This is a genomic window from Arthrobacter sp. MSA 4-2 (assembly GCF_016405885.1).
Taxonomy (GTDB): Bacteria; Actinomycetota; Actinomycetes; order Actinomycetales; family Micrococcaceae; genus Arthrobacter_D.
Genome location: NZ_JAEKGC010000013.1, coordinates 57,341 through 115,011, shown reverse-complemented (window position 1 = coordinate 115,011; position 57,671 = coordinate 57,341). Strand labels below are relative to the sequence as shown.

39 protein-coding genes (1 of these 39 cut by a window edge) are annotated in these 57,671 nt (G+C 70.1%); 18 read left to right on the top strand and 21 right to left on the bottom strand.

The genetic code is table 11. The annotated features are described in order from the left end of the window. Positions 1 to 46: 46 nt before the first annotated feature. A complete protein-coding gene (locus I6N91_RS14500) occupies positions 47 to 2,776 on the bottom strand; it encodes a bifunctional GNAT family N-acetyltransferase/acetate--CoA ligase family protein (protein ID WP_198813748.1) in 2,730 nt (909 codons plus the stop codon). Positions 2,777 to 2,873: 97 nt separating this feature from the next. Here I6N91_RS14500 and I6N91_RS14495 point away from each other — a divergent pair, with 97 nt between their 5' ends. After that, positions 2,874 to 5,390 carry a DNA topoisomerase (ATP-hydrolyzing) subunit A gene (locus I6N91_RS14495; protein WP_198813746.1) on the top strand — a complete coding sequence of 839 codons (2,517 nt, stop codon included), beginning with the start codon at positions 2,874 to 2,876 and terminating at the stop codon, positions 5,388 to 5,390. A gap of 388 nt (positions 5,391 to 5,778) precedes the next feature. On the opposite strand, the gene I6N91_RS14490 is transcribed toward I6N91_RS14495, so the two are convergent. From I6N91_RS14490 to I6N91_RS14475, 4 genes are read right to left on the bottom strand one after another with little or no spacing between them, the layout of a single operon-like run. Beyond that, positions 5,779 to 6,762 carry a GNAT family N-acetyltransferase gene (locus I6N91_RS14490; protein WP_233091876.1) on the bottom strand — a complete coding sequence of 328 codons (984 nt, stop codon included), beginning with the start codon at positions 6,760 to 6,762 and terminating at the stop codon, positions 5,779 to 5,781. After that, complete coding sequence (cydC, locus tag I6N91_RS14485; protein WP_198813744.1) at positions 6,749 to 10,447, bottom strand: thiol reductant ABC exporter subunit CydC; 3,699 nt, start codon at positions 10,445 to 10,447, stop codon at positions 6,749 to 6,751. The genes I6N91_RS14490 and cydC overlap by 14 nt, the downstream gene beginning before the upstream one ends. Then, positions 10,444 to 11,466 (bottom strand): cytochrome d ubiquinol oxidase subunit II, encoded by a 1,023-nt coding sequence (gene cydB, locus I6N91_RS14480; protein ID WP_198813742.1) that lies wholly within the window; start codon positions 11,464 to 11,466, stop codon positions 10,444 to 10,446. The genes cydC and cydB overlap by 4 nt, the downstream gene beginning before the upstream one ends. A 41-nt stretch (positions 11,467 to 11,507) precedes the next feature. After that, a complete protein-coding gene (locus tag I6N91_RS14475; protein ID WP_198813741.1) occupies positions 11,508 to 13,088 on the bottom strand; it encodes a cytochrome ubiquinol oxidase subunit I in 1,581 nt (526 codons plus the stop codon). A gap of 219 nt (positions 13,089 to 13,307) precedes the next feature. Between I6N91_RS14475 and I6N91_RS14470 the strand changes: the two genes are divergently transcribed. Together I6N91_RS14470 and I6N91_RS14465 are read left to right on the top strand one after the other, a co-directional pair. Further along, on the top strand, positions 13,308 to 13,676 hold the full coding sequence (locus I6N91_RS14470; protein ID WP_198813740.1) for a BlaI/MecI/CopY family transcriptional regulator: 369 nt from the start codon (positions 13,308 to 13,310) through the stop codon (positions 13,674 to 13,676). 6 nt (positions 13,677 to 13,682) lie between these two features. After that, positions 13,683 to 14,660: a M56 family metallopeptidase gene (locus I6N91_RS14465; protein WP_198813739.1), complete on the top strand. Its 978-nt coding sequence runs from the start codon at positions 13,683 to 13,685 to the stop codon at positions 14,658 to 14,660. A 312-nt stretch (positions 14,661 to 14,972) separates the two neighbouring features. On the opposite strand, the gene I6N91_RS14460 is transcribed toward I6N91_RS14465, so the two are convergent. Next, the gene (locus I6N91_RS14460; protein WP_198813738.1) at positions 14,973 to 17,081 is read right to left on the bottom strand and encodes a type IIA DNA topoisomerase subunit B; all 2,109 of its coding nucleotides are present in this window, start codon (positions 17,079 to 17,081) and stop codon (positions 14,973 to 14,975) included. A gap of 266 nt (positions 17,082 to 17,347) precedes the next feature. Here I6N91_RS14460 and I6N91_RS14455 point away from each other — a divergent pair, with 266 nt between their 5' ends. Next, positions 17,348 to 17,569, top strand: a complete 222-nt coding sequence (locus tag I6N91_RS14455) for a hypothetical protein (RefSeq protein ID WP_120169620.1) — start codon at positions 17,348 to 17,350, stop codon at positions 17,567 to 17,569. 173 nt (positions 17,570 to 17,742) lie between these two features. Here the strand turns inward: I6N91_RS14455 and I6N91_RS14450 are convergent, their stop codons facing one another. Both I6N91_RS14450 and I6N91_RS14445 read right to left on the bottom strand, forming a co-directional pair. Continuing rightward, a complete protein-coding gene (locus I6N91_RS14450) occupies positions 17,743 to 18,999 on the bottom strand; it encodes an RNA polymerase sigma factor (protein WP_233091875.1) in 1,257 nt (418 codons plus the stop codon). 239 nt (positions 19,000 to 19,238) lie between these two features. Continuing rightward, complete coding sequence (locus tag I6N91_RS14445) at positions 19,239 to 20,582, bottom strand: DUF4192 domain-containing protein (RefSeq protein WP_198813736.1); 1,344 nt, start codon at positions 20,580 to 20,582, stop codon at positions 19,239 to 19,241. Positions 20,583 to 20,758: 176 nt separating this feature from the next. Here I6N91_RS14445 and I6N91_RS14440 point away from each other — a divergent pair, with 176 nt between their 5' ends. Continuing rightward, positions 20,759 to 22,165, top strand: coding sequence for an MFS transporter (locus I6N91_RS14440; protein WP_307843368.1), 1,407 nt, complete (start codon positions 20,759 to 20,761; stop codon positions 22,163 to 22,165). Positions 22,166 to 22,194: 29 nt separating this feature from the next. Here I6N91_RS14440 and I6N91_RS14435 read toward each other — a convergent pair whose 3' ends face one another. The 5 genes from I6N91_RS14435 to I6N91_RS14415 all read right to left on the bottom strand — a co-directional run bounded on the left by I6N91_RS14435 (position 22,195) and on the right by I6N91_RS14415 (position 27,369). Continuing rightward, positions 22,195 to 23,301 (bottom strand): winged helix DNA-binding domain-containing protein, encoded by a 1,107-nt coding sequence (locus tag I6N91_RS14435; RefSeq protein WP_198813734.1) that lies wholly within the window; start codon positions 23,299 to 23,301, stop codon positions 22,195 to 22,197. 11 nt (positions 23,302 to 23,312) lie between these two features. Next, on the bottom strand, positions 23,313 to 25,070 hold the full coding sequence (locus I6N91_RS17390; RefSeq protein WP_198813732.1) for an ABC transporter ATP-binding protein: 1,758 nt from the start codon (positions 25,068 to 25,070) through the stop codon (positions 23,313 to 23,315). Continuing rightward, a complete protein-coding gene (locus tag I6N91_RS14425; protein ID WP_233091874.1) occupies positions 25,067 to 25,306 on the bottom strand; it encodes an RNA polymerase subunit sigma-70 in 240 nt (79 codons plus the stop codon). Before I6N91_RS14425 ends, I6N91_RS17390 begins: the two co-directional genes overlap by 4 nt. An 87-nt stretch (positions 25,307 to 25,393) precedes the next feature. Continuing rightward, positions 25,394 to 26,158 carry an NAD(P)H-binding protein gene (locus tag I6N91_RS14420; RefSeq protein ID WP_307843371.1) on the bottom strand — a complete coding sequence of 255 codons (765 nt, stop codon included), beginning with the start codon at positions 26,156 to 26,158 and terminating at the stop codon, positions 25,394 to 25,396. 221 nt (positions 26,159 to 26,379) lie between these two features. Further along, a complete protein-coding gene (locus tag I6N91_RS14415) occupies positions 26,380 to 27,369 on the bottom strand; it encodes a proteasome assembly chaperone family protein (protein ID WP_374058956.1) in 990 nt (329 codons plus the stop codon). 370 nt (positions 27,370 to 27,739) lie between these two features. Between I6N91_RS14415 and I6N91_RS14410 the strand changes: the two genes are divergently transcribed. From I6N91_RS14410 to sucB, 3 genes are all read left to right on the top strand, one after another. Beyond that, the gene (locus I6N91_RS14410; RefSeq protein WP_198813728.1) at positions 27,740 to 29,287 is read left to right on the top strand and encodes a leucyl aminopeptidase; all 1,548 of its coding nucleotides are present in this window, start codon (positions 27,740 to 27,742) and stop codon (positions 29,285 to 29,287) included. Between the two features lie 195 nt (positions 29,288 to 29,482). Beyond that, positions 29,483 to 30,865, top strand: a complete 1,383-nt coding sequence (gene lpdA / locus I6N91_RS14405; protein ID WP_198813726.1) for a dihydrolipoyl dehydrogenase — start codon at positions 29,483 to 29,485, stop codon at positions 30,863 to 30,865. Positions 30,866 to 31,013: 148 nt separating this feature from the next. Then, positions 31,014 to 32,849 (top strand): 2-oxoglutarate dehydrogenase, E2 component, dihydrolipoamide succinyltransferase, encoded by a 1,836-nt coding sequence (gene sucB, locus I6N91_RS14400; RefSeq protein WP_198813725.1) that lies wholly within the window; start codon positions 31,014 to 31,016, stop codon positions 32,847 to 32,849. A gap of 233 nt (positions 32,850 to 33,082) precedes the next feature. Here the strand turns inward: sucB and I6N91_RS14395 are convergent, their stop codons facing one another. After that, positions 33,083 to 36,520, bottom strand: coding sequence for a S41 family peptidase (locus I6N91_RS14395; RefSeq protein WP_198813724.1), 3,438 nt, complete (start codon positions 36,518 to 36,520; stop codon positions 33,083 to 33,085). 83 nt (positions 36,521 to 36,603) lie between these two features. On the opposite strand from I6N91_RS14395, the gene I6N91_RS14390 reads away from it, so the two are divergent. Beyond that, positions 36,604 to 37,497 carry a TIGR01777 family oxidoreductase gene (locus I6N91_RS14390; RefSeq protein WP_198813723.1) on the top strand — a complete coding sequence of 298 codons (894 nt, stop codon included), beginning with the start codon at positions 36,604 to 36,606 and terminating at the stop codon, positions 37,495 to 37,497. Position 37,498: 1 nt separating this feature from the next. On the opposite strand, the gene I6N91_RS14385 is transcribed toward I6N91_RS14390, so the two are convergent. After that, a complete protein-coding gene (locus I6N91_RS14385; protein ID WP_198813722.1) occupies positions 37,499 to 39,703 on the bottom strand; it encodes a serine/threonine-protein kinase in 2,205 nt (734 codons plus the stop codon). Positions 39,704 to 39,822: 119 nt separating this feature from the next. On the opposite strand from I6N91_RS14385, the gene lipB reads away from it, so the two are divergent. The 3 genes from lipB to I6N91_RS14370 all read left to right on the top strand — a co-directional run bounded on the left by lipB (position 39,823) and on the right by I6N91_RS14370 (position 42,385). Beyond that, on the top strand, positions 39,823 to 40,545 hold the full coding sequence (gene lipB / locus I6N91_RS14380) for a lipoyl(octanoyl) transferase LipB (protein ID WP_198813721.1): 723 nt from the start codon (positions 39,823 to 39,825) through the stop codon (positions 40,543 to 40,545). Beyond that, positions 40,542 to 41,543: a lipoyl synthase gene (lipA, locus tag I6N91_RS14375; protein WP_198813720.1), complete on the top strand. Its 1,002-nt coding sequence runs from the start codon at positions 40,542 to 40,544 to the stop codon at positions 41,541 to 41,543. The genes lipB and lipA overlap by 4 nt, the downstream gene beginning before the upstream one ends. Before the next feature lie 89 nt (positions 41,544 to 41,632). Then, complete coding sequence (locus I6N91_RS14370; protein WP_120169648.1) at positions 41,633 to 42,385, top strand: DUF4191 domain-containing protein; 753 nt, start codon at positions 41,633 to 41,635, stop codon at positions 42,383 to 42,385. A gap of 161 nt (positions 42,386 to 42,546) precedes the next feature. Here I6N91_RS14370 and I6N91_RS14365 read toward each other — a convergent pair whose 3' ends face one another. After that, positions 42,547 to 42,984 (bottom strand): RDD family protein, encoded by a 438-nt coding sequence (locus tag I6N91_RS14365; protein ID WP_198813718.1) that lies wholly within the window; start codon positions 42,982 to 42,984, stop codon positions 42,547 to 42,549. 293 nt (positions 42,985 to 43,277) lie between these two features. Here I6N91_RS14365 and glnA point away from each other — a divergent pair, with 293 nt between their 5' ends. The 3 genes from glnA (at position 43,278) to I6N91_RS14350 (ending at position 47,876) form a co-directional block, all read left to right on the top strand. After that, positions 43,278 to 44,702, top strand: coding sequence for a type I glutamate--ammonia ligase (gene glnA / locus I6N91_RS14360; protein WP_198813716.1), 1,425 nt, complete (start codon positions 43,278 to 43,280; stop codon positions 44,700 to 44,702). Positions 44,703 to 44,966: 264 nt separating this feature from the next. Then, complete coding sequence (locus I6N91_RS14355; protein WP_198813714.1) at positions 44,967 to 45,179, top strand: hypothetical protein; 213 nt, start codon at positions 44,967 to 44,969, stop codon at positions 45,177 to 45,179. 561 nt (positions 45,180 to 45,740) lie between these two features. After that, positions 45,741 to 47,876, top strand: a complete 2,136-nt coding sequence (locus I6N91_RS14350) for an acyltransferase family protein (RefSeq protein ID WP_198813712.1) — start codon at positions 45,741 to 45,743, stop codon at positions 47,874 to 47,876. 120 nt (positions 47,877 to 47,996) lie between these two features. On the opposite strand, the gene I6N91_RS14345 is transcribed toward I6N91_RS14350, so the two are convergent. The 3 genes from I6N91_RS14345 to I6N91_RS14335 all read right to left on the bottom strand — a co-directional run bounded on the left by I6N91_RS14345 (position 47,997) and on the right by I6N91_RS14335 (position 53,823). Further along, entirely contained in the window at positions 47,997 to 49,205 is a 1,209-nt protein-coding gene (locus tag I6N91_RS14345) for a hypothetical protein (RefSeq protein ID WP_198813711.1), read from the bottom strand. 241 nt (positions 49,206 to 49,446) lie between these two features. Then, on the bottom strand, positions 49,447 to 52,455 hold the full coding sequence (locus tag I6N91_RS14340; protein ID WP_198813710.1) for a bifunctional [glutamine synthetase] adenylyltransferase/[glutamine synthetase]-adenylyl-L-tyrosine phosphorylase: 3,009 nt from the start codon (positions 52,453 to 52,455) through the stop codon (positions 49,447 to 49,449). A 27-nt stretch (positions 52,456 to 52,482) separates the two neighbouring features. Next, the gene (locus I6N91_RS14335) at positions 52,483 to 53,823 is read right to left on the bottom strand and encodes a glutamine synthetase family protein (RefSeq protein ID WP_120169662.1); all 1,341 of its coding nucleotides are present in this window, start codon (positions 53,821 to 53,823) and stop codon (positions 52,483 to 52,485) included. Positions 53,824 to 54,043: 220 nt separating this feature from the next. Between I6N91_RS14335 and panB the strand changes: the two genes are divergently transcribed. Then, positions 54,044 to 54,913: a 3-methyl-2-oxobutanoate hydroxymethyltransferase gene (gene panB / locus I6N91_RS14330; protein WP_198813709.1), complete on the top strand. Its 870-nt coding sequence runs from the start codon at positions 54,044 to 54,046 to the stop codon at positions 54,911 to 54,913. Positions 54,914 to 54,929: 16 nt separating this feature from the next. Here panB and I6N91_RS14325 read toward each other — a convergent pair whose 3' ends face one another. Further along, on the bottom strand, positions 54,930 to 55,094 hold the full coding sequence (locus I6N91_RS14325) for an SPOR domain-containing protein (protein ID WP_133404849.1): 165 nt from the start codon (positions 55,092 to 55,094) through the stop codon (positions 54,930 to 54,932). A 120-nt stretch (positions 55,095 to 55,214) separates the two neighbouring features. Between I6N91_RS14325 and map the strand changes: the two genes are divergently transcribed. Next, positions 55,215 to 56,093, top strand: coding sequence for a type I methionyl aminopeptidase (gene map / locus I6N91_RS14320; protein WP_198813708.1), 879 nt, complete (start codon positions 55,215 to 55,217; stop codon positions 56,091 to 56,093). 96 nt (positions 56,094 to 56,189) lie between these two features. Next, the gene (ppgK, locus tag I6N91_RS14315) at positions 56,190 to 57,011 is read left to right on the top strand and encodes a polyphosphate--glucose phosphotransferase (protein WP_120169670.1); all 822 of its coding nucleotides are present in this window, start codon (positions 56,190 to 56,192) and stop codon (positions 57,009 to 57,011) included. 200 nt (positions 57,012 to 57,211) lie between these two features. Here ppgK and nrdR read toward each other — a convergent pair whose 3' ends face one another. Beyond that, positions 57,212 to 57,671, bottom strand: partial view of a transcriptional regulator NrdR gene (gene nrdR, locus I6N91_RS14310; RefSeq protein ID WP_198813707.1) — the 3' portion only. Its footprint extends 38 nt past the window's final position; only the last 460 of its 498 coding nucleotides appear in the window; its start codon lies beyond the right edge, outside the window; its stop codon occupies positions 57,212 to 57,214.

The following is a 57,671-nucleotide window of genomic DNA, read 5'->3' as shown; positions in this document are numbered from 1 at the left end:
CCGCGTCCGCTCTGCCTAACCGCCGGTGGGCGGCGGGTGCATCCGGTCAGTCCCTCATCGCCCGGCGGGCGCTGTCGGTGCGGTGCCGCGGGTTGCCGACGTCGATGGTGGCGCTGAGGATCGCCAGGCCGGAGGTGGCCACCAACACGGGGTTGAATTCGAGCAGGGCGATCTCGGGGTGGTTGTCCTTGAGCAGGGCCACCCTCGCCACGAGGTCCTCAACGGCGGCGATGTCGGCCGGGGGCAGGCCCTGGTAGCCGAACAGCTTCCGCGACGCCCGCGGTGCCCGGACCAGGTCGGCCACATCGACGGTGGTCAGGGGCGGAACGCCGTGGGCCCAGTCGTCGAGCACGTTCACGGCGTCCCCGGCCAGACCGAAGGACAGCACCGGGCCCAGGAGCGGGTCCTCGATCGCGCGCAGGGTGCACGCCTGCCCCGAAGGCGCCATCGACTGCACCTCCATGCCGAAGCTTCCGAAGGGGGCAAGCGCCTTCTCCATCGCGACGATATTGGCCCGCAGCGCCTCGGCGTCCTCGATGCCCAGGCGCACCCCGCCCAGGTCGAGGCGGTGTCTCAGGTGCTCGTCGGTGGTCTTCAGCGCCACCGGCCAGCCGAGCTGGTCGGCGGCCTTCACGGCCTCGTCGGCGGAGTCGAACGAGGCCGAGGGCAGCACGTCGATCCCGTAGTGGCCGAGGAGCACCGCACCCTCCTCGGCGCTCAGGCGCGTCAGGCCGACGCCGCTGACCCGGCCGAGGATCCCCTCGAGCTGCTCGGCGGCCGCGTCGTCGTCCGTTCCGGGAAGCTCGGCGTACTCGCCGTGGTCCCGGGCGCGCCAGCGGGTGTAGGCGACGACGGCGCCGAGGGCCGCCACCGCGGCCCCCGGGCTGGCGAAGGCCGGAAGCCCGCGCTGCAGCCCTGCTCCCGCCCGTGCCTCATCCGCCGCCGGAACCGCCGGGTCCGCCGGGGAGGCCTCCACGAGGCCGTCGAGCTGCAGCTGCGGGTCGAGCACGCCGGTGAAGGAGGCGACCACGGGCTTGCCGGCGGCCTCCCCGCAGGCCTGCAGGGCCGCGGAGACGGTCTCTGCGGGCAGGCCCCGGGCCGGAAGCGTGGTGATGATCGCCGCGTGGACGTCCTCCCGCGCCAGCGCCCCGGCCACAGCGGCCTCGAGGGACGGCAGGGCGACCGACTGGCCCGCGTCGAGGTCCAGGTCCGCCACGACGGCGGCCACCGTCATCCCCTGGGCGGTCACGGCGTCGGCGAGCACCTTGCCCAGGGCGGCGGAATTCGAGAAGACGGCGATCCCGGGCCCGGCCGGCAGCGGCTGGGAGGCGACGATCGAGGCGACGTCCATGAGCTGCTCGGTGGTTTCCACCCGGATCACCCCGGACTGGCGCAGCATCGCGTCGAGGGCGGCCGGCGGGGCCTGCGTGGTGCGCACCGCGTGCCCGGGCGGCAGCTGCAGGCCCGTCACGGGTGACTTTGCCACGATCACCGGCTTGGTCTGCGCCAGCCGCCGGGCGATGCGGGAGAACTTGCGCGGATTGCCGATCGTCTCGAGGTAGAGCGCCACGGCCGACGTGGCGCCGTCGTCCTCCCAGTACTGCATGGCGTCATTGCCGGAGACGTCGGCCCGATTGCCTGCGGAGATGATCGAGGAAACCCCGAGTCCGCGGCGGGCCGCGGCCGAGTACAGCAGCACCCCGAGGCCGGCGGATTGGCTGAACAGGGCGAGGCCCCCGCGCCGGGGCAGGGCCGGCGCCATCGAGGCGTTCAGGCGCACCGAGGGGTCCGTGTTGACGATCCCCAGCGAGGCCGGGCCCACCACGCGCATGCCCTGCGCCCGGGCCCGGGCCACCAGGGCGCGCTGCCGGGCCAGGCCCTCCGCGCCGTCCTCGGCGTACCCGGAGGTGACCACCAGCAGGCCGCGGACGCCGGCGGCGGCACATTCATCCACCACCGGGTCCACCTGGTCCTTCGGCACGGCGATGACGGCCAGGTCCACCGGGCCGGGGACCTCGCGCACCGAGGCGTAGGAGACCCCGCCCCCGAGTTCGAAGGCCTCCGGGTTCACCGCGTACACGGTGCCGGCGAACCCGCCCTCGGTGATGTGCCCAAGGAGGGCGTGGCCGACGCTGCCCCACCGGCGGCTGGCGCCGATCACCGCGACCGAGGCGGGGCTCATCAGGCCCGCCACGCTGCGGGCCTCCGCCCGGTGTTCCCGTGCCTCCATCACCGCCCGGGACTTCCGCGTCGCATCGATGTCGAACCGGAGCTCGACGACGCCGTCGTCGAAGTGGCGCTCGACCTCGTAGCCGGCCTCGGCGAAAACCGTGATCATCTTGCGGTTCTCCGGGAGCACCTCGGCGGAGAAGCGCCGGATGCCGTTCTCCCGGGCGGCCGCGGCGAGGTGTTCGAGCAGGATCGAGCCGACCCCGCGGCCCTGGTAGGCGTCCGAAACGTTGAACGCCACCTCCGCCTCGGTGGGGTCGTCCAGCCGGTCGTAGCGGCCGATCCCGATGATGTCCGCGCCCCGGGTGATGACGAACGCCACCCGGTCGTGGTGGTCCACCTCGGTGAAGCGCTTGAGCTCCTTGGCGCTCAGCGTGGCCTTGTAGGTGAAGAACCTCAGATAGATCGAGTTCTCCGACTGCCGGCCGTGGAAGGCCTGGACGGCGTCCGCATCCGAGGGCGCGATGGGCCGCAGATGGCCCGTCCCGCCGTCGCGCAGCACGACATCGGCTTCCCAATATTCGGGGTAATGTCCGTCGGCCACCATAGACTCAGCGTAGTGGGCAACGTCGGCGCGCGTCTGTAGCGCGTCCGGGCCCGCCAACGAAATGCCCGCAGATCCAAGTTGAGGAACCCCCACCGCTATGGCCAGGCGCCAAAAAACAGCTCCGCCCGAAGACTTCACCGAGAACATCATCGACATCGATGTCGAGTCCGAAATGCAGGACTCGTTCCTCGAGTACGCCTATTCGGTGATCTACTCGCGCGCGCTCCCCGACGCCCGCGACGGCCTGAAGCCGGTGCAGCGGCGCATCCTGTACATGATGACCGACATGGGCCTGCGTCCCGACCGCGGCCACGTGAAGTCCGCCCGCGTCGTCGGGGAGGTCATGGGCAAGCTGCACCCGCACGGCGACGCCGCCATCTACGACGCGATGGTCCGCATGGCCCAGGACTTCTCCCTGCGCCTGCCCCTGATCGACGGCCACGGCAACTTCGGCTCCCTCGACGACGGCCCCGCCGCCCCCCGGTACACCGAGGCCCGGCTCGCCGCCCCGGCCCTGAGCCTCACCGACCACCTCGACGAGGACGTCGTCGACTTCGTGCCGAACTACGACAACCAGCTGATGCAGCCGGAGGTCCTGCCGGCGGCGTTCCCGAACCTGCTCGTCAACGGCGCCAGCGGCATCGCCGTCGGCATGGCCACCAACATGGCCCCGCACAACCTCGGCGAGGTCATCGCCGCGGCCCGCCACCTGATCGCCCACCCCGACGCCGGGCTCGACGACGTGATGCGCTTCATCCCCGGGCCCGACCTGCCCAGCGGCGGCAAGATCGTGGGCCTGGCCGGGGTCCGCGATGCGTACGCCACCGGGCGGGGTTCCTTCAAGACCCGGGCGAAGGTGGAGATCGAGCAGCTCTCGGCCCGCCGCACCGGCCTGGTCGTCACCGAGCTGCCCTACACCGTGGGCCCGGAGAAGGTCATCGAGCGGATCAAGGACGCGGTGACGTCCAAGAAGCTCCAGGGCATCTCCGACATCGTCGACCTGACCGACCGCATGCACGGGCTGCGCCTGGTCATCGAGCTGAAGAACGGCTTCAACCCCAACGCCGTCCTCGCCCAGCTCTACCGGCACACCCCGATGGAGGATTCCTTCGGCATCAACAACGTGGCCCTGGTGGACGGCCAGCCCCGCACGCTGGGTCTGCTCGAACTCCTCCAGGTGTACGTCGACCACCGGATCCTCGTGGTCCGCCGGCGCACCGCGTACCGGCTGGGCCGCAAGAAGGACCGCCTGCACCTGGTCGAGGGCCTGCTGATCGCGATCGTCGACATCGACGAGGTCATCCAGATCATCCGGTCCTCCGACGAGGCCGCCGCCGCGCGGGAGCGCCTGATGTCGATCTACGACCTCTCCGAGATCCAGGCGAACCACATCCTCGAGCTGCGGCTGCGCCAGCTCACCAAGTACTCGCGCATCGAACTGGAGAAGGAGCAGGACCAGCTGCGCCGCGAGATCGAGGAACTCGAGCGGATCCTGGGCTCCGAGGAGCTCCTGCGCACCCTCGTCTCCGACGAGCTCGGCACCATCTCCGAAAAGTTCGCCACCCCGCGGCGCACCGTGCTGCTGGAGTCGGAGGCCGCGGCCCCCCTGAAGGGCTCGGCGCTCCCCGAGGCCGCGGGCAAGGGCGCCAAGTCTGTGCTGCCGCTGGAGATCTCCGACGACCCGGTCTGGGCGGTGCTATCGGCGTCGGGCCAGATCGCGCGGACCGCCGACCGTGAACCGCTCACTGACGGGCAGCGGATCAAGCACGACGCCTTCCGCTCCATCGTGCCCACGACGGCGCGGGCCGAGATCGCCGCGGTCACCTCGAGCGGACGCATGATCCGCCTGCAGGTCATGGACATGCCGGCCCTTCCGCCCAGCGCCGGGGTGCCCAACCTTGCCGGCGGCGTGCCCGCGAAGGAGTTCATCACCCTTGAGCGCGGTGAGACCCTCGTAGGCCTGGCGCCGCTGAACACTGTGCTGGCGCTCGGCACGGCCCAGGGCGTGGTGAAGCGGGTGACCCCCGAGTACCCGCTGAACCGGGACGACTGGGAGATTATCGCCCTGAAGCCGAAGGACGCCGTGGTGGGCATCGCCCCCGCCGGGGACGACGACCAGCTGGTCTTTCTCACCCGGCAGGCCCAGCTGCTTCGCTTCGCGGGCTCCGCGGTGCGCCCGCAGGGCAGGACCGCCGGAGGCATGAGCGGCATCAAGCTCGCCGCGGGTGACTCCGTGCTGTCCTTCAGTGTGGTCGCTGCGGCGGACCCGACCGCCGTCGTCGTCACCGTCGCCACCTCAAGCGGCGCCCTCCCCGGAACCTCCCCTGGGTCGGTGAAGGTGACCGATTTCGCCGAGTACCCCGCCAAGGGCCGGTCAACCGGCGGCGTGCGGGCCCACCGCTTCCTCAGCGGCGAGGACGGCCTGGCGCTGGCGTGGGCCGGGCACGGACCGGCGAAGGCGGCGTCCTCCACGGGTGTGGCCCGGGCCCTGCCGACCGAGCACGGCCGGCGTGACGGGTCGGGAATCGCCCTGACCCAGCAGATCGACGTCATCGGTCCGGCACTGTCCTGGCCCGCGGCGGAGGACGGCGGGTCGGCTCCGGCTCCGGCATAGCCCGGCGGGGAGCCGGCCAGCGGCAGGGCCGCGTCTGAAACGACCAGCGGACCCGTTAACGACGAGCGCACTCCAAAGCGGCGAACGCACCCGAAATTCCGGGTGCGTTCGTCGTTTCCGGGTAGGCGGACCGCTTTCGGGTGCGGTGCCCTCACCGACCTCTCCGTGGCGTGAAGGGCACACCTACCTGCGACGACCGAACCAGAACGCGACCAGCGCACCCGAAAGCGACGGCCGAACGGGAAATATCAGGCGCGCGTGTCGTTTTCGGGTGCGCCTGTCGCGGTTGGGCGCACCGGCCGCCGCAAAAAGGCACGGTGGGGAGCCCTGCGCCCGGTGGTCAGGCCAGGCCAGCCGACGGCGGGCAGGCCAGGGTGAGCGACGGCGGTCAGGTCATGGTGAGGTCGAACGCCAACGAGCGCTGCGTGGGCACGTACCCCATCCGCTCATACAAGCCGAGGGCGCCCGAGGGGTTCTCTGTATCGACACCGAGGCCGGCGCTGTCCATGCCTCCCGCACGGAAGCGCCGCATGGCCTCCGCCAGCAGCGCCGGGGCCAGGCCACGGCCCCGCCAGGCACGGCGGACCCCCAGCAGATCGGTGTAACCCTCGGCCCGGCCGAGAAGCTCCCGGGAGTCCGGATCGAAGCTGGCCATCTGGTAGGCGGCCACGGATCCTGTCTGCTTCTCCACTAGCGCCAGGCTCCAGTCGGCCCGGAACTCGGGATGGGCGGTGACGAAGCCCCAGGCTTCCTCGTCGCGCGGCTCGCTTCCCCAGTGGTCCGCGAAGGCGTCGTTGTGCGCGAGTCGAACGCCGTCAGAAATCGCATCATGAAAGGTCACAAGGTCAAGCTCCGCCGGCAAGGCGAGATCGGGGATCGGCTCCGAGAGGGGGCGGGTCATCTCGGTGAAGTACCGCACGATGGTGCTCCCGCTGAGTGCGAGCAGCGCCACATGGGAGGGGTTCCGCTCCTCGACGTACGTCCGAAGCACCCCGCCCTTGACGCCGGCACCGGCCAGGCGCTCCCGTGCCCGGCGCTCCTGCCAGGTGAAGACCGCCCGCCCGATCCCGCGCCGCCGCCACGCCGGGTCGACGCCGCCGGCGCTGTGGGCCGTCACCGAATCAGGGTTCAACATGATCCGGCCGAAGGCGCGGGCGGTCCCGTCGGCGTCGAGGCCGAGCAGGGTGTCTACGCGCGGATCGTTCTTTGACGACGCCAGCGCCTGCTCCAGGTCGGCGCGGTCCTCGATCCAGTCGGGCTTGTCCTCGGCTGCCATCCTCAGGATCAGCTCATGCCATTGGTCGACGTCCTCCACCGTGATGGGGCGCCAGGTGAGAGAAGCGGGCAGGGCGGAAGGCTCAGACGGGCTCATACGCCCAGCGTAGGTCACCCCTGCCGGGGAACACATCCCGGCCGGCGTGCCGTCCGATCCGCACCTCCTCCTCGCACAGCTCCGCCTCGTGGGCGTCGTGCGTCACGAGCAGCACGGCCTTGTCGGTCAGCCCCAGGCGCAGGTCGCGCAGGAGGTCACGGGCGCCGGCCGGGTCGAGGTGCGCGGTGGGCTCGTCGAGCAGCAGGACGTCGGCATCGGTCAGGAGGGCCCGCGCGACGGCGAGCCGCTGCCGCTGTCCTCCGCTGAGCCGGGTGCCGCCCGCACCGACCCGCGCGTCCAGCCCCTCGTCGAGCCCGTCGAGGAAGGGGCCGAGGCCGACGGTGTGCAGGACCCGGATAAGCTCCGCCTCGGAGATGGGGGTGCCGTCACTGCGTGCGAGCTGCAGGTTGGCCCGGAGCGTCGAGTTGAACAGGTGGCTCTCCTGGGGACACCAGGCGATCCGGCGCAGTATCGAATCCCCGGGGGCTGCTCCGCTGCCGTTCACCAAGAGGTTTCCAGACCTCAGGGGCAGGAATCCCAGCAGGGCGCCGATCAGGGTCGACTTGCCGCTGCCCGAGGGCCCTGTCAGCGCCGTCCAGCGGCCCGGCTCCAGGGTGAGCGAGACGCCCGAGACCACCGGTTCGCCACGGCCGTACGCGACCGCCGCGTCCTGCAGGGCGAGAGACCGGATGGGTCCGGCGGGTCCCGCGGCGGCGCGCTGCCCGGGGTCCAGCGCGCCGGCTCCAAGGCGGACTCCGGTGGAACGACGGCGGCCGCGGGCCGCTGATTCCGCACCGGAGCGCCGCGCCCGGGCTCCGGAAGGGGCAGGGCCGTCCTGCCCGTCGGGTTCCGGTGCGAGGACCGGATGGAGCCGAACGGCAACGGCGCGCAGCGGCCCCCAGTGCTGCACGGCCGCGGCGCCGGCCCCGAAGGGTTCGATCAGCGCGAGCTGCATCAGGGCGATGACAGCCGCGGTTTCGGCCGGAACGCCAGCGGACACCGTCAGCACGCCGATCGCGCCGGCGGTGCAGGCGAGCACAACGAGGCCCTGGCCGGTGCCGGCCGCCCACGCCACCCGGCGCAGCCCCCGGGCGGCACTGTGGTCCAACGCCTTCCAGCGGCTCAGCGCCCGGCCGGCGGCGTCGTTCACTGCAAGGTCCGGTGCTGCGCGCAGCAGCCGCGCGGTGAGCTCCAGGGATTCGGCCCGCCGCACCACGTTAGCGGCACCGGCGGCCCGGTCGGCCACGACCGCCGCGGCCGGCGCCGCCACGAGCGCCGCGGCGGTGACCGCCAACTGCCAGCCGAGCGCTGCAGGGAGCAGCAGGGCCGTGGTCAGGATCGCCGCGGCCCCGGTCAGGAGCGCCGTCAGGGGCGGCAGGACCGCTCGGGGAGTCAGGTCGCGCAGTTCGTCGACATCCCCCACCAGGCTTTCGATGCCGCCGGAGCCGCGGGCGAGCGTCCGCCAGGCTTCGGACCGGTGCAGCAGGCCCTCCCACACTCGCAGGCGCACCCGGTCGGCCCGGGCAAAGACGGCCCGGTGCAGGGCGAGCCGTTCGCAGTATCGCAGCAGGGAGCGTCCGATGCCGAAGAACCTCACCCCCACGATGGCCGTGAGCAGGTACAGGATGGGCGGCTGCTCGGCCGCCCGCACAATCAGCCAGCCGGAGACGGCGGTCAGGGCGACGGCGAACAGGGAGGAGCCCAGGCCGAGGCTGGCGGCGCCGAGGAACCGCGGCTCCCACGGCCGGACCAGGGCCAGCACCGCCCGCAGACCCGCGGCGGGGACCTCCGGGGCGGCGGACGGCCCGGGGTCGGAGACGGAGACGGGACGGCCGGAACGGTCGGCGCCGGAGGAGCCGGCGTCGTCGGCCGTCGTGCCCGCCCGGGTGCCGCCCTGCTGCGCGGACTCAACCGGCCGCGCGGTAGTGGCCAGTTCCACGGAGGTGCCCGCTTCCACGGCAGCGGTCAGCGCACCGGGCCCGGCCACACCGTTGGGTACGGCCGCGGAAAGGACGCCGTCCAGTGCGGCGGGCCCACCGAGGACGACGGTGGCATCGGCGAGCCCTGCGGTTCGCTCGTCGTGCGCGATCAGCAGCACCGTGAGGCTTCCACGGAGCCGGCGCAGGACGCCGCGGATGGCTTCGGTGGAGGCCGCATCGACGTGGGCAGTCGGTTCATCGAGCAGCAGCAGGCGCACCCCGGGCTGGTGCCGGGCGCGCAGCAGGGCACGGGCAACGGCGACCCGGCGCGCCTCACCGGGGCTCAGTTCGCCGGTCCGCCGGCCGAGCAGCTCCGGCCCGCCGACCGCGGCGAGACCGTCGGCGAGCGCCGGGTCGCCTGCGGCCAACCCGGCGTACAGGGCGAGTTCCTCCCCGACGGTGTCGGAGAGGAACTCCGGGTGCTGGGGCACCCAGGCCACCGAGCCCGGGGCGGCACCGGACAACGTGCCCGTGATTTTCAGCCCGGGCACTGCGGCCGTGCCCGCGAGCAGGGCCATCAGGGTGGATTTGCCGCTGCCGCTCGGCCCGGTCAGTGCCGTGATGCGCCCCTCGGCAAGGCTGAAGGTGAGCCCGGCGAACAGCGGGCCGCCGGCCCCCGCGAAGCGTGCGGTGAGGTCGGAGACCGCGACGGCGTCCCGGTCCGTCCGCGCCCCGTGCCGGGGCCGCGGAGCCTCTAGGATGGCGCGGACGCGCCCGCCGGCCTCCCTGCCGTCCTCGCTGGCGTGGTGGGCGGCCCCCACCTCGCGCAGGGGCGTGTAGCACTCAGGGGCCAGCATGAGGGCGAGGAGAGCGGTTTCCAGCCCGAGGTCACCGTGGATCAGGCGCACTCCGGCGAAGACCGCCACGACCGCCACCGAGATGGTGCTGATGAGTTCGAGGGCCAGGGAGGACAGGAACGCGGTGCGCAGTGTGGCCATGGTGCGCGCCGAGGAGCGGTCGGCGATGTCTGCCAGGGCCCGGGTCTGCTGCGCCGCACGGCCCAGGCCCACGAGCACCGGCAGACCCCGGGCCAGTTCCACCAGGTGGTCCGACAGCCGCGCGAGGGCGGACGCGGCGTCCCGGGTGCGCTCCTCGGTGTGGAGTCCGATCAGGATCATGAATACCGGCACCAGCGGGACGGTCAGCAGGATCACCACGGCGCTGATCCAGTCCGCGGCGAGGATCCTCACCCCCACCAGCAGCGGGACAACGGCGCAGGTGACCAGCGCGGGCAGGTACTGGGTGTAGTACTTGTCGAGCCCGTCGAGGCCGCGGGTCAGCAGCACACTCAGCGCACCCGTGCCGGCGGCTTCCGGGGCGCGGGAACCGGCCTCTCCGCCGGTACCCGCCGGCAGGACCGCGCTGCCGCCGTCGCCGACGACGCGTTCCAGGGCGGCGTGCCGCACCCGTTCCTTCACCCCGACGACAAGCCGCGCGGCGGTGACATCCTGCCCCCAGGCGGCCAGGGTGCGCAGCACGACGCCGGCGGCACCCTGGATCAGCAGCGGTCCGGGTTCGAGCCCACCGTCCGCGAGGGAGGCGATCCCAGCGGCAAGGGCCGAGGCCACCAGCACCAGTCCGGCGGCCTTCGCCGCCGCGAGGACTCCGAGCAGGTACACCGCAGGCGTCGAGCCGACCGGACCGGCCGGGGACTCCGGCCCCCTCCTGCGGCGTCGTTCCGTGGCGTTCACTCCGGGGGCGCTCACAGTGGGGTCACGGCGTGGGCCGCAGGGATGCTCCGCTCGGAGATCCGGCGCCGGAACACCCAGTAGGTCCAGCCCTGGTAGGCGAGGATGAGCGGCAGCCCGAACGCCGCCACAATGCTCATCAGGCCCAGCGTGTACGGGGAGGACGCCGCGCTGTCCACCGTCAGGTCGAACAGCGGATCCAGGGTCGAAGGAAGCACCACGGGGAAGGCAGCAGCGAAGATTGAGCCAATCATCAGCACCATCGCCGCCCCCAGCGCCGCGAAGGCGCGGCCGTCGCGGTTCCCGCGCGCCGAGCGCCAGGACGCGGCGGCGCAGCCGGCGGCAAAGACCAGCGCCAGGGCGGTGAGCATCGTTCCGCCGCGGACCTGCACGGTGAGCGCCCAGGCGAGCATCGGCAGCAGCGCGAAGGGCAGGCACCGCCGCACCACCCGCAGCGCCGCGCCGCGCACGCCGCCCTCCGTCTTCAGCGCCAGGAACGCGGCGGCGTGGACCAGGCAGAAGAGCACCACGGCCGCGGCGCCGAGCAGCGCGTAGCCGTTGAACCAGGCGAACGGGCCGCCCTCGCGGTCGCCGTTGGCGTTGATCGGCAGGCCGGTGGTGGTCAGGGCCAGCGCCGCGCCGATGCCGGCGGCGGCCGTCAGGGACCCCAGGGCGATGGCCCAGTCCCAACGGTTCCGCCATGCGGGGCTGTCGACCTTGCCCCGCCACTCGAAGGCCACTGCCCGGAAGATCAGGCCGAGCAGGACGGCGGTGAAGGGCAGGTAGAGCGACGACAGCAGGGACGCGTACCAGGCGGGGAACGCGGCGAAGGTGGCGCCGATGGCGGTGATCAGCCACACCTCGTTGCCGTCCCACACCGGCCCCACGGTGTTCAGCAGCACCCTGCGCTGGGAGTCAGTGCGGTAGACGAGCTTCATCAGCATGCCCACCCCAAGGTCGAAGCCTTCGAGGAAGAGGTAGCCGGCCCAGAGGACGGCGATGAGGACGAACCAGAGGGTGGGAAGAGCCTCGGACATGCGGGGGTACCTTTTTCTGTGTCGGCCGCGGGAAGCGGCTCTTAGTACGCGAAAGAGAGGACGTCGGCGTCGTCGGCCCGGTGCCCGGACCCGCCGTCGTGGTCCGCCGGGGTGTGGGCGAGCTCGGGCATGGCCGAGGCCACTCCGCCGCGGACGTAGGTGAAGAGCAGACGGACCTCGATGACCAGCAGCACCGCGTACACCGAGGCGAGGGCTATCAGGGAGGTGAGCAGTTCGGCCACGGTGACCCCCGGGGAGACGGCGGCGGCGGTGAACATGAACACGCTGTCGATGCCGGCGAACTCGGGGTTCGGTGCGACGACGAAGGGCTGGCGGCCCATCTCGGTGAAGATCCAGCCGGCGGCGTTCGCGCCGAACGGGGCGAGGATGCCGAAGACTGCAAGGCGCATGAGCCACCGGGACTCGGGGACGGTGCCCTTGCGCAGCACCCAGAAGGCGATGCCGGCGGCGAGGGCGGCGATGGCACCGAAGCCGATCATGATGCGGAAGCCCCAGTAGGTGACCTCGAGGACGGGGAGGTAGTCGATCTCGGTGCCGGCGCGGTCGCCGTAGATGGGGTTGTCGGGCAGGTGGGTCCCGTACTTCTCCTGGTATTCGGGGACCAGCGTGTTCACGCCCTTGACTTCGGTGGTGAAGTCGCCGTTGGCCAGGAAGGAGAGGACGCCGGGAACTTCGACGAGGGCCACGATGTCGTCGCAGCTCTGGGAGCCGAGGTTGCCGACGGAGAGCACGGAGAAGCCGGTGCCGTCGTGGCAGGCGGCCTCCGCGGCGGCCATCTTGATGGGCTGCTGATCGAACATGAGCTTGCCCTGGAGGTCGCCGGAGACGGCGGTGCCGGCGAAGGCGATCATGGCGACGACGGCGCCGAGCCGGGCAGAGCGCAGCCAGACCCGGTGGTCGGTGGCGTCGCGCGACGGAGCGGCCGCGGCGCCGATCTGGACCCGGCCGGACGCGTCGACGGTGTCAATCCCGTCGTTGCGGCGCTTCCAGAGGTGGTACCAGCTGATGCCGAGCAGGAACGCCCCGGCGACGGCGAGGGCACCGAAGACCGTATGGGGGAAGGCCACCAGCGCGGTGTTGTTGGTCAGCACCGCCCAAATGTCGTTCAGGACCGGCCGGCCGTCGACAACCTCGTACCCGACCGGGTGCTGCATCCAGGAGTTGGCCACGAGGATGAAGTAGGCGGAGAGCACCGAGGCGAGCACCGCGGCCCACAGGCAGAGCAGGTGGACCAGCTTTGGCAGTCGCTGCCACCCGAAGATCCAGAGGCCGAGGAAGGTCGACTCCACGAAGAAGGCCAGCAGTGCCTCAAGCGCCAGGGGTGCGCCGAAGATGTCACCGACGAACCGGCTGTATTCGCTCCACGCCAGGCCGAACTGGAACTCCTGCACCAGCCCGGTCGCCACGCCCATGATGAAGTTGATCAGGAAGAGCTTGCCCCAGAAGCGCGTCATCCGCAGGTACGATGCCTCGCCCGTGCGGTACCAAAGGGTTTGCATCACCGCCACCAGCAGGCCGAGGCCGATGGTCAGCGGGACCATCAGGAAGTGGTAGACGGTGGTGATGCCGAATTGCCACCGGGCAATTTCCAAGGCTTCCATGAAACCCTTTCGCGTACACCGCGGGCTGCGCGGCCGTTGTTCTACGTCGTGTAGAAATCTTCTTCTACATAGCGTAGAACAAATTTTATGAGGCTTCTACGTGACGTAGAAACCAGCGGCAAAACGCGGTATCCTTTAAGTCGTAGAGCTGTATCCTGCGCCTGCCCCATCGGCAGGCGTGGCACCAAATGCATCATCGGATTTCGCAGAAGGAAGAACATGGCAACCCTCGGAGACCTCGAACGCACAGTGATGGACCTGCTGTGGTCAACACCCGGGGCACTCACGGCCAACGAGCTGCGCGATTCGATCGCCGTCGTCCCGGCCGGCGCCGAGACCGGGCGGGAGCTCGCCGTGACCACTGTGCTGACCGTTTTGTCCCGTCTGGAGAAGAAGGGCCTGGTGCAGCGCGAGCGCGACAGCCGGCCCCATCGCTACAAGGCGGTCACCAGCCGCGCCGACCACACCGCCGAGCTGATGCACGAAGTGTTCGTCAAGGCGCCCGACCGCGAGGCGGTGCTTGCGCGTTTCATCGGCAGCGTCTCGGAGTCGGAGGCGCAGACCCTGCGCAGGCTGCTCGGCGCCTAGGCCCCAGTGCTCTGGGCGTCATACTTTCTGGCGGCCCTCGCGGTGTTCCTCGCGTGGCCGGCGCCCATTGCGCTCTCCCGCGCCCGCTGGCCCGCGCGCTCCCCCTTCACGGCCATGGTCCTGTGGCAGTCGATCGCCCTCGCCGGCGGGCTCTCGATGATCGGGGCCATGCTCGTCTGGGGCCTGGCCCCGCTGGGCGATAATCTCGTGTCGGCCTCTATCGGACTGTGGAACGTACTGATGGAGCAGAAGCCGGCCGAGACCCTCGGAATCATCCACGTCTTTGCTCTGAGCGCGGCGACCCTGTTGGGCGTCCACCTGGTCTTCACGCTGATGCTGACCTTCATTCGTATCCAGCGCCAGCGCCGGCGCCACCGCAGCATGTTGCGGTTGCTCAGTTCGCCGGTGAAGGACTCCCCCGCGACCCTCGTGATCAACCACCCCACGCCCGTTGCCTACTGCCTGCCCGGGGGGGCTCGCTCGGTGACCGTCCTGTCCGACGGACTCCTTGAAATGCTCAGCCAGGAGGAACTCAACGCCGTCCTGACCCACGAAAATGCCCACCTCCAGCAGCGCCACCACCTGCTCCTGTGGGCGTTCGCCGCCTGGCGTTCCGCCCTGCCCTGGCTGCCCACCTCGCAGCTGGCACAGGTTGCGGTGACGGAGCTGATCGAGATGCTGGCCGACGACCAGGCCCTCAAGCACGTCGACGAAGGCACCCTCGTGCGGGCCATCGCGATCGTCGCCGCCGGGTCACCGGCCGTGGCTGACACCGCCCCGTCGGCGGAGACACGGCTGGAGCTGCCGGCACCGGACCGCGGAACCATGGCCGAGGACTGGAGCACCTCGGTCCAGCGCCTGCGCCGGCTGCTGACCCCCCTGCGGCCCCTGACGGCCCTGCAGCGCGCCGTGGCCCTGGGCTCGGCCGGTCTGCTGCTGGTGTTCCCTCCCCTGCTGCTGATCGCCCCCGCACTGCCCGGGTGAGGTCGCCCCTCGGGGACAGCTCGGGGCGTCGGGGCCGCGCCCGTTCACGACACACCCGTCCGAAAGCGACATCCGTACCGGCAATATCCGGTGCGAAGGACGCTTTCAGGCGCGCCCGTCGTGATGTGGTGCGGAATCCGGCCCGGTGCGGTTCCGCTCGGTGAACGCCCGCCGTCGGCTCCGATGACCCCGATTACGACGCCCACACGCAGAAACGACGTCCGCACCGGAAAAATCCGGCGCGGACGTCGCTTTCGGGTGCGGGCGTCGCTATCGGGTGCGGACGGCGCTTTGGCGTGCGTCGGCTAGCCGCTAGGCGTCAATGCGGTCCCGGTCCAGCGTCGCGGCACCGGCGACGATGAAGTCCTTCCGGGGTGCGACATCGCTGCCCATCAGCAGGTCGAAGACCCGCTCGGCCGACTCGGCCTCGGAGATCCGCACCCGGCGCAGCGTCCGGTGGCGCGGATCCATGGTGGTCTCGGCGAGCTGGGCGGCGTCCATCTCCCCCAGGCCCTTGTAGCGCTGGATGGGTTCCTTGAAGCGCTTGCCGGACTTCTCCATGGCGGCCAGGAGCCGGTGCAGCTCGTTTTCCGAGTACGTGTAGACCATCTCGTTCGGCTTCGAGCCGGGATTGATGACCTCCACCCGGTGCAGCGGCGGCACCGCGGCGTACACCCGGCCCGCCTCCACGAGCGGGCGCATGTACCTGAAGAACAGGGTCAGCAGCAGGGTACGGATGTGGGCGCCGTCGACGTCGGCGTCCGTCATGAGGATGATCTTGCCGTAGCGCCGCGCATCGAGCTGGAAGCTGCGCCCGGAACCGGCCCCGACCACCTGGATCAGCGCCGCGCATTCCGCGTTGGAGAGCATGTCGCCCACCGAGGCCTTCTGCACGTTGAGGATTTTGCCCCGGATGGGCAGCAGGGCCTGGTAGTCCGAGGACCGGGCGAGCTTGGCCGTTCCGAGGGCGCTGTCGCCCTCGACGATGAACAGTTCGGACCGTTCGGGGTCGTCGATGCGGCAGTCGGCGAGCTTGCTGGGCATTGAGGAGGTCTCGAGGGCGTTCTTGCGGCGCTGGGTCTCCTTGTGCACGCGGGCGGAGATGCGCGACTTCATCTCCGCAACGACCTTCTCCAGCAGCAGTGCCGACTGGGCCTTGTCGGCGCGTGCGGTGGAGTTCAGCCGGGCGGTGATTTCCTTCTCCACGACCTTCGCCACGATGGCCTTCACCGCGGAGGTGCCGAGGATCTCCTTTGTCTGGCCCTCGAACTGCGGTTCGGCCAGGCGGACGGTGAGGACGGCGGTCAGGCCCGCGAACACGTCGTCCTTCTCGATCTTGTCGTTGCCGGCCTTGAGCTTGCGGGCGTTGGCCTCGATCACCTTGCGAAAGGTCTTCAGCAGGGCCTGCTCGAACCCGCTCTGGTGCGTGCCGCCCTTGGGGGTGGCGATGATGTTGACGTAGCTGCGCATGGTCGTCTCGTAGCCGATGCCCCAGCGCAGCGCGATGTCGACCTCGCAGTCCCGTTCGACCTCCGCCATCTGGCTGTGCCCGCGCTCGTCGAGCACGGGAACGGATTCCTTGAACCGGCCCGAGCCGTGGATGCGCCAGACGTCGGTCACTGCGGCGTCGACGGCGAGGAACTCGGCGAACTCGGAGATGCCGCCGTCGTGCTGGAAGACCTGTTCCACCGGCCCGGCCTCGCCGGGGGTGCCGGGGATGCGGCGCTCGTCGCGCAGGGTGATCCGCAGGCCCGGGACCAGGAAGGAGGTCTGCCGGGCGCGGGTCTCGAGCTCTTCGTAGGAGAACTTCGCGTCCGGGGTGAAGATCTGCCGGTCGGCCCAGTAGCGGATCCGGGTGCCGGTGACGCCTCGCTTGGTGGTGCCGACGACGTCGAGCCGCGAGCTGTCGAGGAAGGGCTCGAACGCCGCGGTGGGCGAGATCGTCTTCCCGTCCACGAAGCGGCCGGGCTCGCCGCGGCGGAAGGACATCTTGTAGGTCTTGCTGCCGCGGTCAACGTACACGTCGAGCCGGGCCGAGAGGGCGTTGACGACGCTGGCGCCGACGCCGTGGAGGCCGCCGGAGGCGGTGTAGGAGCCGCCGCCGAACTTGCCGCCGGCGTGGAGCTTGGTGAAGACCACCTCGACGCCGCTGAGCCCGGTCTTGGGCTCGGCGTCCACCGGGATGCCGCGGCCGTCGTCGTGGATCTCGACCGAGCCGTCGGCGTGGAGGATCACGGTGATGCTCTGGCCGAACCCGGCCAGGGCCTCGTCGACCGAGTTGTCGATGATCTCCCACAGGCAGTGCATCAGCCCGCGGGAGTCCGTCGAGCCGATGTACATCCCCGGCCGCTTGCGGACGGCCTCAAGGCCCTCGAGGACCGAGAGATGGCGTGCGGTGTAGTCGGAACTGAGTGGGGTCACGTTGGGGTGGTCTCCTTGACGCGTGGCTGGAGTGAGGAATCCAACGCCCGGAAAGGGCCGCTGGACACCAGGGTCAAGCTTATTACCCGGCACCGACATCGCCGTGCAGGCCCGGCCGGGACTGCGGCTCCAGTTGTGATCCCGGGCACCTCCGGCAGTGTCAAGGCGGGCCCTCCCTACGCCGGGAGCGAAAGAAAACCCACCCTGCGAAGAAACGGCAACGAATAATGGTTATATGAATACACGATCCACATGAGGAGGCATTCATGAGTACTGCAGTTGCAACCCGAGAACTTACCGCCCAGCACCGCTGCGACCGCTGCGGAGCCCAGGCCTACGTGCGCGCAGTCCTTTCAACCTCCGGTGGAGAGCTTCTCTTCTGCGGACACCATGCGCGGTCCGTCGAAGCGAACCTGCGGCCGCTCACTTCCGAGTGGCAGGACGAGACCGAGCGGCTCCGCGAGAAGCCGGTCGTTTCCGAAGACTGATGTGCCCGCGGCCCGTCCGCCGCGTGCAGCGTGGCCGGTACGCCGGTCACCCGTCTCGATAAGCACAGTCTCGATAAGCACATAGGAAAGGCCCCCTCTCCGGAGGGGGCCTTTCCTATGTCTGCTCTTACGTCTGGCCTGCGGCGGGCCGAGGACGGCCTGCCGCCCGGGTGCTAGTCGAGGTAGTCCCGCAGCACCTGTGAGCGCGACGGGTGACGCAGCTTGGACATCGTCTTCGATTCGATCTGGCGGATCCGCTCGCGGGTCACACCGTAGACCTTGCCGATTTCGTCTAAAGTCTTCGGCTGCCCGTCGGTGAGGCCGAACCGCATGGCGACGACGCCGGCCTCACGCTCGGAGAGCGTGTCGAGCACGGAGTGGAGCTGTTCCTGAAGCAGCGTGAAGCTCACGGCGTCGGCGGGGACCACGGCCTCGGAGTCCTCGATGAGGTCGCCGAACTCCGAGTCGCCATCCTCACCCAGCGGGGTGTGGAGCGAGATGGGCTCACGGCCGTACTTCTGTACCTCGACGACCTTTTCGGGGGTCATGTCGAGTTCGAGGGCCAGTTCCTCGGGGGTGGGCTCCCGGCCCAGGTCCTGGAGCATCTGGCGCTGCACGCGGGCGAGCTTGTTGATGACCTCGACCATGTGGACCGGAATACGGATGGTGCGGGCCTGGTCGGCCATGGCACGGGTGATCGCCTGGCGGATCCACCAGGTGGCGTAGGTCGAGAACTTGAAGCCCTTGGTGTAGTCGAACTTCTCGACTGCACGGATCAGGCCCAGGTTCCCTTCCTGGATCAGGTCGAGGAAGAGCATTCCGCGGCCGGTGTAGCGCTTGGCCAGGGAGACGACGAGGCGCAGGTTCGCCTCAAGGAGGTGGTTTTTGGCGCGCTTGCCGTCGTGGATGACGAATTCGAGTTCACGGCGCAGCTTCGGATCCATGTCCGGATCGGCGGCGATCTTCTCCTCGGCGAACAGGCCGGCCTCGATCCGCAGCGCGAGGTCGACTTCCTGCTCGGCGTTGAGCAGGGCGACCTTGCCAATCTGCTTGAGGTAGTCCTTGACCGGGTCCGCAGTCGCGCCGGCGGACACGACCTGCTGGGCAGGTGCGTCGTCGTCATCGGCATCGGAGTAGACGAAACCGGTGCTCGTTCCGACCTCCGCCTCGGCGGGGTCCGGCTTGATTTCGTCGGCGTCCGGTTCCACCGCGGCATCCACGATGGACTCCACGGGCTCGTCGACCGGATCGACGGCCACTGCGGCATCCGTCGATGCTTTCGCCGGAGTCTTGGCTGCTGCAGCCTTTGAAGCAGCCTTTTTGGGTGCGGCTCTGCGCTTGGTGGTGGTGGTTCCGGCTTCCGCTGAAACCGGGGCTGCTGTCTTCTTAACCGACACAGAGAACCTTTCATACGCGGTTTGCGGTGCCATCAAGGGGACAACACCACTATGACCCTGTCAAGTCCGCGCCTTGGTTCAGACGAAGACCGAGGATCAGCTCCTAACAGGAACTTCCTCCGCGTGCGGGACTATTCCGGACCTGCCCTGTTCGGCAGGCACCGGAGCCCCGCAGGCCTCCATGTGATGCGCGGACCCCACCGGGTCTCATCGTTTATTGTCTCACGCTTTGGGGTGGGCGTGAATTTCAGGGCCCCGCCGGAGTTGTCCGCTCACCCCAGCCGCCCGCGCCGGGCACTCCACGCCGTATCCGGGCTGCACGCCCATTCCGGGAGTCCGCCGCGGAGGAGGAGTTCCTTCAGGAGCCCTGCCAGCCGGTAGCCGGGGCAGGCGCGTTCGGCGCGCTCAAAGTACACACAGGCGAGGGATCCACGGCCGCGGGCGAACTCGATCCATCCAAGCATTGAATGCACCGCCGCCTGGGACTCGTCCGCGGAGACGGCGGAGAGGCGGAGGAGGAGATCGTGCGCGGCGTCGAGGGTGTCCCACCGCGGCGCCTCGAATGAACGCCCCACCAGGAAGTCGGAGTAACGCCGGCAGGCTCCCGCCCGGTCCCCGGCAGGAAGCGGCCCACCGCCAATGAAACCTATCGATTCACGGTTCGGGGCAGCGGGCTGGCCGCCGCCCCGACGAGCGGGCTGGCCGCCGCCCGCGCTGCCACCCGGCTCACCTCCCCGGGGTGCCTCCAGTGCCAGGGTCTGTCCGGCGGCGGAACGGGGCACCACCGGCATCATCCCCGGAAGACCCGGATCGCCCACGGCTCCGCAGGCGCGTGCTCCCTGTTCGGCTGCCTCCAGGCCGCATCCCGCAAGCACCAGCACCGAATCGCGGACGGCCTTGCACGAAAGGCCGGCCAGCAGGAAGGCCGCCGTCTCGTGCTCCTGCCTTCCCAGCGGTGGCCTCCGGCCGCTGAGCAGATGGTCCCAGACGAGCAGGGTGGCCCGGAACTGGGAGGCGGTGGTCCAGGTGCGCTCGCACCGGCGGCGGTAGGAGGCCGCGAGCGCCTCGACGGACGGCTTCCCCTCCACCGCCGATCCCGGTGGCAGCGCCGCGGCCGTCTCAACCGACGGCGAGAAGGAGCTTCCCCGCAGCACCAGTTCGGCGCTGGCGGCGCTGTCGCTGATCTCCGCAAGTGGCCGCCCCGGCCAGGGGCAGCATCGGGTGTCGACACAGAAGTATTCGCGCCAGGCCGTTCCGGAGACCACCCAACCGTCGCGCAGAGGGGTGCCCGCCGCCCGCAGCGTCCGCTCGAGCTCGCGCACCACCCGGCCGTAGGGTGGCCTCCCCGGTTCGGACCACCGGGCATCCGTGTAAAGGATCATCACCGCGCCGTCGGCCGCCGTGTCCGACGCCAGGATGGCCGCCACTCCCTCGGCATAGCTTCCTGCCTCGGCGTCCGGGCCTGGCAGGTCGACCCGCAGGGTGGCGCCGACCCGGCCGCCCGAAAGTGTTAGCACCACCAGGCTCTCGACCGGAACGAATCCAATGGCATGCGGGATGTAGGACAGGAGGTCGGCTGCGGTGCCGAGGTGCAGCCGTTCCGGGTCGCTGGTCATGGTGCCAGCCTGCGCTGCCCCCTTGCTGCCCGTCCGCGGGGGTCCGGTTAAGTGGACAACTTCCTGCGCGGTTTCCGCCCTGCCCTGGGCGGCCCGGGCCCCTTCATCTCCCGAAGGGAAAAACCGTGGCCCAGACACCAAAGGAAAAGGGGTGGTCCGGTGGTATTACTGGGTGGGTGAACAGGAAGCTGCCCTATCGGGGACAACGGCGTCCGGGGTCCGCCGACACTGCCGCGGAGCAGTCACGCGGCTCCGCGGCGGAGACGGCGGACAGCGCCACCACCGCGGAGGAGGCAGGGGGCACCGATGCCCGCGACCAGCGCCGGGTGGTGCAGGTGCTGGCCGGCGCCCAGATCCTCGGCGGCATCGGCATGGGCGCCACCCTGTCCCTCGGTGCGCTGCTGGCCGCCGATCTTTCCGGGTCAAGCTCCTGGTCCGGGATGGCGGCAACCATGAGCACCCTCGGCGCGGCGATCCTCGCCGTTCCCCTGGCCCGGCTTGCCCAGCGGTCCGGCCGCAGGATCTCCCTGTCGACCGGCGCCCTGATCGCCGGGGCCGGAGCGGTGCTGGCCATCACCGCAGCGGCGGTATCCCAGTTCCCCCTGCTCTTGCTCGCCCTGCTGCTGCTCGGCGCCGGCTCCGCGACGAACCTCCAGGCGCGGTTCGCCGCGACGGACCTCGCCTCCGACGCCACCCGCGGCCGCGACCTCTCCCTCGTCGTATGGTTTACCACCATCGGCGCGGTCCTTGGCCCCAACCTGTTCGAACCCGGCGAAGCGCTCGGTGCCCTCCTCGGCCTGCCTCCGCTCTCCGGAGCCTTCGTGTTCTCCGCGGTCGCCCAGGCGGCCGCCGCCGCCGTCTATGCGGTCTGCCTCCGCCCGGACCCGCTGCTGAGCTCCCTCGCCCTGCGCGGCACGACGCCCGGTCCGGTGCACCGCAGGGGCGGCCTTGCCGCCCTCCGCGGCAACCCCCTGGCCCGCTACGCCGTCCTCGCCATCGCCTGCAGCCACGCCGCGATGGTGGCCCTGATGTCAATGACCCCGGTGCACCTGCGCGACCACGGGGCGAGCCTGGCCGTCGTGGGGCTGACCATCAGCCTCCACGTCGCCGGGATGTTCGCCTTCTCCCCCGCTTTCGGCTGGCTGGCCGACCGCGCCGGCAGGATCACCGGAATCCTCCTGGGCCAGGCCCTGCTGCTCGGCGCCCTGATCCTCGCCTGGACCGGCGCCGAATCCGCGGCCGCGGTCACGGTCAGCCTCATCCTGCTTGGCCTAGGCTGGTCGGCCGCCGTGGTCTCGGGGTCGGCCCTTGTCGCCGAGTCGGTGATCGTCCCGGACCGGGCCGCCGTCCAGGGGGTGTCCGATCTTTCGATGAATGCGGCCGGAGCGCTGGGCGGGGCGCTCGCGGGCCCCCTCCTGACCGCGCTTGGCTATTCCGGCCTCGGGCTGACCGTGACCGGGCTGGTGGGCCTGGTGGTCGTCGGGACCGGCGTCCGGGCATTGAAGGGGAGGGCCGTGACAGGGCGGACGCCGGCGGGGAGCGCCCTCGAATCGGCCGACGCGCCGCGGGCCGGTGGGTCCTGACACGTCCGAGCCACCCCGCTCCGGACCAGCTACCCGTCGACAGGATCAAGCACCACGCGCAGCCCGAGGAACTGCGAGTAGCGGTCCGCCGCCGCGCGCAGGGCCGCTGCCCCGTCCGGGCCGGGGAGGGCCTCCCCGGGGAATGTCGCAACCCTGAGGTGGACCGAGCCGCCGCGGATCTCCTGCTCCCAGGTTCCGCGAATCCTGCCCGAAACTGCCAGGGCCGGGCGGAACAGCCCGTTCGCCGCCGGGCCGACGGCGCTGCGGTGGCGCTCCTCAAGCACGAGCGTCCGGTCCGCGTACCCGATGGTGTACTCATCGAAGCCGGGAAGCAGGTGCGCCGTCGCCGGCCCTCCGGACCGGGCGTCGAGCACCTCGGGGTCGACATAGGACGGCTCCCCGTCGGCGGGCAGTACCGCCAGGTTCGGTAAGGCGAGGTGGAGGGCGAGCCGGGAGTCGGCAAGGGTCAGTCCGCTCCACCAGGCGAGGTCGCGGGCCGTGGCGGGTCCGTGGCCGGAGATGTAGCGGAACGCCAGCCGGGCCAGCGCCTCCTCCCGCCCGGGCGGCTCCACCGCCGGGATCCGGTCCCGAAACAACGCGAAGGTCTGGGTGCGGCCCTGGGGCGGACCGATGATGACCACCTGCGTCTCGGCGAGGTACCGCAGAATGTGGGAACCGCGTTGCCCGCCGGTCGGAATGCCGGCGTCCTCGAGCCGGCCCAGGACAGTGCTTCGCGGCAGCGCCGTTCCCTCGAGCGCCACACCGAGCACCACCGCGGCCTGCGCGAACACCGCCCCGGTGAGGCCGGTATCCCGCCAGAGCTTCCCCCGGCCGCTCCAGGCGCGCGGACCGAGCAGGGACAACAGCCAGGGCGCGTCCGCCGGTGCGGTGAGGTGGAGGGTTCCGCGCATCGTCCAGGTCTGCACGATCGTCCCCTCGCGGAGGGCGTCGGCGAGCGCCGTGTCGGTAAGGCCCGGGGTGCGCAGGCCCAGGCTCCACCGGGCCCCTGCGAGGTTCTGCGCCTGGACGGCGAGCATCCGGTGCACGGCCCCGGCGGCGTCGCCGGAGGCGCTCCCGGCGAGCCGGTGCGAGCGCAGCCGGACCTGCCGGAGATCATCCCCCGTACGGGCCGCCACGGAGGTTCCCGTCAGGCGTGCTGGACCAGGCGCTGGCGCACGGCCATGTCCCGGTACAGCGCGCTGCTCTGAACGAGGGTCGCGTGGGTGCCCGAGGCCACCACCCGCCCGCGGTCCATTACCAGGATGCGGTCGAAGTCGGCGATGGTCGAGAGGCGGTGGGCGACGACGACGACGGTCCGGCTCCGCGCGGCCTCGCTGAGGGTCCGCTGCAGCAGCTGCTCCGTGCGCGAGTCGACGGCGGAGGTCGGTTCATCCATCAGCAGGACCGGCCGGTCCGCCAGGAGCACCCGCGCCCAGGCGAGGCGCTGGCGCTGGCCGCCGGAGAGCCGGACGCCGTCCTCGCCAAGGTTGAGCCCCAGACCCGTCTCCGAGCGCTCCACCAGCTCGCCCAGTCCCACCGACTCCAGTGCGGAGACCATCCGGGCCGAGGTGGCGTCGGGGGCGCTGATCCGCAGGTTGTCCGCCAGCGTGCCACTGAGCACGGGCGCCTCCTGCTCGACGAGGCCGAGGCGGGATCGCAGTTCCCGGCGCGGGATGGCCGCCAGGGGCACCCCGTCATAGGTGATCGTTCCCCCGGTGGGTTCGTAGAAGCGCTCGAGGAGCCCGAGCACGGTCGACTTTCCGGCGCCCGAGGGTCCGACGATTGCGGTCCGGCTGCCGGCGGGGACCGAGAAGCTGAGGTCCGTGAGGACCGGTTCGCCGCCGTCGTCGTCGTAGCCGAAGGACACCGCGTCGAACCGGACCTCGGGCGCAGTGGACGCGGTGCGGCCCGGGGTGAGTCCGTCCTCGTCGCCGGCTTCGGGCTCCAGCCGGGCGACCTCCTGGATCCGGTCGAGGGCCGCCAGGCCCGCCTGGATCTGGACGAAGGCGCCCAGGGCGGATCCGATGGGCAGCACCAGGAGGAAAAGGTAGAGGATGAACGCCAGGAGGTCGCCGAGGGCCAGGGACCCGTCGGCCACCCGGACGCCGCCCACCGTGAGGACCACGATGAACGCGCCCTGGATGCAGATCGACATGATCGGCTCGACGACGGCCTGCAGTTTTGCCGCAGCCACCCCGGCACGGTAGGCGCCCACGGCTTCCCGGTCGATCAGGGCCGCCTCGCGGTCCTCGGCGACCGCGGCCTTGATGGTGCGGATGCCGGAGAGGCCGCGCTCCACGGCGGCCGCCATGGCACCGACCGCCTCCTGCACCTGACGGCTCCGCCTGCGGATCAGCGATCCCAGCAGCACGACGCACGCGGCGCCGCCCAACACCGCGGTGACCGTGATGCCGAAGAGCAGGGGGTCGAGCAGGATCATCAGCACCACCGCGGCGGCGAACATGAGCACCGAGGAGACGATCTCGAAGAGGCCCGAGGTGATGACGCTGCGCAGGAGCGTTGTGTCCGATCCGACCCGGGACATCAGGTCCCCCACGCGCCGCGCGTCGAACTCGCGGACCGGCAGGCGGAGCAGCTGGCCGACGAGTGAGCGGCGGACGCCGAGCACGACCGATTCGGCGGTGCGCTGCAGGAGGTAGGATTGGCCGGCGCTGAAGACCGCCTGTCCGAGGGTGATCGCCACGAGCAGCCACAGGAAGGGAGTCCAGTCGGTGCCGGCGCCGACGGCGTTGATGAGCCGCTGGACCATGAGCGGCTGCAGCAGGGCAAGGGCCGTGGCGACCAGGGAAACCGCTCCGGCGGCCACGAGCAGGCTCACGTGTCCGCGCAGGTAGGGAAGGAACTCGGCGAAGGAGGCCCGCCGCTCCGGGACTTCGGTGCTCACTGCCGGCGTCCCAGCAGCCCCCGCCCGCCGTACTTGCGGTGCACGGCCTGCCGGGTCACGCCGAGGGGCCCGGCGATCTGTTCCCAGGTCAGCCCGCGGGCCCGGGCGCGCCGGACCTGGACTGCCTCGACGCGTTCGAGTTCCTGCCGAAGCATTGCCGCGGCCGCGAGGCCCGAACGCGGATCGTCGTCCGCCGCAGCGGTCCTTACAAGGTCCATCATGTCCTCCACTCTCATGGTGTCAACATAAATTGACTGCGGGTGTCGTGTCAAGGGATGTTGACATGCGAAGGGAGATCCGACGGGAGAGCGGAGCCGCCGGGATCAGGGGCGTCTGGCGGCAGCGGTCCACGAGGCATAGGTGGAGCCGAGCACCAGCGGGTCGGCCGGAATGTTGATTCCCTGCCGGAAGGCCTTTCCCGCGGGGCCGGGCAGGGGCAGCGGGAGCGCCAGGCCCCGGCGGCCGGGAACCCGCAGGTAGTCGGCGGCATACTCGCGTGCCGCGCGGACCTCGGGGCCGGCCACCTCACGCGCCTGTCCGGTCGTCCCCGCCGGGACGAGTTCAACGAGCCGGCGGGCGACGGCGTCGGGATCGATGGTCTGGAACCGGGCGCCGGAGAAGTACGGGCAGAGCCCCACCCTCCGCAGGGAGGAGTGAAGGGCCTCGACGAAGGTATGGAACTGGGTGGCACGCAGGATGCAGGTGTCCAGTCCCGCGCCGAGGTAGGCCTGTTCCTGGGCGAGCTTGGCCTGGTAGTAGGCCAGCGGGGACCTGTCGATGCCGACGATCGAGAGCAGGACCGCCCGGCCCACCCCTTCGGCGGCGGCGGCCTCCAGCAGTCTCGCCGCGCCGCCGACGAAGGTTCCCTGCTGGGCGGCGCGGAGCTTCGCGTTGGTCACGTCGATCAGCGCCTCGCACCCGCGCAGCGCCTCCTGCAGGCCCTCTCCCGTCGACACATCGGCCCGGCGGTACTGCGGCCCCTCCGGAGAGTCCGGCCGCCTGCCGGAACGGGAAAGCACAACGACCTCGTGCCCTTCCTCGAGAAGGTGCCGCGTGACCATGGACCCGACTGCTCCCGTTCCACCCACAACCGCTACCCTGCGCACCGCGCCCCCCTTGCCGCTTACAAATCCGGGCGCCTGCCGGCCGGATGACGCCACTCTAGACGCCGGTGCGGGCAGAAACACAGGCCCGGGGCACAGCGTTACCTCAACGGAGAGTTAACGCAACGGGCGCCGGGTCCTTCCGGACCCGGCGCCCTCGATCCTGTACTTGATCGCGACGCTGATTGAATCGCCTGCTCAGCCGCTCAGCGCTTGCCGAAGGGATCCGTTGCATCCCCCTGATCCTCGTCGCGGTCCAGCGCACCGCCGAGCAGCAGGCTTGACTCCTCTTCGGCCTGCGGGCTGGCCAGGTAGGCCTCGACTTCGGCGCCGAGCTCGTCGGCGCTTACCAGTTCGCTGTTCTCCTTGACCAGCAGTGAGCGCCGCTCGACGCTGGCGGTGCGTTCGTCGTAGTTCTCCTCGAGGGAGCTCACCACCGACTGCACCTCGGCGGACCCGCTCACCTGGCGGGCGATCTGCCGTTCGACGACCCGGCCGGTCTCCCGCAGGCGGTCGGTGGGGAGCATGAGCTCCGCCGTGGCGCCCAGGTGTTCGAGGGCGGCGACGGCAGCGGGCGGGTATTCGGCCTCGGCAAGGTAGTGCGGTACGTGCACCACGAGCCCGACGACGTCGACGCCGGCTTCCATCAGCCGCATCTCCATCAGGGAGCCCACCGAGGCGTCGACCTGCACCGTGGGCCGCCAGGCGTTCATCCCGGCGGTCAGGTCCGGACGGTTCCCGTGGGCGGTCACGCCGATGGGCCGGGTGTGGGGCACCGCCATGGGGGCGGAGTGGATCCAGGCGACGAGCGAGACGTCGAAGTCCTCGATCAGGAGCTGCACGGCGCCGACGAAGCGTTCCCACTGCAGGTCCGGCTCGAGTCCCGCCAGCAGCAGGAACGGCTCGCCGAGCCCGTCATGAAGCAGGTGCAGCTCAAGCCGCGGCGCCTGGTAGTCGGTGAAGTGGTCTTCCTCGAAGAGGATCCGGGGACGCCGGCTGCGGTAGTCGATGAGCTGGTCGGTGTCGAACACGGCGACGAGCTCCGAATCGAGGGTCTCCAGGAGCTCCTCGCTGACCTGCGAGATGACCTGCCCGGCGTCGAGGAAGCCGCTCAGGCCCGCCAGCAGGGGCAGCCCGTGCAGCCGCTCGGGGTCGACGGTGGTACTGAGGCTGAACAGTGTCCGTGGATCAAGCATCATTTCCTCCTGCATTTCCCGAGGCAGCCGGCGCGGGCGCGCCATCGGGGTTCCAACTACTCTGCTGATTCTCTCAACACCGTGGGCGCATCCAACATTCCGCACCGCCGACATGCGGAAATCCGACGGGCTTCGGTGAAGGCCCGGTCGGGCCCCGGCCGGCGGGACATCCGGCGGGACATCCGGCGGCGCGGCCAGCGCGACGGCGGGCTGCGGCGCCTCGGCGGGCCGCGGCCGGCGCGGTCCGGGAGGGCGGCCGCCGAGGGGATACGATCGAAGGACGGACACCGGCCTGCCCGCGGCCCGGCGCCGGGTGCTGCACAGGGGGCCCGGAGCCCGATTCCCCATCTCGGAAAGAGGAAACACCTTAGTGATGAAGCCAAGCGAGCCCACTCTGACAGCGGTTGCCAAAGACCTCAAAAGAATCCCAAGTGACGCCTTGGTGATCGGCGTGGGCAAGGGCCAGGACGGCCCGGTCCTGCTCGACAGTCCCCTGCCGGCCAAGGCCGCGCGCGCCCTGGGCGATTCGCTCCAGGTCCTGGGCGTGACCGGCGCCGCCGACGACGTCCGCCGGCTGGCCGCACTGCCCGACAGCGGCTCGGAGTCCCTCGTGCTCGTCGGCGTGGGCCCGGTCACCCCCGGAAGCGCACTGCCGGCGGAGACCCTGCGGCGCGCCGCCGGAGCAGCGGTCCGCCAGCTCAAGGGCCTCGAGACCGTGGTGCTCGCCCTGCCGGCACCGGGCGTGGCCGAAGCCACGGCGGTCGCCGAGGGCGCCGCCCTGGGCGCCTATGCCTACGACGGATACCGTTCCGGGCTTGGCGCCGACGGCAAGCCCGCCCCCCGCAAGGATGACGGGCCGGTGCGCACCATCCTCGTGCACACCGCCGCCGCGCAGGACGCCGCGCTGACGGCCGGCCTGGCCCGCGCCGCCGTCCTGGCGAAGAACGTGAACGCCACCCGCTCGCTGGTCAACCAGCCGCCGAGCCACCTCTACCCCGAGACCTTCGCGCAGGCAGCGCGGGACCTCTCGAAGGGCCTGCCCGTCAAAGTGACGGTGATGGATGAGAAGAAGCTCGAACGCGACGGCTACGGCGGCATCCTCGGGGTCGGCAAGGGCTCCTCCCGGCCGCCGCGCCTGGTGAAGGTCGAGTACACGCCCGCGAAATCAAAGGTGCACCTGGCCCTCGTCGGCAAGGGCATCACCTTCGACTCCGGCGGACTGTCCCTGAAGCCCGCCGCCGGCATGCAGACGATGAAGCTGGACATGGCCGGCGCCGCCGTCGTGCTCAACACCGTCCTCGCCGTGGCCGAACTGGGCCTGGCCGCCAAGGTCACAGCCTGGCTGTGCCTTGCGGAGAACATGCCCTCGGGCACCGCCCAGCGTCCCGAGGACGTCCTGACCACCTACGGCGGACGCACCGTCGAGGTCCTCAACACCGACGCCGAGGGCCGCCTGGTGCTCGCCGACGGCCTCGCCGCCGCCAGCGAGGAGCACCCCGACGCCATCATCGACATCGCCACCCTCACCGGCGCCCAGATGATCGCCCTCGGCAACCGCACCTCCGGTGTGATGGGCGACGACGGCGTGCGCGACGCGGTCAAGGCCGCGGCCGACCGCGCCGGTGAGTCGTTCTGGCCCATGCCGCTGCCCGAGGAACTGCGTCCGAGCCTCGACTCCCAGGTCGCCGACATCGCCAACATCGGCGAGCGGTTCGGCGGCATGATGACGGCGGCCGTCTTCCTGCGGGAGTTCGTCGGCTCCACCGACGGAGAGAAAATCCCGTGGGCGCACCTCGACATCGCCGGACCGGCTTTCAACGAAGGCTCCGCCTACGGGTACACGCCCAAGGCGGGCACCGGCGTCGGCGTCCGCACGCTCCTGGCCTACGTCGAGGACGTGCTCGAGCGGGCCTCCTAGGTCAGCACGAAGGCCCGCCCGGCAGACCGCCCGGCGGGCCTTCGTGAGACTGCCCACACGTGCCCGGAATGGGCGGTTCCCATGTGGCCGCGGGCAGCATCTGGCGATAGGGTAAAGCCTGATCACCAAGCAATTTGGCACAATCAATCACCGACGCGTCCCGGCGCGTCATTGCTTACGCGAGGGAGCGTCAAAGTGGCCGATACGGCAGCTGCGCAAGAATTCGACATCCTGATCCTCGGCGCGGGAAGCGGTGGCTATGCTGCCGCCCTCCGGGCCGTTCAGCTGGGTTTGACCGTAGGTCTCGTGGAGAAGGGCAAGCTGGGCGGCACCTGCCTCCACAACGGCTGCATCCCCACCAAGGCGCTCCTGCACACGGCGGAGGTCGCGGACAGCGCCCGCTCGGCAGGCAAGTACGGCGTGAATGCCACCTTCGAGTCGATCGACATGGGCGCGGTGAACGCCTACAAGGAAGGCATCATCGCCAGCAAGTTCAAGGGGCTGACGGGCCTGATCAAGTCCCGCGGCATCACCGTGATCGAAGGCGCCGGCCGGCTGACCTCCCAGAACACCGTCGAGGTCGACGGGACCTCCTACACGGGCAAGAACATCGTCCTGGCCACCGGCTCCTACTCGCGGACCCTGCCCGGCCTTGAAATCGGCGGCAAGGTCATCACCTCCGACCAGGCCCTGCAGATGGACAGCGTTCCCAAGAGCGCCATCATCCTCGGCGGCGGCGTCATCGGCTGCGAGTTCGCCTCCGTCTGGGAGTCCTTCGGCGTCGACGTCACCATCATCGAAGCCCTCCCCTCCCTGGTGCCCAACGAAGACGCCACCATCGTCAAGGCCTTCGAGCGTGCGTTCAAGAAGCGCGGCATCAAGTTCAACACCGGCACCCGCTTCCAGGGCGTTGAGCAGAACGACGAGGGCGTCACCGCCACTCTCGAGGACGGCAAGACCTTCAAGGCCGACCTCATGCTCGTGGCCGTGGGCCGCGGACCGGCCACCGCGGACCTCGGCTTCGAAGAGGCGGGCCTGACGATGGACCGCGGCTTCGTCATCACCAACGAGCGCCTCCACACCGGCGTCGGCAACATCTACGCCGTCGGCGACATCGTCCCCGGCCTGCAGCTGGCCCACCGCGGCTTCCAGCAGGGCATCTTCGTCGCCGAAGAGATCGCCGGCCTCAAGCCCGTCGTCGTCGAGGACCTCAACATCCCCAAGGTCACCTACAGCGAGCCCGAGATCGCCTCGGTCGGTTACACCGAGAAGGCCGCCAAGGAGAAGCTGGGCGAGGACAAGGTCCTGACCCAGGAGTACAACCTGGCGGGCAACGGCAAGAGCTCCATCATCGGCACCGGCGGGCTGGTAAAGCTCGTCCGGGAGAAGGACGGCCCCATCATCGGTGTCCACATGATCGGCAGCCGTATGGGCGAGCAGATCGGCGAGGCGCAGCTGATCGTCAACTGGGAGGCCTACCCCGAGGACGTCGCCCAGCTGGTTCACGCCCACCCGACGCAGAACGAATCCCTCGGCGAGGCCGCCCTGGCCTTCGCGGGCAAGCCCCTGCACAGCTGAGCTCCGCCCGCATCCCCAATGCGGGCCCGGTGCACCCCAAACGGGGTGCACTAAGCTCGCAATAAGCCATCCAAGCATTTCCGGCTGACCCGGCACCACCGGGGGCCCAGCCGCCAGGAACGAACCAACAAGGAGAAACGGGGACACTATGTCTGAATCCGTGAACTTACCCGCTCTCGGTGAAAGCGTCACCGAGGGCACCGTCACCCGCTGGCTGAAGCAGGTAGGCGACCGTGTCGAAGTTGACGAGCCGCTCCTTGAGGTTTCGACCGATAAGGTCGACACCGAGATTCCCTCGCCGATTGCGGGCGTAATCGAAGAGATCCTCGTCGCCGAGGACGAGACGGCCGACGTCGGCGCTCCCCTGGTGCGCATCGGCGACGGCTCGGGAGGCGGCTCGGCCGACTCCAACGGCAGCGCGGCTCCCGCCGCCGAGCCGGCCGCCGAGGCCGCCCCGGAACCCGCAGCCGAAGAAGCACCCGAGCCGGCCCAGGAAGCCGCCCCCGAGCCCGCCCAGGAGGCTGCCGCGCCGGCCGCATCCGGTGGATCGGACAGTGGTTCGGACAGCGGATCGGGCGAAGGCACTGAGGTGACCCTGCCGGCCCTCGGCGAGAGCGTCACCGAAGGCACGATCACCCGCTGGCTCAAGGCCGTCGGTGACGAGGTCGCCGTCGACGAACCGCTCCTCGAGGTCTCCACCGACAAGGTCGACACCGAGATCCCCTCCCCCGTCGCCGGAACCCTCCAGGAGATCCGCGTCGCCGAGGATGAAACGGCCGAGGTCGGCTCCGTCCTCGCTGTCATTGGAACCGGCGCAGGTGCACCGGCCAAGGCCGAGGCGCCCCAGGGTGAGCCGCTCGCCGCCGGCGAAGCGGAGACCCGCGAAGCTCCGGTTGCGGCACCCAAGGCCGAAGAGGCTCCGAAGCCCGCCGAGAAGACGTCGGAGCCCGAGCAGGAAGCAGCGCCCGCCCCTGCACCGCAGGAAGCGCCCGCTCCGGCCCCCGCCGCCGAGCAGGAGGCTCCCGCGGAGTCCCAGCCGGCCGGGGACGCCTACGTGACCCCGCTGGTGCGCCGCCTGGCCAACCAGAACGGCGTCGACCTCGCCTCCCTCCGGGGCACCGGCGTCGGTGGACGGATCCGCAAGCAGGACGTCCTCGAGGCAGCGGAGGCGGCCAAGGCCGCGGCCGCCGCTCCGGCGCCCGCCGCGGCACCTGCGTCCGCGCCGGCCCGTGCCGCCGCGCCCGCCGTGGAGCCCTCGAAGCTGCGCGGCACGGTCGAGAAGGCCCCGCGGATCCGCCAGACCATCGCGAAGCGGATGCGGGAGTCCCTCCAGGTCTCCGCCCAGCTCACCCAGGTCATCGAGGTCGACATGAGCCGCATCGCGCGGCTGCGGAACACGGCGAAGAACAGCTTCCAGGCCCAGAACGGCGCCAAGCTGACCTTCCTGCCCTTCATCTCCAAGGCCGTGATCGAAGCGCTGAAGCAGCACCCGAAGCTCAACGCGTCCTTCGACGAGGAAAAGAAGGAGATCACCTACCACGACGCCGAGCACCTGGCGATCGCGGTGGACACCGAGAAGGGCCTGCTGGTTCCGGTCATCCGCGATGCGGGCAACCTGAACCTGGGCGGCCTGGCGAAGAAGATCGCCGACGTCGGAGCGCGCACGAAGAACAACAAGATCGGACCGGACGAGCTCGCGGGCGGAACCTTCACGATCACGAACTTCGGCTCGGTCGGAGCACTGTTCGACACCCCGATCATCAACCAGCCCCAGGTCGCCATCCTCGGCACCGGGACGATCGTCAAGCGCCCGATCGTCGTGACGGACGCCGACGGCGAAGACACCATCGCCATCCGTTCGATGATGTACCTGAGCCTGACCTACGATCACCGCCTGGTCGACGGCGCGGATGCCGGCCGGTTCCTGCAGACCCTCAAGGCGCGCCTTGAGGATGGAGCCTTCGAAGCCGAGCTCGGCCTCTAGGCTCTCCGCTTCACCGCAAAGGGCGGCGTTCCCCACGGGGAACGCCGCCCTTTGCTCTTGGCTGCCGATTACCGCCGGCCCTCGACGCCGCTCGACGCCGCCCGCCGGCGCCCGCCTGCACCGGCACGGGCAGGGACTGGGCGGGCACGGAGCGCGGCGGGTCGGCCCGGAAGCCGATCGGCCGGGACCGATCGGCCGGGACCGGTCAGCTGGGATCGATCAACTGGGATCGATCAGCCGCCCGGGCGTGCCGGCAGCGGCGCGGGGCGCAGCGAACGGTAACCCTCCCGCGCCGGGGGGAGGTCCGTGGGCAGCTCGGTGAGCATCTCCTTGAGGGTGGCCACCCCGTGCTCGAGCTGCGGGTCCTCCGCCGCGGCGTAGGCGTGCGGGGGGAAGGGCACGTCGATGTCGGGGTCGACGCCGTAGTTCTCAACGCCCCAGCCGGGCCCGCCGGTCATCCAGAAGGAATACCTCGGCTGGGAGACGCCGGTGCCGTCGGCGAGGCGGAACCTCCCGTCGATTCCCACCACCCCGCCCCAGGTCCGCGACCCAATGACCGGGCCGATCCCGCGCAGCTTCGCGACCTGCGTGATGATGTCTCCGTCCGAACCGGCGAACTCGTCGGCGAGGATGACCACCGGCCCGCGCGGGGCGTGCGCCGGGTAGGTCCCGGGCTGCTCGCCGCGGGGGAAGGCCCAGGCCGTGACCTTCCGGCCGATCAGCTCCGCCACCAGCTGCGAGGTGTGGCCGCCGCGGTTGCGCCGCACGTCGACGATCAGGGCGTCGCGGCCCGTTTCGCGGTCGAGGTCGCGGTGCAGCTGGGCCCAGCCGTTGGCCACCATGTCCGGGATGTGGAGGTAGCCGAAACGTCCGCCGGAGGCCGCGTGCACGATTGTGCGGTTGGCGTTCACCCAGTTCTGGTAGCGCAGCCGTTCCTCGCTGCGCAGGGGCACGACGGCCACACGCCGGGTGGTGCCCGCGCCGTCGCCGTCCCGGCGGGTCACGGTCAGCTCGACGGTGCGGCCGGCCGAACCGGTGAGCAGGACCGACGGCCCGAACCCGGCCGGGACCGGCACGCCGTCGACGGCGTCGATGGTGTCCCCCTCGGCGACGGCCACCCCGGGGGCGCTCAGCGGGGAGGAGGCCTGCGGATCGGAGGATTCGCCGGCGAAAATCCGCTTCACCGTCCATCCGGCCTCCGTGGGCTCAAGCTCGGCGCCCAGGAAGCCTTGTGCACCGCCCGGTTCCGCGTTCAGGGCCGGGGTGACGTAGGCGTGGGAGGTTCCCAGTTCGCCGTGGAGCTCCCAGAGGACGTCGATCAGGTCGTCGTGCGAGCCGATCCGGTCGAGGAGCGGACGGTACTTGGCGCCGACCGCCTCCCAGTCGATTCCGCCGAGGTCAGGGGTCCAGAAGAAGTCGCGCTGGAGCCGCCACGTCTCCTGGTAGGCCTGCTTCCAGACGGCGACCGGGTCGAGCAGCACCCGCACGCGCTCGAGCCCCACCTCGATCCGCTCGGGTGACTCCGGCTCGACCTTGCCTGTGGTGGGGACCGCGGTGACGGAGCCCTGGCGGACGACTACGGCGGTCGAACCGTCCCCGCTGACCCGGTAGGAGTCCGCCTCGGCGACGAGGACCTCGACGGTGCGCCGCTTCAGGTCGAACCGTTCCAGCCGGCGCGCCGGCTCCTGGTCGGAGGGAGTGGCCCGGCCGTCGCCGGTCAGTCCACCGGCCTCCCCCGCCGTCCACAACAGGGCGCCCTCGACCGCGGAGAGGGATTCGTAGCTGCCCTGGGCGACGGGTACGGCGATGATCCGTTCCCCGATGCGGTCGGCGTCGACGCTGACCGCTTTCGGCGCATCTTCAGCGCCGTCGTCTTTCCCCGCGCCGTCCGGGCGGGCGGAATGCGCGGCCGGGCCGAAGGGCGAGGGTGTATCGGCGGCGAGCGCCACCAGGAAGGGCTTGGTGGAGGCGGGGAAGCTCAGGTCGAAGCGGTGCGTGTCGTACACCGGGTCGAAGCTGCGGTCCGAAAGGAACGCCAGGTACTTGCCGTCGCGGGTGAAGACGGGCGTTGAGTCGCGGAAACGCCCGTCGGTGAGGTCGTGGACCTCGGCCTCCTTTTCGGCCCGGGCGATGCGGATCCGGGTCCGTGCGCCCTCCGTCGTCACGGGCTCCGCCCAGGTGACCCAGCGCGAGTCTCCCGAGAAGGCGACGTCGTTGATGGCGCCGTGCTCGGGCGCGGCAAGCGGGAAGAACGTCCCCGAGGCCACCTCGAGCACCAGCAGCCCGCCGAGTTCACCGGCGACGGCGACGCGTGCCCCATCCGGGCTCACCGCAAGTTCGCTTGCGCGGAACGGGCCGTCGAAGGCGAAGGTGCGCAGCAGCCGGGCCTCCGGTGCGTCCTGGGCGGCGAGCGCGGTGGAGCCCGGGTCGCCGGCCCCGCCGTCGTCTCCGGCCGGGGTCTGTATCAACGGCGCCCCCTGGACCGCCGGCACGGGGGCCGGCAGGGCGGGGCCGCCGCTGTTCCGCTCCGGGTCCTGGGCGGTGCCCGGCTGCGGTGCGGTGCCGGCCGGCCGGGCAGCACCGAAGACATCGCGGATGTAGAGGGATTCTTCGCCGCCGTGGTCGGCGACATAGACGACGCCGTCCGCCCCAAGGGGCCGTCCCAGCCGGGCCCGCACGCCGGCGGTGCCCTCGATCACGCGCGAGGGGCCGTCCCGGTGGGTCAGCCAATGGAGGGTTCCGTGGGTTTCGACGACGCTGGCATCGCCTGCGGGAACCGGGACGGCGTCGGCGAGGTGGCGGGCGGCGTCGAGCATAACCGGCCGCCGCGCGGTCGAGGCCGACCCGAGCTCGATGTCCAGCCGTTCCGGCGCCGTCTCCAGCTCGAGCGAGCCCAGCAGCCACAGCTGTCCGGCCGATTCAAAGACGATCCGCTCCCCGTCGGTGGAGGCGTGGCGCACGTAGAAGTCTTCATTGTCGGTGTGCCGGCGCAGGTCCCCGCCCTGCCGGTCCACGGAGTACAGGTTGCCGTAGCCCTCGTGGTCCGAAAGGAACGCCACGCGCCCTCGCACCCACATGGGATCCGTGAGGTTTCCGTCGAGCTCGGGCACGAACCGGGAGAAGCTTCCGCCGCCGTCGGCGTCGATCCACAGCTTTCCGGCCGTTCCGCCGCGGTAGCGCTTCCACCACGCCTGCTCGCGCGTCATCACGCTGCCGATAATCACCGGGCGCTCGTCGCCGAGCGCTTCCCCGTGCACGATGGTGTCAACCGGCCCGTACGGGAGCACCGTCTGGGCGGACCCGTCGAGCGGCACCCGGTAGGCCCAGGCCAGCCGGGGGTCCTCATGCCGGTAGGCGCTGGTAGCGATGACGTCGCCCTGTTCGGTGAACCCCTTGACCCGGGTGCTCTGGTGCCCCCAGAAGGTCAGGCGCCGGTAGCCGCCGCCGTCAACGTTCGCCGCCACCACCTCGGGCGCACCGGCCTGCACCACGGTCCAGGCGATCACCTTTCCGTCCGGGGAGAACCGGGGGTTGCGGGCGGGCAGCTGCATCGCCGAAATGCGCCACGCCCTTCCACCCGAAACCGGCGCCACCCAGACGTCGTTTTCGGCGATGAACGTGACGGAATCTCCGGAGAGATGAGGATAGCGTAAGTAGTCTGAGGAGCCCATTGCCCGATTCTAGCCACAGCCTCCGCCGCAACCGCTGAGGCCGCCGTGTTCCCCCGGGACGTCATGGATGGTTCGATGGGGGCATGCATATTCTCATCGCCGGCGCTTCCGGCCTGATCGGCAAGGCTCTCTCGAACCGGCTGCGGGACAACCACTCGGTCACCCGGCTCGTCCGGCGTGCTCCCGCAGGCCCAAATGAGGTGGCGTGGGATCCGGCCCGGGGCGAGCTCGACCCGTCGGTGATGGACCGGGCCGACGCCGTCATCAACCTTTCGGGCACGTCCATTGCCGGCGGCCTGTGGACCCGCAGCCATAAGGAATCCCTCTACTCCTCGCGCATCCGCTCCACCCGCACCCTGGTCGAGGCGATGCGGCGGGCCGGCAGCCCGCCGGAGGTGTTCCTCAGCCAGTCCGCCTCCGGGTACTACGGGAACCGGGGCGATGAGGTGCTCACCGAGGCCTCGGGCTCCGGTGACCTCTTCCTGTCCGACGTGTGCCGCCGCTGGGAGGCCGAGGCGGTGAGTGCCCCCGAGGGCGTCCGCACCGTGCTGACCCGCACGGGCATCGTCATGAGCCGGAAGGGGGGCGCCCTGCCGAAGCTGCTCCTGCCGATGCGTCTTTACGCCGGCGGCCCCCTGGGAAGCGGACAGCAGTGGTGGCCGTGGATCACCATGACCGACGAGGTGCGCGCCATGGAACACCTGCTCACCGCGGAGGTGGAAGGGCCGGTGAACCTCAGCGCGCCGCAGCCGGCGAGGCTGCAGACGCTCCTCCAGGAGCTCGGCAGGACGCTGCACCGCCCCACCCGCTTCCGCGTCCCGCAGAAGGTCCTGACCGTGGCGATGGGCCAGCTCGCGGACGAGCTCCTGCTGGTGAGTGCACGGATGGACCCGAAGGTCCTCACCGCGTCGGGCTTCCGGTTCGATGCCGTGACCGCCGCCGATCTCGCCGAGCAGGTCAGGGATCGGCGCGTCTGACTCACGGGCCCGGCGCGGCCGCATACACCGCGTGGATCTTCCAGCCGCCCTCCTCCCTGAGGACGAAGACAAGTTCCTGCCGGCGCGGAGGAACCTCCGCGGAGACGGCGGCTCCCGACTTGTCGACTTCTGTGTGGGCTGAGACCTCCACCGTGGCGGCGACCGCTGTGGTCCGGGACGCGCCGCCTTCGGCGGGCGTGTTGGACCCCGGGGCTATGGCGGCAGGGGGTATTGCGGCAGGGGGTTCGACGATCTGCGCCTCGATCAGGGTCAGCCGCAGCCCGGCCAGGCGCCGGCCGGCTTCCGCAAGGGCAGTGACTTCCCGGTGGTCCGATGCCATCGCCGGCGACCCGCGCGTGTTGACCTCGTCGAGCAGGGCCGGGTCCGCCCGGGCAAAAGCGGCGGCGCGCCGCAGCACCAGCTGAGGCAGTGCCCTGAGCGGGTCAGCCGCTGAAGTCGGCTCGGGCGCCGGAGCCCCCGACGGTTTCAGGGTCTCCGGCGCCGGGTGTGTCGCCGGACCATCCGGGGTGCCCGACGGAGGATGGAGTTCCGCCCGGTCTGGGGCACCTCGGGACCCGTCGGCCTCCGGTGATCCCGGAACGTCCAGGGGAGCCGGTTCCTGCCGGGGAGCCGATTCCTCGCGGGCACCCGGTTCCTCCTGGGGAGCCGGTCCCTGCCGGGGAGCCGGTTCCTGCCGGGCAGCCGACCCCTGCCTGGGAGCCGGTTCCTCCCCGCGATCGGGCTCGGGGCCAGTCGCCGGTGGCAGCTGCGCTGGCCTGGCTCCCGGAAGGTCCGGCACCCGGTCCGCGACGGCCTCCGGTGGGCGCTCGGGCAGGCGGGGGTGCCCGCCCTCCCCCTGCGCCCAGACCGCGCCGGCCGCGACTAGGACCGCGAGGGCGGCGGCCGCGATCCACCTCGGAATCGAGTCCGGAACTGCGCTGGGTCCCCGCCGTGCGGCCGACCGTCGGCCCGTTCGGGCTGCCGCGGCGCGCCGGCGCGGTTCCGCGGGCCGGGAGTCCGGCCCGCTGCCCAGGGCCCTGGCCCGCGGCCCGGATCTCCCCTTCCCGCTCCCGAATGCCGTTCTCGCACCGATCCCACCGGACTCACCGAACTCACCGGACTTCCGTCCGCCCGAACCGATGCGGGCCAGCAGACCCCGAGGCCTGGCGTCCGGTGCGGCGTCGCGCCGGGTAAGGAGGCGCGGGCGGACATCCTCCCCCACCGCCTCGACCAGCCCGACCGGCACGGCCGTGCCCGCCCTCAGGGTCCCCCGCGCAAAGGCGACGGCATCGGGGCGCTGCGTCGGATCTTCGGACAACGCCTCCTCGATCAGGGCAAGAAACCGGGGTGGAATCTCGGGTACCAGCACCGACAGGGGCGGGCGCTGCGCGGACGGCCCGGGCACCCGGCCGGTCAGGGCGAACCACGCCGCCGCGCCGAGGGCGAAGACGTCGGACTCGGTGTTGAGGCGCTCCGGCTCGGATGGGCGGGGATCCGTGAAGCCAGGCGTTCCGGCCGTAAGCCGCCGCCCCTCGCCGAGGCGCCGCCCCAGTTCGAAGTCGCTCAACAGCGGCTTGCCTTCCTCGGTGAAGAGGATGTTCGAGGGAGTGACGTCACCGTGGGAGACACCCTGCCCGTGGAGGTAGGCGAGAGCCTGCGCAATGGGCACCAGGACCGTGACCGCCTCGCCGATCGGCAGCGGCCCCCGCACCGCCACCAGGTTCTGGAGGGAACCTCCGGGAGCGTAGTCCATGAGCACACCGGGGCCGCGGTCCGTCACCACGATCCCGTGGATGGTCACGAGGTGTTCGTGGCGCAGCCCGCCCATCACGTGCGCCTCCCGGTGGGCCGTTCCCTCGGCAACGCCTGCATCTGTTCTGTCCTGATCGGCGCCGGAGTGTCCCGCAGCGCCGACCTTCAGCGCGAACATTCCACCTCCGTCGTGTGCGGTGACGAGCCAGGCGGAGGAACTGCCGCCCGTTCCGAGCAGGCGTCCCGTCTCGAACCCCTCAACCGAGGGCGGGGGACCGTCGCCAGATCCACCGTCCGGCACAGGGGTGCGGCCGCCGTCGGGCAAAGGGGCAGTGCCGCTGCCCGTGCCGGGGTGCCCGGAGAAGGCAACTCCCCCGGCGTCCACGTCGCCGCCGTCGCTCCCGCCTCCGGTGAGGTGGGGGAAACGGTCTCCATCGCTGGCGGAGGTGTCCATCCTTAAGTTGTAGTCCCCGAAATCCCGTCCGAGGCCCTTATCCACAGGTCAGGTGTACCTCTTTCGTGTCCGGATTTTTCCGGGCCTTTTTTGCGGGCGGCGGGCATTACCCTTAACCCATGACTCTCGAGTTCGCCAGGATCGGCCTCCATCCCGAATACGTCGACTACACGAGGGCCTGGGACCTCCAGCGCAGCCTGCACGACGCGGTCGCCGAGGGGCGCTCGCCGAGCACCGTGCTCCTGCTTGAGCACGAGGCCGTCTATACGGCGGGAAAACGCACCGAAGACCATGAGCGGCCCTTCGACGGCACGCCGGTGGTGGCGGTGGACCGGGGCGGGAAACTGACCTGGCACGGCCCCGGCCAGCTCGTCGGGTACCCGATCCTCGCCCTGCCCGAACCCACTCGGGTGACCGACTACGTGGGGATCCTCGAGGACGTCATCATCGCCGTGCTGAAGGATTACGACCTCGAGGGCATCCGCATCGACGGGCGGTCGGGGGTGTGGATTGCCGCCGGAGGAGGACTGCCGGACCGGAAGATCGCCGCCATCGGAATCCGCATCAACCGGCGGGTGACGATGCACGGATTCGCGGTGAACTGCAGCAACAGCCTCGCACCCTTCGAGCAGATCGTTCCCTGCGGCATCACCGACGCGGGCGTGACCAGCATCTCCGCCGAGACCGGCCGCACCGTTCCACCATCGGACATCGTGTCGCGCATCGAGGAAGAACTGCGCAAGAATGAGTCAGCATTGGTACTCGACGACGCGGCCACAACGCTTCCCGACGGACCGACCGACGACGCTGGCGCCGACCAGCCCAAAGGAGCTTTACTGTGAGCCTGGCCCCCGAAGGACGCCGCATGCTGCGCATCGAAGCGCGCAACGCGGAGACGCCTGTCGAGCGCAAGCCGGACTGGATGAAGGCCAAGGTCAATATCGGCCCCGAGTTCGTCTCCATGAAGAACCTTGTGAAAAAGGAAGGCCTTCACACGGTCTGTGAGGAGGCCGGCTGCCCCAATATCTTCGAATGCTGGGAGGACCGCGAGGCGACCTTCCTCATCGGCGGATCCGAATGCACCCGCCGCTGCGACTTCTGCCAGATCGACACCGGCAAGCCCCAGCCCCTGGACCGCAGCGAGCCCTTCAAGGTGGCCCAGTCGGTCCAGTCGATGAACCTCCGCTACGCCACCGTGACCGGCGTCGCCCGCGATGACCTACCCGATGAGGGTGTCTGGCTCTACGCCGAGACGATCCGCCAGATCCACAGCATGAACCCCGGCACCGGCGTCGAAATCCTCATCCCCGACTTTTCCGGGCGGCCCGAACACATCGCGGCCATCTGCGACGCGGCTCCCGAGGTGTTCGCACACAACGTCGAAACCGTCCCGCGGATCTTCAAGCGGATCCGGCCCGCCTTCCGGTACGAGCGGTCCCTCGATGTGATCTCCCAGGGCCGGGCGCGCGGCATGGTGACCAAGTCAAACCTGATCCTCGGGATGGGCGAGACGCGGGAGGAAATCTCCGAAGCGCTCCGCGACCTTCACTCCGCCGGGTGTGATCTGATCACCATCACCCAATACCTCCGGCCGAGTGAACGGCACCTGCCGGTGGACCGGTGGGTCAAGCCCGGCGAGTTCGTCGAACTCCGCGAGGAGGCCGAGGAGATCGGGTTCCTCGGGGTCATGAGCGGGCCTCTGGTGCGCTCGTCCTACCGGGCCGGTCGGTTGTGGGCGCGGGCCATGCGGCGGAAGGGACTCGAGCTCCCGTCGGAGCTTGCTCACCTCGACGACTCCGGCCCCTCACTCCGGGAAGCCTCCGATCTGAAGGCCGGTTGACGGCCCGCAGGCACCTTCGCAATTCCGGCTTCATTCGGTCGCTTCGGCGCGGCTTGAGCGCGGCCGCCATCACGTAGAATTGAGCCACTATGTCGCACAGCATCAATCCTGAGGGATCCCCCGCGCCCAAACGGCGCCTTTTCTCCCGCAAGCCCAAGGCTGCCAAGCCGGCGAAGAAGACCGGCAGGACCAAGCAGATCCTCGAAGTCTTCAAGATGACGAGGCGCAACGACCCGAACGTGGTCTGGCTGATGCTCCTTGCCTTCCTGGGCATCATTGCTGTGGGGCTGATCATCGGCCTGCTCATCCAGAACGTCGTGACGCTGATGCTGATCTCGGTGCCGCTGGCCTTCCTGGCCGCGGTATTCATCCTGTCGCGCCGCGCCGAACGGGCGGCCTTCTCGCAGATCGAGGGCAAGCCGGGCGCAGCCGGGGCCGCACTGAGCGTGCTGCGCAGGGGCTGGATCCTCGAGGAGCAGCCCGTGGCCATGAACCCTCGCTCCCAGGACGCCGTGTTCCGTGCCATCGGCCGCCCCGGCATAGTACTCGTCACCGAAGGCCCGTCCGGGCGCGTGAAGCGCCTCGTCGACGACGAGCGCCGGAAGATGGCCCGCATCGTGCCGAACGTGCCGGTCCACGTGATCCAGGCCGGCCGCGGCGAGGGCCAGGTGCCCCTGGCGAAGGTGGCCAAGACCGCCCAGAAGCTCAAGAAGTCCCTCACCAAGCAGGAGGTGCACGCGGTCGACAAGCGGCTGCGCGCACTCGGCACCCGTCTGCCGATCCCCAAGGGCGTCGATCCGTACAAGGCCCGCCCGGACCGCAAGGCCATGAAGGGCCGCTAGGTCCGCTGACTTCTCTGTGGCAGGAAGCTCCCGGTGTTCCGGGGTTTCCTGCCACAGTTCGTTAAGGGCCAGTTCGTTATGGGCCAGTGCGTTAAGGCCAGTGCGTCAAGGCCATTGCTCCGGGGGCCGGAGCTCCGGGAGCCCTGGCTCCAGCGGCCGGACTAGATCCGGACGAGGACGGTGCCGCGGGCGCGGTCGTGGAGGCCGCGCTGGTCGGGGTCGAAGATAAGTGCGGGGATCACCAGGCAGATCAGTACGGAGCGGATGGCGGCGGTGAGGAACCCGGCCGGACGTCCGTCGAGGGTCTGCACCTGCATGCTCAGCACCCGGTGGCCGATGCTGTAGCCGAAGAAACCGACGAAGAGGATCTGTTCCAGGAGGAACAGGTACGTCGTGGCGAACGCGTCCCAGCCGAAGAAGGCCTGCGAGATGAGGGTGCACAGCGCCCAGTCGATCAGCAGGGCCACCACCCGTGGCCCAACCCGCGCGATGGAGCCGGGGCCGCTCTTCGGACGTCCCAGCCGCTGCCCGGGCCAGTCCTGCGCTCCCGAGGGAGGAGGTCCGTTGAGCCAGGATCCGACGTCGTTTCGATTCACCACAGGCCCAGTTTACCGGCGGGCGCCCGCCGGTTTTTCGCGCCCCGTGCGGGCCGCCGTCCCGTCGGACGGCTCGGGGCACAGACCGTCGCTCCCCTGAAGGCACGCTAGGCTGAAAGCACTGCCCATTAAGTAACGTGCCGGAAACAATGGTGACACCCGAGGGAAACTGCGCGCTTCTACAGTTGTAACTTGTCGGCTGCAGCAAGGCACTGCCCGTGTGTCCGCTTTCTGTTGACGCGGACACCCGATGACGCCGGGCCGTTACCCAAGCTATGCGTAAGGAGCATCAATCCATGTTCAAGAATGCGGACGAAGTCCTCAAGTACATTGCTGACGAAGGGGTGAAGTTCGTCGACGTCCGATTCACCGACCTGCCCGGAGTGCAGCAGCACTTCAATGTGCCGGCGAAATCGGTGGACGCCGACTTCTTCATCCACGGCCAGCTGTTCGACGGCTCGTCCATCCGCGGCTTCCAGGGCATCGCGGAATCGGACATGCAGCTGATCCCCGACGTCACCACCGCCTTCATCGACCCCTTCCGGGTCGAAAAGACGCTGGCGCTGAACTTCTCGATCGTGAACCCCCGCACCGGTGACCCGTACCACCGCGACCCGCGCGGCGTCGCCGAGCGTGCCGAGGCCTACCTCGCCTCCACCGGCATCGCCGACACTGCGTTCTTCGCCCCCGAGGCGGAGTTCTTCATCTTTGACAACGTCCAGTACGAGTCCTCCCCGCAGGGAAGCTTCTACAAGGTCGACTCCATCGAGGCCCCGTGGAACAGCGGCCGCGAGGAGGTCGGGGGCAACCTTGGCAACAAGACCCCGTTCAAGGGCGGCTACTTCCCCGTCTCCCCCGTCGACAAGCAGGCCGATCTCCGCGACGCCATCTGCGTCGAGCTGGACCGGGCCGGCCTTGAGGTCGAGCGGTCCCACCACGAGGTCGGCGGCGCCGGCCAGGCCGAGATCAACTACAAGTTCACGACGATGACCCACGCGGCGGACGACCTGCAGAAGTTCAAGTACATCGTCAAGAACGTCGCCAACGCCTGGGGCAAGTCAGCGACCTTCATGCCCAAGCCGGTCTTCAACGACAACGGCTCAGGCATGCACTGCCACCAGTCGCTGTGGAACGGCAGTGAGCCGCTGTTCTACGACGAGCGCGGCTACGCCGGCCTGTCCGACACCGCCCGCTGGTACATCGGTGGCCTGCTCAAGCACGCCTCCGCCGTCCTGGCCTTCACCAACCCGACGGTGAACTCCTACCGCCGCCTGGTGAAGGGCTTTGAGGCCCCGGTCAACATGGTGTACTCGCAGGGCAACCGCTCGGCCGGCATCCGGATCCCCATCACGGGCTCCAACCCCAAGGCCAAGCGCATCGAGTTCCGCGCTCCGGACCCCTCGTCGAACCCCTACCTGGCGTTCGCGGCCCAGCTGATGGCGGGCCTTGACGGGATCAAGAACCGGATCGAACCGGCCGACCCCATCGACAAGGACCTCTACGAGCTGCCCGCCGAGGAGGCCAAGGACATCCAGAAGGCTCCCGGCTCCCTCGAGGAGGCGCTGCTCGCCCTCGAGGCGGACAACGAGTTCCTGCAGGCCGGCGGGGTCTTCACCCAGGACCTCATCGAGACCTGGATCGCGTACAAGCGCGAGATGGAGATCTTCCCGCTGTCGCTGCGCCCGAACCCCTACGAGTTCGAGCTCTACTACGGCGTCTAGCCCGGCCCCAGGGGCGCAGCAGGTGTTTACCTGTGGACCGTCCTGACGGCTCGGCGCCAGCGCCTGACGCTGGCGCCTCGAAGGCCCCTCACTCGATCCGGGCGGAGGGGCCTTCCGCGTTCGCCCCGAAACTGCAGCTCACCACGCTTCACCGGGCGCAGAACGTGGTGAGCTGCAGTTTCGAGTGGGTGACGATGCGTCGAAGGGATTGCCCGGGATCGGTTCGGACCTGTTCAAACTTCCGGTTCGGCGCAACAATCGACCATGGAGAAAACTTACGAGGTCGAAGTTGAGCTGGATGCCGGTGCTGAGGTTGAAGACAGCAAGGTCTTCGCGGTGGGGGCAGCGCAGATCCAGACGCTCGCCGCTGCCGACGGCCACACCCTGACCGACGAGGAGGTCCTTCAAGGCCTCCGCGCGGAGCGGGTCGCACCCGGCAGCAACAGGTGCAGGGTCTCGAAGACCATCCAGATCTGACTCCGTACCCCCGCCGCAAGCCCGGTCTGCCCACCGGGTCGACGGCGCAGCGGGCCGGACACCCGGACTACAGGGCGAGCCCCCGCACCGGACACGGACGCGCGCGCGGGCACAGGCGTGCGGCGGCACCAGCACGACGGCCTTGGCGTGCGGCGGCACCAGCACGATGATGCGGGTGTCTGGCGTCTGGCGGCACACGCCACCGGCGGCGCCGGTTTCGAATGACACGCCTGGATGACACGGTTGCATGCCACGATCCGCTGCGGGATCGGCCCGCGGTGACGCACCTTCACAGCGCCACGGACGCGCGGACAGGCCCGGATCAGGGCGGCACCGCGACGCAAAAATCCCGTGCTGCCGCTGCCCCCTGACACAGCGCGGCCGGGACCGCCACTGAAAACTAGGGCACCAGCGCCCGGTCCACCGATGAAAAAATGGGCCAAATACCGGTCGGGCGGACGGTGGCTGTGCCAGCGTTACCGAATTGGGGAAAATCCTCAGCCCCCTTAGAATTTCCCGAGCGCCGAAAACGAGCAGTTCGACGGATCGAGGTGTCAGAGAATGAGCAACGCCGTGCGCACGATGGCGCCCCCACGCCGCGCCACTACGCCGGCCAAAGAGGTCCGCAGGGATGTGCAGGGCCTCCGGGCCATTGCAGTGCTGCTCGTGGTGATCGCCCACCTCTGGCCGGCATGGCTGCCCGGCGGATATGTCGGAGTCGACGTGTTCTTCGTCATCTCCGGCTTCCTAATGACCAAGCACCTGCTCTCGGAGCTGGGGCGCACCGGCGGCGTCCGGCTTGGCGCTTTCTACCTCCGCCGCATCAAGCGTCTGCTGCCCGCCGCGCTCACGGTTGCGCTGGTCTCCCTGACCGCCGCGTGGGTTTTCCTGCCCTTCCCGAGGTGGGCCTCCCTCGCCTGGGAGACCATCGCCGCCACCGTCTATATCGAAAACTGGGTCCTTGCGGACAAGTCCCTTGACTACTCGGCGGACAACGCGGCGCCGTCGACCGTCCAGCACTACTGGTCGCTGTCGGTCGAGGAACAGTTCTACCTCGTCTGGCCGCTGTTCCTGCTGGGGCTCTTCCTCCTCGCCGCCCGGTGGAGGCTCCCCTCCGTTCAGGTGGTCCGCGGCGGCCTGGCTGCCGTCGGGGTGCTCTCCCTGATCGTCTGCATCCACCTGACCTACACCAGCCCCAGCGAAGCCTATTTCGTGACGCAGACTCGAGTCTGGGAATTTGCCGCCGGTGGACTCGTGGCGACCGTCCTTACGCTCCCCCGCTCCCGCACCTCGGCAGGGCTGCTGGTGAGCGGTGCCGCACAGTGGGCCGGACTCGGCCTGATCCTGTTCGCCGCGGTCACCTTCAACGACGAAACTCTCTTCCCCGGCGCCGCCGCGCTCGTGCCCGTGGCAGGCACCCTGCTCGTCCTGGTGTCGGGCCCGCACCACCCCGGGTGGTCCCCGAACAGGCTCCTGGCGGCACCGCCGGCCCAGTTCATCGGGGACATCTCCTACTCCCTCTACCTCTGGCACTGGCCGCTGATCGTCCTGGCTCCCAGCGTCATTAACCGCGACCCCGCTCTCGGTGACGAGGTGCTGCTGCTCGCCGTCGCGGTGGCCCTGGCCGCGCTCACCAAGTCCCTGGTTGAGGATCCGGGGCGCTCGGTCCTGTTGGCCGGTGCTTCCTTCGGCCGGGTCCTCGGCGCAACGGCCGCCTCGATGGCTGTGGTCACTGTGGTGGCCGCTGCGATGATCGTCAGCGTCGACAGCGCCGAGCGGAACCACAGCGCCGTCCTCAAGGATGCCTCGCGGAGCTCCTGTTTCGGCGCCGGCAGCCTCCAGCCCGACCGGCTCTGCCCGGATCCCCTTGGGCCGCCCGCCACGGAGGTGGTGACCGCCGCAGAATCCTATGAGAAGTCCCCACCCGAATGCGGGCGGGCTGCCGACCCCCTCTGGATCAAGAAGGCGAACCGGTTGATCGAATGCGACTTCGCGGGCGGTGCCGAACCGGCCGCCACCGTATGGCTGGTGGGTGATTCCCACGCCGAGCAGTGGCAGGCGGCGGTCTTCGAACTTGCCCGGCAGAACCGCTGGATGGTCAAGAAGAGCGTCGTGGATGGCTGTCCGGTCGTCGACGTGCCCCGGGTGGCGTTCAAGGGCAAGCCGACCACCAGCGAGGCGTACCGGAAGAAGTGCCTGAAGTGGAGCGGCGCCGTCTCTGACCGGATCACCGCCGAGAAACCCGAACTCGTCTTCGTCTCCTCCTTCGGCGCGGTGGAGAAGATCGACGACGGAAGCGGCCGCTCGCAACCCGAGCAGTACCGCGACGGATTCGCCCGCCGGGCCCTGCCCTGGGCCGAGGCAGGCAGCGAGGTCTTCGTCCTGCGCGACACGCCCCTGACCCTCGACCGCACCACGGCCGAGTGCCTGGCGCAGAACCCCACCGCCCCGCGCGCCTGTTCCAACGACGGCGCTGACGTACTCCCCGCCGACCCCCTCGCCGAAGCCGCGAAGGCGGCAGATTCGGACCGGATCAAGGTCCTTGACCTGTCAGACCAGTTCTGCCCCGACGGGCGGTGCTATGCCTCCATCGGCAGAGCGCATGTCTACTACGACGACAACCATGTGACCTCCGCCTACATGCGCTCCCTCGCCCCGGCCCTGGCGGCCGACCTCGAGGCCAGCCGCGCCGGCTGAGCCCTCCACTCCGGATCCTGCGGACCGGGCCCAGCTGCCGGGGAGCACCCAGTGCCCGCACGAAAAAGCTGCCGCCCACCGGGAACGGTGGGCGGCAGCCTTTGGACGCTTTGAACCGGACTAGCAGCGGTTGCGCCGCTGTTCGGCCGTCGAGGGATTCTTGTAGCAGGTCTGGCCGGTGGTACGCGTATCGGTTGTGACGATCGGAGCTCCAGGAGCCTCGGTATCGACGACGAGGGGATCGATTTCCTCACGGGTCACCGTGATGGTGGGCTCGGCGGGGACCGTCGCCGTCTCCACGTCCTCCCTTGTCTCACCGTCGGCGGAGGTGATGACCGGAGCGGCCGGCGTGCAGGCCACGTCCGATTCGTCCTCGCCGGGCCGGGTTCCGGTGGTGACGACCGGAGTACCCGGAACCTCTGCCGTGGTGATCACCGGATCTCCCGCACTGGTCGAGGGGGTCGCTGTCGGCGTGCCGCTGGGAATGATTGGTTGGTCGTTGCGGTCGAAGCGGAACGTCGCGGTCGTCGTCGTCGTGGTGCGCGTCGTCTGCTGGGTGGTGGTCGCCGTGCGCTGGGTCTGCTGCGTTGTCGCCGTCGCGATCTGCGTCTGGAAGGTCGTCGTGGTGCACGACTCCCGCGGCTGCGTGGTGGTGAACACTTCGGTGACCGGCGTGGTCGTGGTGATAAGTGTCTCCCGCGGCTGCGTGGTGGTGGTGACCCGCTCCTGGGGCGTCGTTGTCGTGGTGACGATCGTGGTGGGGGTCGTCCTGGTGGTCAGGACGGCGCGGTCGCACTTCTCGACAGGCTTGGCCGACCGGTCGTCGTTGACCCTGCGGCAGTTGGTTGTGGTCGGCTGCTGGGTGGTCGTGGTGGTGCCGCGTTCGGTGCGGGTGGTGGAGGTCGGGGTGCCGGCCACGACGACGTCCTCGCTGGTGGCCTCGCCCGCGTCGCGCTCCTCCTCGGTGACGACGGGGGTGCCCACGCGCTCGGTTTCGACGACGGTCGCCTCGCCGGTATCGCGTTCTTCGGTCGTCACCTCAGGGTCGGGCTGGCGCACCGGCTGGGAGGTGTCCACGGTAACCGGCTCGCCGGCGGGGCGGTCCTCACCGAAGGTCGTCGTCGGGCTGCCGGTGGGTACGTCGGGGGCAACGACCACTGTGGTGACGGTGCAGGTCTGGTTGTTGCCGTTGCCGGTGCCCGACAGCGTTCCACCGACCGCGGCACAGTTCGCCTGCCGTTCGGCCTGGCCGGCGAGGCCCGGGGCGGCTGGTGCCAGTGCGACGACGAGTCCGAGGGTCGTCGCGGCTACCAATGAAGAAAAACGCATAATGAACTCTCTGGTCGGGGTGTCCCCGCGCGTGCGGGGTGCCCCGACCGTAAGCCTACTGATCAATTCGCGGCAACGAAACCGGGCCCGATTCGGAAGGATCGGGTAGCGTACGGCCACTTAACAGGTAATTGCCTTGAGCACCGAGTGCCGAAGGGTGCGGTCCGGCAGGCAGCCGGGCCCGCGGATGGGAGTAGCTGCCCCTGTCTCCGGACCGTGCCCGCAGAAGCAGGGCGGACCCTCAGGTTCCGTAGAAGTTGCGCTCGAAGATGGCCCGGCTCCGGCGGGTCAGGCGCAGATAATCTTCCTCCAGCTCGGCACCCTTTCCGGACCCGTAACCACACCAGCGGGCCACCGCCTCAAGGTCGCGGCGTGAGGAGGGCAGCAGGTCGGAGCTGCGCCCGCTCCAGATGACGTTGGCCGCACGCAGCCTGCTGGTGAGCAGCCAGCTGCGCCGCAGGGTTTCCACTTCGGGTGCCGACAGCAGCCCGGCGGCCTCCACGGCGTCCATCGCCTCAAGCGTGGAAGCGGTGCGCAGTTCGGGCACCTGTGCGGCGTGGCGGAGCTGCAACAGCTGGATCAGCCATTCGACGTCGCTGAGGGCGCCGCGGCCCAGCTTGAGGTGCCGGGAGGGGTCGGCCCCGCGCGGGAGGCGTTCGGCCTCCATCCGTGCCTTGATCCGGCGGATCTCCCGCTCGTCGGTCTCCGACAGTGAGGACGGGTAGCGGATGGGGTCGATGAGCTTGAGGAAATCGGCCGTCAGGGCGTCGCTGCCCGCCATCGGCCGCGCCCTCAGCAGCGCCTGGGCCTCCCAGATCAGTGACCACCGCTTGTAGTACTCGCGGAACGAGTCAAGGGAGCGGACCATCGGCCCCTGCCGGCCCTCCGGACGCAGGGCGGCGTCTATTTCAAGGACCCGCTCCGCGAGGACCGGCGGCTTGGACGGCTGGGTGAGGTTCGCGGCGAGCTGCGACACCACCTTCTCCGCCTGCCGCTGGGCGGCGGCCGGATCGGCTCCGGGCAGCGGCCGGTGGACGTAGAGCACGTCGGCGTCGGAGCCGTAGGTGATCTCCCGGCCGCCCTGGCGTCCCATGGCGATGACGACGACGTCGGTAATGCGCGGCTCGGACGCGTGGATGGAATTTTCCGCAACGTGGAGGGCTCCGAGCACGGCGGCCCGGTCGGCGTCGGCGAGCGCGTTGCCCACCGCGGCCTGCGTGAGGAGCCCGGCGCTGTCGGCGATGGCGATGCGGAGCAGTTCCCGGCGGCGGATGAGGCGGATCAGCCGCATCGCGTCCTGCGGCTGCGGGTGGCGCGACATCTTCGACCGGATTTCCTGCCACTGCGACTCGAAGGTGTCGGGGACCAGCTCGGGGTCGGAGCCCAGCCACTTCGTCGATTCCGGCGAGACCTCGAGCAGATCGGTGATGAACCGGCTCGAGGAGAGCACGTTGCACAGCCGTTCCGCTGCGGCCTTCGAGTCCCGCAGCATCCCGAGGTACCAGTGGCTCTCCCCAAGCGACTCGCTGAGGCGGCGGAAGCCCAGCAGCCCGGCGTCGGGATCCACGCCGTCGGCGAACCAGGCCAGCAGGATCGGAAGGAGCTGGCGCTGCAGCACGGCCCGGCGCCGGATGCCGCCGGTGAGGGCCTCGATATGGCGCATTGCGCCTTTCGGGTCGGAGTAGCCAAGGGCGGCCAGCCGCGCCTGGGCGGCCTCCGGGGTGAGCTTGGCGTCTTCGAGGCTGAGGTTCGCCGCGGTGTTGAGCAGCGGCCGGTAGAAGATGGTCTCGTGGAGGCGCTCCACCAGCCGGCGGGTCCGCTGCCATTTCTCGACCATGCTCCGTGCGGTGGGGCGAACGCTGACCATCGCGCCCTCGGTGGAGCGTGCCAGCGCGTGCCGGGCGGCGTCGCCGTCGGGCATCAGGTGGGTGCGGCGCAGCTGCGTCAGCTGGATGCGGTGCTCAAGGAGGCGCAGGTAGCGGTAGGCGTTGTCGAGGTCCGCGGCGTCGGCCCGGCCGATGTACCCGGCGGCGCTGAGGGCCGCGATCGCCGTGACGGTGTCCCGGACCCTGAGGCTTTCGTCGGCCCGCCCGTGCACCAGCTGCAGCAGCTGCACCGTGAATTCGACGTCGCGCAGCCCGCCGCTGCCGAGCTTGAGCTGTTTCGGCCCCTCGTGCCGGGGAATGTTCTCGGTGACCCGCCGGCGCATCGCCCGGACGGACTCCACGAAGCCCTCCCGCTCCGACGATGTCCACACCAGCGGCGCCACGGCCTCCTCGTAGCGGCGCCCCAGCTCCGGGTCCCCGGCCACCGCCCGCGCCTTGAGCAGCGCCTGGAACTCCCAGGTGGAGGCCCAGCGGGAGTAGTAGGTCAGGTGCGATTCGAGCGTGCGCACCAGCGGGCCGTCGCGGCCCTCCGGCCGGAGGTTGGCGTCGACCTCCCAGAGCGCCGGTTCGGGCCCCGCGGAGTAGACCCCGCGGGAGATGCCGGTGGCCAGGGCCGTGCCGATGCGGCTGGCGAGGGCCTCGTCGAGGGACGGGGCGTCGATCACGTAGATCACGTCGACGTCGGAGATGTAGTTCAGTTCCCTCGCTCCGCACTTGCCCATCCCGATGACGGCGAGCCGGACGGCGGCGATGTCGTCGGCGGAATAGCTTTCGGCGAGGTCCGCGCGGGCCACTGCGAGGGAGGCCTCGAGTGCGGCCGCTGCCAGGTCGGCCAGTTCGCGGGCGGCGGTGGGCAGGTAGTCGATGGGAGAGGGGTGGGAGAGGTCGCGCACCGCCAGTTCGGTCAGGTGGCGGCGGTAGGCCGCGCGCAGGCACTGGTGGGCGCCCGTCCCGGTCTTCCCGGCGACGGGGTTCTCCACCGCGGGGTCGGCGTCCACCGCGGCCAGCAGGGAGGCGCGGAGCTGCTCCGGTGTCACGGCGGGTGCCGCCCGCGCCGGGAGCCGGACCGCGTCGAGGTGCCCGGGGTGGCGCATGAGGAACTCCCCCAGCGCCTCGGAGGCCCCCAGCAGGCGGAAGAGCGCCGTGGCCCGGTCCGGCTCCCGGGTGAACAGTTCCGCCACCGCCGGTTCGACGGCCAGCAGGCGCACGTACGACTGGAGGGCGAGGTCGGGGCTGGCAGCGTGGCCCAGCGCGGCGAAGAGCAGCTCCGCGTCGATGCCCGCCAGTTCGGGGGCCTCGAGGAACCGCGTGCTCTTCTCAAGGTCGGTGAATCCGGCGCTGATGAGCCGTCCCGCCAGGCTCATCGGGCACCAGCGGCCCGGCGGGTGCCGTTACAGGATGCCCAGGTTGCGGCGCAGCTCATAGGGGGTGACCTCGATACGGTAGTCGTGCCATTCGGCGCGCTTGTTGCGCAGGAAGTTCTCGAAGACCTGCTCGCCGAGGATCTCGGCGACGAGTTCGGAGTCCTCCATGGCGCGCACCGCATCGTGAAGGCTCGCCGGGAGCGGATCGTGGCCCATCGCGCGCCGCTCGGCGGCGGTGAGGCTCCAGACGTCGTCCTCGGCGCCCAGGGGCAGTTCGTAGCCCTCCTCGATGCCCTTCAGCCCGGCGCCGAGCAGGACGGCGTAGGCGAGGTAGGGGTTCGCGGCGGAGTCGATGCCCCGGTATTCGATCCGGGCGGACTGGCCCTTGTTCGGCTTGTACAGGGGGATGCGCACCAGCGCGGAGCGGTTGTTGTGGCCCCAGGAGATGTAGCTGGGCGCCTCGCCCCCGCCCCAGAGGCGCTTGTAGGAGTTCACGAACTGGTTGGTCACCGCGGTGAACTCGGGGGCGTGGCGCAGGATGCCGGCGATGAACTGGCGGGCGGTCTTGGAGAGCTGGAATTCGGCGCCGGCCTCGAAGAACGCGTTGGAGTCACCCTCGAAGAGCGAGAAGTGGGTGTGCATGCCGGAGCCGGGGTGGTCGGAGAACGGCTTGGGCATGAAGGTCGCGTAGCTGTCCTGGGTGAGCGCCACCTCCTTGATGACGGTCCGGAAGGTCATGATGTTGTCGGCGGTCTGCAGCGCGTCGGCGTAGCGCAGGTCGATCTCGTTCTGCCCGGGCCCGCCCTCGTGGTGGCTGAACTCGACGCTGATGCCCACCGACTCGAGCATGGCAACGGCGGTCCGCCGGAAGTCCTGGGCGACGCCGCCGGGCACGTGGTCGAAATAGCCGGCCTGGTCAACGGGGACCGGGCGGCCGTCGGCGCCGAGGTCGGCGGACTTCAGCAGGTAGAACTCGATCTCGGGGTGCGTGTAGCAGGTGAAGCCCATGTCGGCGGCCTTGGCGAGGGTCCGCTTCAGCACGCTGCGCGGATCGGCGGCCGAGGGCTGTCCGTCGGGGGTGAGGATGTCGCAGAACATCCGTGAGGTCTGCTCCTTGTCCCCGCGCCAGGGCAGGATCTGGAACGTGGACGGGTCGGGCTGGGCGAGCATGTCGGACTCGAAGACCCGGGCCAGGCCCTCTATGGAGGAGCCGTCGAACCCGAGGCCCTCCTCGAAGGCCCCCTCGACCTCGGCCGGGGCCAGGGCGACGGACTTGAGTGAGCCGACGACGTCGGTGAACCACAGCCGGACGAAGCGGACGTCACGCTCCTCGATCGTCCGCAGTACGAATTCCTGCTGCCGGTTCATCCCTACCCTCTTTCCTGCCGCGTCTGCGCTGCGCCGAGCCGTTCCCTGCCCGCGCCGGTTGGCCGGTCGAGCCGGAATCTCTCCATACTCTACTGACCCGGACGCCGGAAACGCGTCCGCCGGTGCCCGCCCAGTATGGCGCGGCGATGTTACAGGCCGGTTACCGGGCGGCGGGGGCGCGGCTCAGGGGAGCCCGGAGCCGTGAAGTAGGCTCGGATTCATGACTTCCGCCGAAATGCCCGCCCCGTACGGCACCGGAGCTTCCACCCCCTCAGAGCCCCAGCAGGCCCCGCGCCCGGCTCGGATCCGGACCCACCACCTTCAGCAGGCCAAGGCGGAGGGCCGGCGCTTCGCCATGCTGACGGCCTACGACCAGTACACGGCACAGATTTTCGACGAGGCCGGCATCGAGGTGCTCCTGGTCGGCGACTCCGCCGCCAACAACGTGCTCGGACACGCCACGACCCTGCCCATCACGCTCAATGAGATGGTGCTGTTCACCCGCGCCGTGAGCAGTGCGGCACGCCGTCCGCTCATTGTGGCCGATCTGCCCTTCGGCAGCTACGAGGTTTCGACCGCCCGGGCCGTTGAGTCATCGGTGCGGCTGCTCAAAGAGGGTGGGGCGCACGCGGTGAAGCTCGAAGGCGGCGCGCAGTTCGCCGACACCGTGCGCGCGCTGGTGCGGGCCGGGATCCCGGTGATGGCGCATGTCGGCTTCACCCCGCAGAGCGAACACGCCCTCGGCGGTTACCGGGTGCAGGGCCGTGGGGACACCGGCCGGAGGGTTATCGACGACGCCCTGGCCCTGGAGGCGGCGGGCGCGTTCTGCGTCCTCATGGAGATGGTGCCCGCCGACGTCGCGGCCAAGGTGGATGCCGCGGTGCAGGTGCCGACCATCGGCATCGGCGCCGGCGCCTCGACGACGGGCCAGGTGCTCGTCTGGCAGGACATGGCCGGCCTGCGGGGCGGGAAGCAGCCGAAGTTCGTCAAGCAGTTCGCCGAGGTCCGCTCCGTGCTGGCCGACGCCGCCACCCGCTACGCCGAGGAGGTCCGCAGCGGAACCTTCCCCGGCCCGGAGCACTCCTTCTAGCCGGGGTTGCCGGCGTTCAGTCCTCGTCCTCGGCGTCCCAGGCCTTGTTCCGCTGCTGAACCTTCTCGAGGGCCCGCTCGGCCTCCGCGCGGGTCTCATAGGGACCGATGAGCTGCTTCCAGTCGGACTGCGCGTCAACCTCGACCTCATGGGTCCGGACATTGAACCAGTACTGCGGCATCGTCTTCTCCTCCTGCGTCGTCGATGGCGGCCGCCACGGGTGCCGGGCTTCCGGCAGCCGCCCGTGGCCTTATAGGCGGCGCTTTCAGCTCTGAACCCCGCCGCCTATAAGATCAAGGGTATGCCCCACAATCCTGGCACCGCACCCGTTGGAACGCTCCAGCGCGGCATGGTCAGTCCCCGGCTCCCCGTCCCGTCCGGAATCGCCCGCCCCGAATACGTCGGCCGCAAGGCCCCCGCGCCCTTCACCGGCTCGGAGGTGAAGACCGCCGAAACCATCGAGAAGATCCGCAAGGCCGGACGGCTGGCCGCCCAAGCCGTCGAGGAGGTGGGACGCCATGCCCAGCCCGGCGTCACGACCGACGCCCTCGACCGGGTCGGCCACGAATTCCTCATCGACCACGGCGCCTACCCGTCGACGCTCGGCTACCGCGGCTTCCCCAAATCGATCTGCTCCTCGATCAATGAGGTGATCTGCCATGGCATCCCGGACAGCACCGCCCTCCAGGACGGGGACATCCTCAACATCGACATCACCGCCTACCTCGACGGCGTCCACGGCGACACGAACTCCACCTTCCTCGTCGGCGACGTCGACGAGGAATCCCGGCTGCTCGTGGAGCGGACGAAGGAGGCGCTGAACCGGGCGATCCGGGCCGTCGCCCCGGGCCGGGAGATCAACGTGATCGGCCGCGCCATCGAATCCTACGCGCGCCGTTTCGGCTACGGCGTGGTGCGCGACTTCACCGGCCACGGCGTGGGTGAGGCGTTCCACACCGGCCTGATCATCCCACACTACGACGCCGCCCCCGCCTACAACCGGGTGATCGAAACCGGAATGGTCTTCACCATCGAACCGATGCTGACCCTTGGCACCATTGAGTGGGACATGTGGGCCGACGACTGGACCGTGGTGACCCGCGACGCCAAACGCACCGCGCAGTTCGAACACACCCTGGTCGTCACCGACACGGGCACCGAGATCCTCACCCTGCCCTGACCCGCCGCCCGGCGGTCAGGGAACACCGACCAACCCCACGAAACGGCTCGGGCCGGGCGAACCGCCCACCCGGCCACGAATATCACCTGGAGAATCATGCCCAAGGACATCGACAAGAAGAAGCCCGGCCGGAAGCTGCCCGCCACCGTCATCGGTGTCGATATCGGCGGCACCGGGATCAAGGGCGGCATTGTCGACCTGGCCAAGGGCGAAATCGTCGGTGAGCGCTACCGGATTCCGACTCCGCAGCCCGCCACCCCGGAGGCGGTCGCCGGCGTCGTTGCCGAGATCGTCACCGAACTCTCCTCGCGCCCGGGCGGTCCGGCCGCCGATGTGCCGGTGGGTGTGACCTTCCCGGCCATCATCCAGCACGGTGTCGCCCGCTCAGCGGCGAATGTCGACAAGAGCTGGGTCGACACCGACGTCGACGCCCTCTTCACGCGGGTGCTCGGCCGGAGCGTCCACGTCATCAACGACGCCGACGCCGCCGGCCTGGCCGAGGTGCGCTACGGCGCCGGCAAGGGCGTGGCCGGGACAGTCCTGGTGATCACCCTGGGCACCGGCATCGGTTCGGCGTTCATCTTCAACGGGCAGCTGGTGCCCAACGCTGAGCTGGGGCACCTCGAGATCGACGGGCACGACGCCGAGTCCAAGGCATCGGCCGTGGCACGTGAACGGGACGGGATCGACTGGGACGAATACGCGGTGCGGCTCCAGCGGTACTTCTCCCACGTCGAGTTCCTCTTCTCCCCCGAGCTGTTCATCGTCGGCGGCGGGATCTCCAAGCGCAGCGCCGAATACCTTCCCTCGCTTGACCTGCGCACCCGCATCGTCCCGGCCCAGCTGAAGAACCAGGCGGGCATCGTGGGCGGGGCGCTGCAGGCGGCGCTCCTGCTGTCCCCCTCAAGCACCAAGTAGCCCAGGCACCAGGCAGCCCAGGCACCAGGCAGCGGCTCACGAAAAGACCCGTGCCTTCCGGCAACGCCGGAAGGCACGGGTCTTTTCTGCGCTGGCCGTGAGGGGAGGGCCTCCGTCCGGACGTTCGATCCGGTGGGACGTGGTGCCGGTGGTGGCGCCGGCTTCCCCTCCGCCGCCACCACCGGGGTCTCAAGGCGCACCTAGTGCGCGGTCAGGGGCCGCTGCGCCCCCGAGGGTACCTTCGCGTTGTCGGAGGACTGGAGCCGAAGCGTGGCGATGGCCTCTTCGAAGTCCTCAAGGGATTCAAAGCCCTGGTACACGCTGGCGAAGCGCAGGTAGGCGATCTGGTCGAGCTTCCGCAGCGGGCCGAGGATCGCCAGCCCCACCTCGTGGGCATCGATTTCGGCGACACCGCTGGCGCGCACCGATTCTTCGACTTCCTGGGCCAGTAGGGCGAGGTCGTCCTCCGTGACCGGCCGGCCCTGGCAGGCCTTCCGCACGCCGTTGATCACCTTGCCGCGGCTGAAGGGCTCACCGGCACCCGAGCGCTTGATGACGCTGAGGCTTGTCGTCTCCACCGTGGTGAACCTGCGCCCGCACGCGTGGCATTGCCGGCGCCGGCGGATCGCCGAACCGTCGTCGGCCAGCCGGCTGTCAACG

What these genes read in the sequence shown, in the direction of transcription:
- I6N91_RS14335 (WP_120169662.1), bottom strand. Translation starts at nt 53,823, where the DNA reads ATGAACCGGCAGCAGGAATTCGTACTGCGGACGATCGAGGAGCGTGAC.
- glnA (WP_198813716.1), top strand. Translation starts at nt 43,278, where the DNA reads ATGTTCAAGAATGCGGACGAAGTCCTCAAGTACATTGCTGACGAAGGG.
- I6N91_RS14415 (WP_374058956.1), bottom strand. Translation starts at nt 27,369, where the DNA reads ATGCTTGATCCACGGACACTGTTCAGCCTCAGTACCACCGTCGACCCC.
- I6N91_RS14390 (WP_198813723.1), top strand. Translation starts at nt 36,604, where the DNA reads ATGCATATTCTCATCGCCGGCGCTTCCGGCCTGATCGGCAAGGCTCTC.
- panB (WP_198813709.1), top strand. Translation starts at nt 54,044, where the DNA reads ATGACTTCCGCCGAAATGCCCGCCCCGTACGGCACCGGAGCTTCCACC.
- cydB (WP_198813742.1), bottom strand. Translation starts at nt 11,466, where the DNA reads ATGTCCGAGGCTCTTCCCACCCTCTGGTTCGTCCTCATCGCCGTCCTC.
- I6N91_RS14325 (WP_133404849.1), bottom strand. Translation starts at nt 55,094, where the DNA reads ATGCCGCAGTACTGGTTCAATGTCCGGACCCATGAGGTCGAGGTTGAC.
- I6N91_RS14350 (WP_198813712.1), top strand. Translation starts at nt 45,741, where the DNA reads ATGAGCAACGCCGTGCGCACGATGGCGCCCCCACGCCGCGCCACTACG.
- I6N91_RS14495 (WP_198813746.1), top strand. Translation starts at nt 2,874, where the DNA reads ATGGCCAGGCGCCAAAAAACAGCTCCGCCCGAAGACTTCACCGAGAAC.
- I6N91_RS14445 (WP_198813736.1), bottom strand. Translation starts at nt 20,582, where the DNA reads ATGACCAGCGACCCGGAACGGCTGCACCTCGGCACCGCAGCCGACCTC.
- I6N91_RS14450 (WP_233091875.1), bottom strand. Translation starts at nt 18,999, where the DNA reads ATGGCACCGCAAACCGCGTATGAAAGGTTCTCTGTGTCGGTTAAGAAG.
- I6N91_RS14385 (WP_198813722.1), bottom strand. Translation starts at nt 39,703, where the DNA reads ATGGACACCTCCGCCAGCGATGGAGACCGTTTCCCCCACCTCACCGGA.
- I6N91_RS14425 (WP_233091874.1), bottom strand. Translation starts at nt 25,306, where the DNA reads ATGAGAGTGGAGGACATGATGGACCTTGTAAGGACCGCTGCGGCGGAC.
- I6N91_RS14370 (WP_120169648.1), top strand. Translation starts at nt 41,633, where the DNA reads ATGTCGCACAGCATCAATCCTGAGGGATCCCCCGCGCCCAAACGGCGC.
- I6N91_RS14355 (WP_198813714.1), top strand. Translation starts at nt 44,967, where the DNA reads ATGGAGAAAACTTACGAGGTCGAAGTTGAGCTGGATGCCGGTGCTGAG.
- I6N91_RS14500 (WP_198813748.1), bottom strand. Translation starts at nt 2,776, where the DNA reads ATGGTGGCCGACGGACATTACCCCGAATATTGGGAAGCCGATGTCGTG.
- I6N91_RS14340 (WP_198813710.1), bottom strand. Translation starts at nt 52,455, where the DNA reads ATGAGCCTGGCGGGACGGCTCATCAGCGCCGGATTCACCGACCTTGAG.
- sucB (WP_198813725.1), top strand. Translation starts at nt 31,014, where the DNA reads ATGTCTGAATCCGTGAACTTACCCGCTCTCGGTGAAAGCGTCACCGAG.
- map (WP_198813708.1), top strand. Translation starts at nt 55,215, where the DNA reads ATGCCCCACAATCCTGGCACCGCACCCGTTGGAACGCTCCAGCGCGGC.
- ppgK (WP_120169670.1), top strand. Translation starts at nt 56,190, where the DNA reads ATGCCCAAGGACATCGACAAGAAGAAGCCCGGCCGGAAGCTGCCCGCC.
- I6N91_RS14490 (WP_233091876.1), bottom strand. Translation starts at nt 6,762, where the DNA reads ATGAGCCCGTCTGAGCCTTCCGCCCTGCCCGCTTCTCTCACCTGGCGC.
- I6N91_RS14475 (WP_198813741.1), bottom strand. Translation starts at nt 13,088, where the DNA reads ATGGAAGCCTTGGAAATTGCCCGGTGGCAATTCGGCATCACCACCGTC.
- I6N91_RS14470 (WP_198813740.1), top strand. Translation starts at nt 13,308, where the DNA reads ATGGCAACCCTCGGAGACCTCGAACGCACAGTGATGGACCTGCTGTGG.
- I6N91_RS14395 (WP_198813724.1), bottom strand. Translation starts at nt 36,520, where the DNA reads ATGGGCTCCTCAGACTACTTACGCTATCCTCATCTCTCCGGAGATTCC.
- I6N91_RS14345 (WP_198813711.1), bottom strand. Translation starts at nt 49,205, where the DNA reads ATGCGTTTTTCTTCATTGGTAGCCGCGACGACCCTCGGACTCGTCGTC.
- lipB (WP_198813721.1), top strand. Translation starts at nt 39,823, where the DNA reads ATGACTCTCGAGTTCGCCAGGATCGGCCTCCATCCCGAATACGTCGAC.
- I6N91_RS14455 (WP_120169620.1), top strand. Translation starts at nt 17,348, where the DNA reads ATGAGTACTGCAGTTGCAACCCGAGAACTTACCGCCCAGCACCGCTGC.